The organism is Pseudarthrobacter sp. lyk4-40-TYG-27, assembly GCF_030209295.1.
Lineage (GTDB): Bacteria > Actinomycetota > Actinomycetes > Actinomycetales > Micrococcaceae > Arthrobacter.
Genome location: NZ_JARVSH010000013.1, coordinates 1 through 56,239 on the forward strand (window position 1 = coordinate 1; position 56,239 = coordinate 56,239).

Genomic DNA, 56,239 nt, shown 5'->3' on the forward strand with positions numbered 1-56,239 from the left:
GAGGCAGAAACACCCTCCATCACCACCGCCAGATCCGCACCGATTCCCATAAACACATCATCCAACGGGGGTCCGACATTCAAGGCTGCGGCAGCGTTGGCAGGACCAGGCAGGAGGCCACCCCTCCGAATGTTGCCAGTCGCCTGGGTGTTACGGAATACCTACCCGCCGGCGAACGGGGGAAGTACGTCAACCACGTCGTCGGCCCCAAGAACCGTTGACTGGTCCCGGACGGTCACCTCGTTGAGCAGGAAGCTGCTGCGGGACAGGAGCCGGGGGAGTGGAGGGGTGCCTGCCGGCGGTTCGGCACGGGGCACCGCAAGCACAGCCTCCAGGAGATGGGCGACCGTGGAACCGCCGGGCAGGTCGAACTTTTCTTCCTCCCGGCCGGCGGCAGCGCGTGCGGCAGCGAAGTAACGTACAAGCATTCCGGTCAGCCCCCGATGGCGCTCATGCTGCGGTCCGGCTGGACGAAGTCCGGAGCGTCCAGTCCCACGTGGTCCATGCCGTGGGCTTTTGGCTTGAGCCACATGGCATCCTGCCACCGCTGCGCCAGCTCGTCATCAGCCGCGCCGGAGCGCAGCAGGCCCAGCAGGTCGAATTCCTCGCGGGAGAACAGGCAGCTCATGATCTTGCCCTCGGCGGTGATCCGGGTGCGCCGGCAGTCCGCGCAGAACGGCTCGGTGACGGAGGCGATGATCCCCACTGTTCCCAGCACCGGACCGTCAGCTTCCAATGAACCTGCCGCCCGTCGTCGGACGTCAAAGCGCTCGGCGGGGGCACCGTCACGGGCCCGGGCATCGGGGCTGAGCACATAGTCCTTGGACAGCAGGTCGCGGATCTCGGCGGCCGTGATCATGTTGCGGCGGGTCCAGCCATGGTCGGCGTCCAGCGGCATTTGTTCGATGAACCGAAGTTCGTATCCCCGCTCCAGGGCCCAGGCGAGCAGCTGCGGCGACTCGGTATCGTTGATGCCGCGCATGAGGACAGCGTTCAGTTTCACCGGGCCCAGGCCTGCCGCCCATGCGGCGTCCACACCCGCCAGGACCTGGTCCAGGAACGGCCGCCTGGTCAGTTTGGCGAACGTTTCCTCGTGCAGCGAATCCAGTGAGACATTGATCCGTGTCAGCCCGGCCGCTTTGAGCGGGGCCGCCTTCCTGGCCAGGCCAACACCGTTGGTGGTCATCGAGATGGGCAGGTCCGGATGGTTGTTCCGCAGCGCCGAGATGATCTCCACGAGGTCGTGCCGGACCAGCGGCTCACCGCCGGTCAGCCTCAGTTCCCGCACTCCCAGCTGCTCCACGCCGACGCGGACAATCCGGACGATCTCCTCAGCAGACATGACGGCCTGCTTCGCGAGCCATTCCAGGCCCTCCGCCGGCATGCAGTAGGTGCAGCGGAGGTTGCACTTGTCCGTCAGGGACAGCCGCATATCCGTGGCGCGGCGGCCGTAGCGGTCCACCAGCCCGTCCGGTGCATCCTCGGGACGGCGTGCGGGAACGCCGGGCAGCTCCGATGCTGCTTCCTCCCGCGGCTGCGGCATGCCTAGCTGGACAGTCATGGATTCAGGCTACGCCACCTTGAGCCGCGCATCACACCGTGACTGCACGGGTTCCGGTCACACCTGAGGGCCGGTGCCGGCGGGCGGTGGCAAACCTATGCTGGAGGGGTGAACGATCCCCGGGTTTCGAAGGCGGCGGACGACGACGGCGGGCGCCGTGGGGAGCAGCCGGACCGTCCCGTCCCGCACAAGGCTGCCACGGGCGCCACGGGCAGGTGGGCCGCCGCCGCGGGTGCAGCCGCCGTCGCCGGCGGCGTGGCCGCGGGGGAGTTGCTCGCAGGATTTGCCAGTCCTTCCGTCTCGCCGCTGACGGCCGTTGGCGGTGCGGTCATCGACGCGGTCCCGCCGGGCGTCAAGGACTGGGCGGTATCCGTCTTCGGGACGGCGGACAAGGCTGCCCTCCTGGCGGGCATGGCGCTGGTCATTGCCGTCCTGGCCGCGCTGGCAGGGGTGCTGGAGTTCCGCCGCGGCTACCGGGGTGCGGCCGTGGTGGGCATCTTCGGAGCCGTGGGAGCCGCCGCTGTACTCACCCGCGCCCAAATGACGCCAATCGCCGTGGCACTCCCGCTCGTGACCGCGGTGGTGGCCGTGGTGCTGCTGCGATTCCTCATCGGAAAGCTTCGCGAATGGAACGCGGGCGGCCCTGAACCGGGCGGACCGGGAAGTTCCCGTCGGAGCTTCCTCCAGGCCCTTGCCGGCACGGCGGCCGTGTCCTCGGTGGCAGGTGTGCTGGCCGGGGCGTGGCGCGGGGCAACCACTGCCGTCAGCGAGGCCAGGGCACGGATCACCCTGCCAGTCCCGGCGTCACCCGCACCGCCGGTTCCGGCGGGCGCCGACCTGGACGTGGCCGGAGCGACGCCGTTGGTGACGCCCAACCGCGAGTTCTACCGGATCGACACCGCGCTGTCCGTCCCGGCAGTCGACCCGGACAATTGGACCCTGAGGGTCACAGGCATGGTGGACCGGGAGATCCAGTTGTCCTACGGGCAACTCCTGGCCAAGCCGCTGACGGAGCGCCACATCACTATCGCCTGCGTGTCCAACAGCGTGGGCGGCGAGCTGATCGGGAATGCCCGCTGGCTGGGCTGGCCGGTCCGCGAATTGCTGGCCCTGGCGGGCCCCCATCCCGGAGCGGACATGGTGCTGTCCAGGAGCACGGACGGCTGGACGGCGGGGACGCCCCTGGAAGTCCTCACCGACACCAGGGACGCCCTGCTTGCCGTCGGAATGAACGGGGAACCCCTGCCGCTCGAGCACGGCTTTCCCGTCCGGATGATCGTCCCGGGACTCTACGGCTACGTGTCCGCCACCAAATGGGTCACCGAACTCAAAGTCACCACGTTCGCGCAGGACGCCGGATATTGGACCCCCCGGGGCTGGTCCGAGCGCGGCCCGGTCAAGACGTCCTCCCGGATCGACGTGCCCCGCAGCGGGCGTCCGGTCAGTGCAGGGTCCGTGGTCTTCGCGGGCGTCGCCTGGGCCCAACACACCGGGATCGGGAGGGTTGAACTGAGGATCAACCGTGGGCCGTGGCGGGAGGCCGAACTCGCTGCGGGCCTGTCAGCGGACACCTGGTACCAGTGGAAACTGGCAGTGGACCTGACCCCGGGGCAGTACGAGGTCCAGGTCCGCGCCACTGACCTCACGGGCAAACCCCAGGAGGAAACGGAGCGGCCGCCCGAACCTGACGGTGCCACCGGATTCCACACGGTTAGAGTGGACGTGAAATCCTGAAGTCCGCGACCGAAGGCGTACCCATGACCAGCCCAACCCCGCACGGCCACCCGCCGGAGAGCCGTGCCCGGCACCCGCATGAACATGCCCGCTCGGTTGCCGACCACGCCGCCGCCGTCGCAGCACTCCTGCAGCCGCTCCGGGCGGCGGGACGCACCGAAACGCTCCCACTCAGCAGGGCCCTGGGCCGTGGGCTGGCGGCCGATGTGACAGCGCCCGTCAGCCTGCCGCCATTCGCCAATTCGCAGATGGACGGTTACGCCGTCCACTCCGGCGACATCCCCGACGGCGGCGCGGACCTTGAGACCATGCCCCCGGTAGCCGCCGGATCAAGGCCGCCCGCGCTCGAACCGGGGACGGCGGCGCCCATCATGACAGGTGCCGTGATCCCGGCCGGGGCGGACGCCGTCGTACCCATTGAACGGGCCGTGCCGGACCACTTCCTGGAACCCGGCCGGGGCGGCACCGTCAGGCTGCCCGCCACCGGACCCGGCGCGTACGTGCGGTCCGCCGGCAGCGACATCGCGGCGGGGGAGCTGGCCCTGGCCACCGGGACCTGCCTGGGGCCGGCCCAGCTGGGGCTGCTCGCCGCGTTGGGCCTGGCCGAGGTGCCGGTCTACCGGGCGCCCACCGTCCTGCTGGTCACCACCGGGGACGAAGTGGTGGAACCCGGCCGGCCCCTCCCGCCCGGGAAGATCTACGATTCCAACGGAACCCTCCTCGAAGCCGCCATGACGCAGGCCGGCCTCACCGTCCGGCGGGCCGGTATCTCCACCGACAATCCCGATGAACTGCGCGGCCTGCTGCGTTCCGAGGGCCAAGGCGCCGATCTCATCGTCACCACCGGCGGGGTCAGCAAGGGCGCTTACGAAGTGGTGCGGCAGGCGATGGTGGATCAGCCCGTCGATTTCCTGCACGTGGCCATGCAGCCCGGCGGCCCCCAAGGCCTGGGAACGTTCGACGGCCTCCCTTTCCTCGGGTTCCCCGGTAACCCCGTCAGCTGCCTGGTGTCCTTCGAAATGTTCCTCCGCCCCGCGCTGTCCGGACTCCTGGGCGCACCGGCGGCCAGGCTGCCGCTGCGGGCACGCCTTGCCCACCCGCTCACGTCCCCCGGCCACAAACACCAGGTCCGGCGGGGCAGCCTGCAACCCGGCGGCACCGTGCGGCTTGAGGGTGGTGAGAGTTCCCACCTGATGCATGCGCTCGCGGGCTCGAACGTCCTGGTCCACGTCCCCCACGGCGTCACGGAACTCGGCGCCGGCGATGAGGTGGAAGTATGGATGCTGTGAACGCAGAACAGACCCCCGCCCTGACGCACCTGCGCCAGGACGGCAGTGCCCAGATGGTGGACGTCTCAGCCAAAGCCGAGACCACCCGGGAAGCCACGGCCACAGCTACCGTCCGGACCACCTCGGAGGTCATGGAACTCCTGGGGGCCGGGGGCCTGCCCAAGGGCGACGCGCTGGCCGTGGCCCGGGTGGCCGGCATCATGGCTGCGAAGAAGACGCCCGACCTCATTCCGCTCTGCCACCCGTTGCCCCTGGCCAAAGTCACCATCGATTTTGACCTCGGCCCCGATACCGTCACCATCAGTTCCACCGTGAAGACCCGCGGCGTCACCGGCGTGGAAATGGAGGCCCTGACTGCTGCGTCCGTTGCGGCCCTGAACGTTTACGACATGATCAAGGCCGTGGACAAGCACGCCGTCCTGACGGATATCAAGGTGCTGGCCAAGAGCGGCGGCAAGAGCGGAGACTGGGCGCTGTGACCAACACCAAGCCCCTCGGCGCCCCCGAGCCGCACCGGCACGGCGACGCCCAGGGACGGAAAGCCGGCGTGGTGATCGCCTCCACCCGCGCCGCAGCCGGAATCTACGTTGACGAGACCGGCCCGGTGATCGGCGATTGGCTGGCCGAGCACGGCTTCGATGTCTTTCCGCCGATGGTGGTCCCGGACGGTGAGCCCGTGGGCGCCGCCATCAGGGCGCTCCTGACCCAGCGTCCCGCCGTCGTGATCACCAGTGGCGGGACAGGCCTGAGCCCGGACGACCGGACTCCGGACGTTACGCTGCCCCTGCTGGATCGGGAGATCCCGGGCATCATGGAAGCCATCAGGCGGGCCGGCGCCGCAAAAACCCCGCTGGCCGCCCTGAGCAGGGGCCACGCCGGGGCCGCCGGCGCAACCTTTATTGTGAACCTGCCCGGTTCACCCAAGGGCGTCATGGACGGGCTCACCGTCCTGGACCCGGTGATCGGGCATCTCTGCGACCAGCTGGAAGGCGGACATGGGCACTGACGCGGCATTCGAGGTGGTCCGGGCAGTCCTCAGCGCGGACCCCATCTCCGTCGACCAGGCGATCGCAGCGGTGGAAAGCGACACCGCGGGAGCCGTGGTCAGCTTCAGCGGCGTAGTACGCAACCACGACGCCGGCAAGGCAGTCGAGCGGCTCAGCTACAGTGCGCACCCCACGGCACACCAGGTGATGGCCGACGTCGTGGCCCGCCTGGTTGCCGAGCAGGACGCTGCGCCGGGCGCAGGCGGCGACGCCGTCCGGCAACCCGTCCGGATCTGGGCGGCGCACCGGATCGGGATGCTGGAAATCGGCGATCCAGCCTTGGTGTGCGCGGTCTCCGCGGCGCACCGCGGCCAGGCTTTCGCGGTCTGCTCGGAGCTGGTGGACCGGATCAAGGAGCAGGTTCCCATCTGGAAGGAACAGTTCTTTTCCGACGGCACCGTCGAATGGGTCGGCGCGGACGGCTGATGCCTGCTGCGTCCGCGCACCGGCCCGGCCAAGCCGGCGTGGTTGTCCGCTCCGTTGCGAGGTAACGCACAGGGACCGGTTCCTGCGGCAACCGGTCCCGCCGGTAGGCTGGATGGCATGACCGAACAACACTCCGCCCCCAAACTGGTAGCCGTCCTGGGCGCCAACGGACGCATGGGCGCCGAGGCCGTAAAAGCCATTGACGCCGCGCCCGACATGAAGCTTGCCGCAGCCCTGGGGCGGGGTGACTCGCTGGAGCAGCTGACGTCCTCCGGTGCGCAGTACGTAGTGGACCTCACGGTTCCCGAGAGCACCGAAGCGAATGTCCGGTTCGCCGTTGAACACGGCATGCACGCCGTGGTGGGCACCACGGGCTGGGACGCGGACAAGCTGTCCGCGCTGGAGTCCGTCCTGGCCCGGCACCCGGAGACCGGAGTGCTCATCGCACCGAACTTCGCCCTCGGGTCCGTCCTGGCCTCGGCCTTCGCAGCCAAGGCCGCCCAATACTTCGAGTCCGTGGAAATCATCGAGCTGCACCACCCGGACAAGGTGGACGCCCCGTCCGGCACCGCCGTCCGGACTGCCCAGCTCATCGCCGCCGGGCGCAGCGCAGCGCAGGTGCCGCCCAGCCCTGATGCCACCACCAGCGAACGTGCCGGTGCCCGCGGCTGCGACGTGGATGGCGTCCGGGTGCACAGCGTGCGGCTCCGCGGTCTTGTGGCGCACCAGGAAGTGCTGCTGGGCGGCCCCGGCGAGCAGCTGACCATCCGCCACGACTCTTTCGACCGTGCGTCCTTCATGCCCGGCGTTCTCCTGGGCGTTCGGCAGGTAGCCTCGCACCCCGGCCTGACCGTGGGGCTGGACGGTTACCTGGACCTGGGGCTCTGAGAATGAACGGGTTCGTTGCCGGCTTTCGGAAGAACCGCACCAAGATCTGGGTGGGAGCGGTGACGCTGCTGCTGGTCTTTTACCTGGTGGTGTCCTTCCAGCGCTCACTCCTGCTCCTGGCCGACAGCAACCTCACGGCAAAAGCCATTGGCGCGGCGTACCTGGTGCTGCCCGTGGTGGGCGCGTGGGCCCTGATCCGCGAACTGATGTTCGGTGCCCGCACCGAGCAGATGGCCAAGGTCCTGGAAGCCGAAGGCGGGTTGCCGGTGGATGAGCTGCCACGGACGCCCGGCGGCCGGATCGTCCGGGCGGCGGCAGACGCCGAGTTCGAAAAGTACCGTATCGAAGCCGAATCGGCTCCGGACGACTGGCGCTCATGGTTCCGGTTGAGCTGCGCTTACGACGCCGCCGGAGACCGCAAGCGGGCCCGGGCCTCCATGCGCGACGCCGTCCGGCTGTTCACAGCCGCGTCCTAGCAGCGGCCCTTCCCGTGGCCGGCCAAACGGCCGGCGCCTGCATGTGATTCTTGCGATGGGCATTTCTGCCCATCGCAGCCGCATGCCGCCCGCGGTATGTTCGTCTGGCAACAATTTCCGGCCTGGGGGCGGAGATGGGGTGGGCGGGTTCTCCGCCACGGTCGTCCTTCGAAACCCCGTTTGCCTGTACCGATCCCGCACGAAGGACGATCAATGAGCCAGCCGCCTTACCCCCAGCCCCAATACCCCCAGCCGCCCCACAGCGGACCGGCCGTGCCCCCGGTCCCGCCGGCACCCTCCCCGTTTGGCGGGCCGTACCCAACGAGCCCCCAGGGGGAATACCAGCCGGGCGCCCACCCGCAGGTTCCCTACGACGACGGGCCGCGCAAGTCCTTTCTTGCCACCTGGCTCCTGTCCCTGCTTCTGGGCACCTTCGGGGCGGACCGGTTCTACCTCGGCAAGACCGGTTCCGCCGTGGCCAAGCTGCTGACGGCGGGCGGCCTGGGTATCTGGGCCATCGTGGACCTGGTCATGACCTTGACCGGGAACACCAGGGACATCCATGGCCGCCCGCTGGAGGGGTATCCGGAGAACAAGAAGAAGGCCTGGATCATCACCGCCGTCGTCTGGCTTGTGGGCGCTGTTACGGGAACGGTCCTGGCCATTGCCTCCATCGCCGTGGTTTCCGCTGCCGTTGAGGGCTTCAACGTCCCGGCCCAGGCGCCCCTCCCGGCCTCCCCGGCCGCACCGGCGCCGTCACCGGGCACGTCCACGGAAGCGAACTCCTCGGTGGTGACCATGTCCGAGGGCAACACGGTCAGGGTAGGAGTGCTGGATTCCATCTACACCGCCGAGATTCCCGGCATGTCCTACCTGGAACCAAAGAACGGCGGATTCCTGGCTGTGCAGGTGTCCTGGGAGACGGTGAGCGGTACCAGCTTTGCCACGCCGTCGAACTTCAGCGTCTTTGACGCGGACGGCAAGGAGGGCGAGCTGATCTACCTGGACAAGGAAATCGGTGGCCTGCAGACCGACGAGGTGGGCGCCGGTGATTCGCGCCAGGGCGTTATCGCTTTCGACGTCAAGGAGGGCCCCGTCACGGTGGTGGTCACCAATGACTACGGCGACCAAGCGTCCAGTTTCACCGTGACCCCGCAGTAGCAGGCCTCGGCAGCACGCCGCGGCCCAGTTGGCCCGCGGCGTGGCCCAGCCATTCCAGCGGGCCGCGCCACGACAACCTGGCAAATACCACGCCAACGGTGATGGCAACGGCGGCGTGTGCGAAGTACATGCCGTCCTCGGTCCAGCCGGCCGGCAACGGCTTCAGGTAGAAGTTCGACAACACCCAGACGTGGACCGTGTACAGGGTCAGGGTCATGGCCCCCGCGCCGCGCAGGGGCAGCAGCAGGTCCAGGTCAATCCACTCGGCGAGCCGCCCCAGCAGGAGGCACGCGCCGATGACGGCCGCCGCCACCGCCGAGGTGTGGAGCAGGTCAAGGGGGGTCCCGGAGTGCGGAGCTGCTGATGCCAGCCACCACCAGGAGCCGTCCTGCGGGAGCCCCGCCAGGTTTACCTGCAAGACACTGCCCAGCGGGTAGCCGGGGGCGTTGACGACTTTCTCCAGGGCGGCCAGGCCACCCCAATCCTCGATCGCGGCCACCCCGATGGCCTTGGCGGTGACGGCCACCACCGTTCCGCCCACCAGCAGGAGGACAGGGACCAGTGCCTTGGCAAGGACCAGGCGGCCGATGGCCAGGCCCACCAGCAAGTAGGAAAGCCACTGCACCACCGGGTAGTAGCCGGTCAGGAAGAGGTCGCCCAGCAGCTGGCCGGGGGTGCCCAGGTCCTCCCACCGCGGGTTGTGGCCCAGCTTCAGTGGCGGCTCCGCGGCAAGGAGCCAGGGGCGCAGCAGGTAGGCCAGCACCGGTGACGCAAGGATCCATCCCGCGGCCCAGGCGCACAGGCTTTTGGCGCCCAGGCCCAGGAACGGCAGTACGCACAGGAACAACACGGCGTAATGGACCAGGATGACGGCCACGTTCACTTCCAGGCCGCCCAGGGTAAGTCCGACGGCGGCAATCACCAGGGCCCGCAGCGCCACACCGCGGCGGGCCTTCGCGAGATCGGGACCGGACAGCGGCTGGTGCTTTCCGGTGGACAGGGCAAGTCCCACCCCGGCCAGCACGGCGAAGAGGGCCGCGGCCCGTCCGGAAAAGGTGAGGCCGATCCAGGTCGGGGTGAGGTTGGCGTTCGACTCGAACGTTGGCAGCAGGTGCGTGGCCATCATGCCCAGAAGGGCGAGGCCCCGCGCTGCATCGATGCCGCGAAGACGGCCCGGCTGGTTCGGCCCGGGGGCCTTTCGCGACCGGGTGGCCGGGGTGCGGGACGTCATGACCCGATCGTCTCACATGCCCGCGCGGCGCGGCTTGCCGGTGAGGTGACGGGTAGCCGCCGGCGGACTATCGTGCCGATGCGGTGGCGGCGCACCCTTGTGTTCGAATATATGTTCGAATAACATGGCGGAATGGACACGCCATCATCCGGAATCCCCGCCCGGCGGGAAAGCCTGCAGCCGGCACGTACCCACTCAGTCAACCTGCCGCTGAGGGCAATGAGCCCGGGCGTGGTGGACTACCTGTTCCGGCAGCTAGTGTCCGGGCGGCCGTCAGAGGACCTCCAGTGGGAGCGGGAAGGCATCGCCCTCGCGGCCCAGCCGGAGGGAGCGGAACTCGCCCGGCGGCTGTCCGAGACGGATATCGATGCCCTGACGCCCACCGAGCTGTTCCATTACGTGCGGGCCGCGCAGCGGCTCGCTGCCTGGGCGGAGGACCTCCGGCAGGCCGCCGTCGGCCGCTATTGCCACGCCGGAACAGACGCGCCGGGGCCCGGCAGCCAGGCTGTTTGACGCTCGTCACGCCCGTGGCATTGTCCTAACCAGCCGGGGACAGGGTAACGTTTTTTCCATGGCTGATTCTTCCGCGCACATCCCTGCCCTCGGTACCCTCCTGACCGCCATGGTCACGCCGTTTACCAAGGACGGCGCAGTGGACTACGACCAGGCGGCTGCGCTGGCCAGCAAGCTCGTCGACGACGGCTGCGACGGGCTGGTGGTCACCGGCACCACCGGTGAGACCTCCACCCTGACCGACGAAGAGAACCTCGGCATGTTCCGCGCGGTGAAAGACGCCGTCGGTGGCCGCGCCGCGATCATTGCCGGTACCGGCACCAACGACACAGCCCACTCGGTCCACCTGTCCAAGCAGGCCGCTGCCCTCGGCGTCGACGGACTGCTCCTGGTGACCCCTTACTACAACAAGCCGAGCCAGGCCGGTGTCCGCGCCCACTTCGAGACCGTCGCCTCCGCCGTGGACGTTCCGGTCATGCTCTATGACATTCCGGGCCGGTCCTCCATCGCGATCGAACCCGACACCATGATCCGGCTGGCCCAGCACCCCAACATTGTGGCCGTCAAGGACGCCAAGGCGGACCTCGTGGCGGCAACCCGGGTCATGGCCGAAACCGACCTCCTCTTCTACTCCGGCGACGACGGACTGACCCTGCCGTGGATGGCGCTGGGCGCCGTCGGACTGGTGGGCGTCACCACCCACGTGGCCACCCGCCGCTTCCGCGAACTCATCGACGCCGTCAACGCCAACGACCTCGGCACCGCCCGGAAGATCAACGTTGAACTCCAGCCGGTGGTCCGGGCAACCATGACCCGCGTCCAGGGGGCCGTGGCGGCCAAGCAGATTCTTAAATGGCAGGGAGTCCTGCCCAACTCGATTGTCCGTTTGCCCCTCGTGGAGCCGGACGAAACCGAGATCGAAACCATCCGCGGGGATTTGGCGGAAGCTGGGCTGGTCTTCTCCTGAGGCTAAGACCGGCACCCTTCCGCCTGGAAAGTAGTGCATTATGACCCAAACTGCCCTTACCGGCCTTGTCACCCCTCCGCGCCTGCCCCAGGGCACGCTGCGGATCGTTCCGCTGGGCGGGCTGGGGGAGATCGGCCGGAACATGGCCGTGTTCGAAATCGACGGCAAGCTGCTGATCGTGGACTGCGGTGTCCTCTTCCCCGAGGAAACCCAGCCCGGCGTCGACCTGATCCTGCCCGATTTCTCCTACATCGAGGACCGGCTGGATGACGTCGTGGCTGTCGTCCTCACGCACGGCCACGAGGACCACATCGGCGCCGTGCCGTACCTGCTGCGCCTGCGCAACGACATCCCGCTGGTGGGTTCGCAACTGACCCTTGCCCTGATCGAGGCCAAGCTGCAGGAACACCGCATCCGGCCCTATACGCTCACCGTGGAGGAGGGCCAGGTGGAGAAGTTCGGCCCCTTCGAATGCGAGTTCGTGGCCGTCAACCACTCCATCCCGGACGCCCTGGCCGTCTTCATCCGCACTGCGGGCGGAACGGTCCTGCACACCGGCGACTTCAAGATGGACCAGCTGCCCCTTGACGGCCGGATCACCGACCTCCGGCACTTCGCCAAGCTGGGCGAGGAGGGCGTGGACCTTTTCATGTCCGACTCCACCAACGCCGACGTGCCCGGATTCACCACGGCCGAGAAGGAAATCGGCCCCACCCTGGAGCGCCTCTTCGGCCAGGCCACCAAACGCATTATCGTGGCGTCCTTTTCCTCCCACGTCCACCGCGTGCAGCAAGTCCTCGACGCCGCCGCCAAGCACAACCGCAAGGTGGCCTTCGTGGGCCGCTCCATGGTCCGCAACATGGCCATCGCGGAAAAGCTTGGCTACCTGGATGTTCCCGCCGGATTGATCGTGGACATCAAGAACATCGACAATCTGCCGGACAACCGCGTGGTGCTGATGTCCACAGGCTCCCAGGGTGAACCGATGGCCGCCCTGTCCCGGATGGCCAACGGCGACCACCGCGTGGTGGTGGGCGACGGCGACACCGTGATCCTGGCCTCCAGCCTCATCCCGGGCAACGAGAACGCCGTCTTCCGGATCATCAACGGCCTCCTGAAGCTCGGCGCCGATGTCATCCACAAGGGCAACGCCAAGGTCCACGTCTCCGGCCACGCCGCCGCGGGTGAGCTGCTGTACTGCTACAACATCCTTGAGCCCTTGAACGCCATGCCCGTGCACGGCGAAACCCGGCACCTCATCGCCAACGGCAAGATCGCCATCGAGTCCGGCGTGCCCGAGGCGAGCGTCATCCTTGCCGACAACGGCACAGTCATCGACCTCCGCGACCACCAGGCAGACATCGTCGGCCAGGTGGAGGTGGGCTTTGTCTACGTTGACGGGTCCAGCGTGGGTGAAATCACCGATGCCGACCTCAAGGACCGCCGCATCCTCGGTGACGAAGGATTCATTTCGATCATCACGGTCATCCACCGCGCCACCGGCAAGGTAGTGTCCGGTCCGGAAATCCACGCCCGCGGCGTCGCCGAGGACGATTCCGTCTTCGACGACATCATCCCCAAGATCAACGCGGCGCTGGAGGAAGCAGTCCAGAACCACGCCGACCACACCAGCCACCAGCTCCAGCAGGTGGTGCGCCGCGTCGTGGGCACCTGGGTCAACCGCAAGCTGCGCCGCAAGCCCATGATCATCCCGGTGGTGCTCGAGGCCTGAGCGCCCCGCGCGGCCCGGCTGCGACACTGGGCTGCGCGGACAACGTCGCTGCACCTCCGATAAGGCCCGGTTCCCAGTGGACCGGGCCTTTTCGTGCGTCCCGCCCAGCGCATCCGCAAGCGCATCGGCAAGCCCCGGCAGGCGGCCCGGCAGCCCCGATATCCCCGGAATCACAGCATGCTTCCGGTACCGTGGCTACTATGGCCACACGTACTACTTCCGCGCCCAAAGGTACCGGCAGGGGCAGCTCCGGCAGCAAAGCCGGAAGCTCCACAGGCCGCGGAACCGGCTCCACAGCCGGCAAGACAGGGCGCGGCGGCTCAACCAGCACCGCACGCACCCGACAGCTTCCCGCCGTCGAACACCACCAGCCTTGGCTCCTGCGCGTCGTGGGCGGGGCATGGCTCGGAATCGGGCACCTGGTGGGCGGGGGAGTACGCCGGATCGGCTACGACGTCAGCGACCTCCCCGCGGACGAACGCCGCGACGGTGCCGCGCTGTTCAACCTGGCCCTGGGTGTGTTCATTGCCACGTTCGCCTGGTGGGGCCTGACGGGCTGGTTCCCGGACGCCGTCTACGCCGTGGTCAACGGAACCTTCGGCTGGCTCTCCCTGCTGCTCCCGCTCATGCTCTTTGTCTGCGCGTTCCGCCTGTTCAGGCGCCCCTCGGACGGCCGGGGCAACAATCGGGTGGGCATCGGCTTCCTTATCATGACCTTCGCCGGGTGCGGCCTGGCCCACATCCTCGGCGGCCAGCCCACGGTTGCCGATGGCTTCGACGGCCTCCGCAAAGCCGGCGGCATGCTCGGCTTCCTGGCCGCCAGTCCCTTGGCCGCCATCCATCCCGCCGTGCCGGCGGCACTCTACGGGCTGCTGGCCTTCGTTTCGCTGCTGATCATCACGGCCACCCCGTTCACCGCCATCCCGCGCCGCCTTCGCGGAGCCTACGAGCACCTCATGGGCATCGACCTGATGGACCAGGAGCCCGGCGACACCCACGACCGCAGCTACCTCGAACGCACCCCAGCCGCTGAACCCAAAAAGAAAAAGCGCAGGCTGTTCGGCAAGGACCAGGAGCCCGACGCCGGCCTTGAAGGCTACGTGGGCGACGAAGCCTTCGAACATGCGGTCATCGACGACGACGAGCCGGAGCCCGCACGGCCCGCACCCGGCGTCCGGCGCCCCACCCAGGCGGAGATCGCCGTCGAAAAAATCAAGGCGGCGCAGGGCCTGGGCGCAGGAGCGGCGCCTCCCGCGGAGAACGCCACCGAGGCCATCCCGCTGGTCATTCCCGGCGCCGCGGCTCCCGGGAAACCGGCCGCCGCACCCACGGTGCCCTCGAATCCGGTAGCGCCCGCTCCGCCACCGGTGCCCATCCCGCAGCGCACCGAGCAACTTTCCCTCGCCGGGGACGTCACCTACACGCTCCCCGCCTCGGACTACCTGACCCCCGGGTCCATCCCGAAGGAACGCACCGAGGCCAATGACGCCGTCGTCGCCGCCCTGACCGACACCCTCACGCAGTTCAACGTCGATGCCACCGTCACCGGCTTCAGCCGCGGCCCCACGGTCACCCGGTACGAAATCGAACTCTCACCCGGCACCAAGGTGGAACGCGTCACCGCGCTGTCCAAGAACATCTCCTACGCGGTCGCCAGCTCCGACGTCCGGATCCTCAGCCCCATCCCCGGCAAGTCCGCGATCGGCATCGAGATCCCCAACACGGACCGCGAAACCGTCTCCCTGGGCGACGTCCTCCGCAGCCAGAACGCCCGCCGCACGGACCACCCCATGGTGATGGGCGTGGGCAAGGACGTCGAAGGCGGCTACGTGGTGGCCAACCTCGCCAAGATGCCGCACCTCCTGGTCGCCGGTGCCACCGGTGCCGGTAAGTCCTCGTTCGTGAACTCGATGATCACCTCGATCCTGATGCGCGCCACCCCGGACGAGGTGCGCATGGTCATGGTGGACCCCAAGCGCGTGGAATTGACCGCCTACGAGGGCGTCCCGCACCTGATCACCCCCATCATCACCAACCCCAAGAAGGCCGCCGAGGCGCTGCAGTGGGTGGTCCGCGAGATGGACGCCCGCTACGACGACCTCGCCAACTACGGCTTCAAGCACATCGACGACTTCAACAAGGCCGTCCGCGCCGGGAAGGTCCACCCGCCGGTGGACTCCAAGCGCGTCATCCGCCCCTACCCGTACCTGCTGGTGATCGTGGACGAACTCGCCGACCTGATGATGGTGGCCCCGCGCGACGTCGAAGACTCGATCGTCCGCATCACCCAGCTGGCCCGCGCCGCCGGCATCCACTTGGTGCTGGCCACCCAGCGGCCCTCGGTGGATGTCGTCACCGGCCTGATCAAGGCCAACGTGCCGTCCCGGATGGCCTTCGCAACGTCGTCCGTCACCGACTCCCGCGTGGTCCTGGACCAGCCCGGGGCGGAGAAGCTGATCGGCCAGGGCGACGCGCTCTTCCTGCCGATGGGTGCTTCCAAAGCGATGCGCGTCCAAGGCGCCTGGGTCACCGAGTCGGAGATCCACAAGGTGGTGGAGCACGTCAAGGGACAGCTCCAGGCCGTCTACCGGGATGACGTCGCCCCCGAGGCGGAAAAGAAGCAGATCGACGACGACATCGGCGATGACCTCGAGGTGCTGCTGCAGGCCACGGAACTCGTGGTCACCACGCAGTTCGGCTCCACCTCCATGCTGCAGCGCAAGCTCCGGGTGGGGTTCGCCAAGGCCGGCCGGCTCATGGACCTGCTCGAGTCCAGGGGAGTGGTGGGCCCTTCCGAGGGCTCCAAGGCCCGCGACGTGCTGGTCAAGCCGGACGACCTCGCGGCCGTGCTGGCCGCGATGAAGGGCCAGGACGCACCGGCCGCCCCGGATTCGCAGACAGCCGCGCTCAGTGACAATGCCAACGCCAACATCGCACAGGGCGGCTACGCAGAGGACCTGGTGGCCGCGGACCTGGACAAACGGAAGCAGAACGTCGAGTACTACGACGGCTCCGATTCCGCTCCCGGCGGGTACGGGGATGACGACGACGGCTCCGAGGACGCCTGGTCGCTGACCGGACGGTAGGGCCGCGCCGGCGTTGCGGCAGCCCCGGGAAGGTAGCCTAGGTACGTGACTAGCACCGATGCCACCGCCGCCGGCCCGCGCCGTGCCGGGGTCTGGAACCTTCCCAACGTCCTGACCATGATCCGCATCGCGCTGGTCCCGTTCTTCGTGTGGTTCCTTGTGGCGGATGCCCCCGGCCTGCGCAGTGAGGCCGGGCCGTGGCGCTGGGCCGCGGTGGCGGCGTTCGCCGTCGCCATCTACACGGACAAGCTCGACGGCGATATCGCCAGGAGCCGGAACCTCGTCACGGACTTCGGCAAGATCGCCGACCCCATCGCGGACAAACTGCTCATCGGATCGGCCCTGGTCATGCTTTCCCTGCTGGGTGAACTGCCGTGGTGGGCAACGCTGGTGATCCTGGTCCGGGAATGGGGAATCACGGCCCTGCGCTTCTTCGTCATCCGCTATGGGGTCATTCCCGCTTCCCGCGGCGGAAAGCTCAAGACCGTCGTGCAGACCGCAGCGATCTTCCTGTATTTGCTCCCCTTGGGCGCCTTTGCGCCGTGGCTGGTGTGGGTTGCTTTCGCCGTCATGATGGCGGCGCTGGCCATCACCGTGTGGACCGGCGTTGAGTATGTCATCGAAGCCCTGCGCCTGCGCGCGAAGGGGCGGCAGGCAGGAACGGCGAAAGGACAGGAACCGTGAGCAACCTCCACCATCTCGCCGGACAGGCCGTGCGGCAGGCACTTGACGCGGGACTGACCGTTGCCACGGCAGAGTCCCTGACCGCCGGCATGGTCTCCGCCGTCCTCGCCGACACCCCCGGCGCCTCCGGCATGCTTCAGGGCGGCGTCGTGGCGTACCAGAACTCGGTCAAGGAAGGCGTACTCCTCGTCCCCGCCGGGCTCCTGGCAAGGGTCGGCTCCGTCGACCCGGACGTCGCCCGCGCCATGGCGGCAGGAGCCCGCGACGTCCTGGGCGCCCACCTCGGGGTTTCCACCACCGGCGTGGCCGGTCCGGAGCCGCACGACGGCAAACCCGTAGGGCGGGTCTATGTGGGGATTGCCACCGCCGCCGGTACCGCGGCATTTGAATACTCCTTCACCGGCAGCAGGCCTGATATCCGCGCCGAAGCGTGTGCGGCGGCCCTCGAAAGACTCCTCGAGGCGATCTCCGCCTGACGCTTGCCCGCTCAAGTTACCGCACGTAAAGTTGCCGGGAACAAAAGCCGGTACCGATTAGTTATTACATTGTGTCGCTTCCGGAGAGCGGAGGCGCCTAGGATGAAACGACCAGACGGTCCGCCTTTCGGCGGACCTGACCAATGAGGGAGCAAGGCGATACAGATGGTAAAGCAGCCCGTATCCGTAAACGGCGTTGTCCGCTGGAAGGATGTGGGCCTCGCCGAACAGGCTAAGAGCGAACAGAAGGAGCGCAAGATGGTGGTACTTCGTCACGAAATCGGTGATGTGCTGCGCGATGTCCGCCAGCGTCAGGGGCGCACGCTCCGTGAAGTTTCGCACAGCGCCCGCGTTTCCCTGGGGTACCTCAGCGAAGTGGAGCGTGGCCAGAAGGAAGCCTCGTCGGAGCTCCTGTCCTCGATTTGCTCGGCCCTGGACGTGCCGTTGTCCAGCATGCTTCGGGAGGTCAGCGACCGGGTGGCGGTAGCCGAGGGCGTTGCAGTTCCGGACACCGTACCGCAGGAATTCTCCCAGCGTTACGGCCGTGACCTGGAACGCGACCTCAACGCTGAACTGAACGACGAACTCTCCACAGGCCTTCTCTCCGGCGCCCGTTAGGGGCAGCCCCCACCCGTTGGGTGGGCCGTGGAACCAGGAAGCCCCCGGCATGGCCGGGGGCTTCCTTGCGTGAAGGCGGTTAGCTCTCCTGTGCCGGCGACGCGCCCGGTGCTTCCTTCGGGAATCCGTCGGGCTCGTAGGTGGCGTTCAGCTTGGCCATGTAGCGGGCCAGCTCCTGCAGGTCCTCCACCGGCCATTCCCGCAGCCGTTCCTGAAAGACCTGGCGCCGGGCGTCCTGGACCTGGTGCATCTTTTCCTCCCCCTTGGGCGTCAGCCGGATGGCCTGCGCCCGGCGGTCCAGCGGATCGGCCTCCTTGGAAACCAGCCCCAGGCCTTCAAGGAATGCGATCTGCCGGCTGACGGAGGGCTTGCCCACCCCGATGTTCATTGCCAGTTCGGTCAGCCGGATGGGCCCCTCCCGGCGGATCACGGTCAACAGCCCGTACGCCGCAGGCTCCATGTCCGGGTGCACTTCCCGGGACAGCTGGTTCGAGATGGCCCGGGCCCGCCGCCAAAAAAGACTGATCTGGTGTTCGACGTTCTGCAGGGCCGTGTCGGCGGCAGCCTCGATTGAAACATCAGCCGGCGTGCCATCGGGGGAGTTGCTCATGGCAACAATTCTAGGGTCCCCAATCATGAGAGGATTTACCGATGCGAATCAGCGACTACTGGCGGCTCATGGATGACGAGTTCGGCGCGGGCTACTCCCGAGTGCTGAGCAGTACCCTGGTCCTGGCCGGGGTGGGCGGGCGAACCGCGGACCAGGCACTGGCCGCCGGCGTGGAACCGCGCAAGGTCTGGCTTGCCGTCTGCGACCTTCAGGACGTGCCGGCGGACCGCCGGCTCGGCCGGGACATAGCCCCCCGCCGCGACTGATTCCCGCGGGGCACCCTCCATCCGCCGGCCGGCCGGGCCCTCCTGCCGACCGGTCCGGGAACCCTTGCCGGACACGCCGCGCGACCATCCTCTTCGAATACCTGTTCGGATAACGCTATGCTTTTTCTATTGGGTTTATCCACATAGCCGATGTCCTGAGGCCGGAATGTCAGTGGGTCCCCTTAGCGTCAGAGATGACCAACAAGACGGCCGCACAGGCCACCATCGAGAAAGCATTAGAGGTGTCAACCATGGCGGCAGCCCCGGATCGTGCAAAAGCGCTGGAAGCAGCACTTGCCCAGATTGACAAGCAGTTCGGCAAGGGATCGGTGATGCGCCTGGGCGACGAAGTCCGTGCCCCCATCGAAGTCATCCCTACCGGGTCCATTGCCCTGGACGTCGCCCTGGGCATTGGTGGGCTGCCCCGTGGCCGTGTGGTGGAGATCTATGGGCCGGAATCGTCAGGTAAGACCACCGTGGCACTGCACGCCGTTGCCAACGCCCAGCGGCTGGGTGGCATCGCTGCCTTCATCGACGCCGAGCACGCCCTGGACCCGGACTATGCCGCGAAGCTCGGCGTGGATACCGACGCCTTGCTGGTCTCGCAGCCGGACACCGGTGAACAGGCCTTGGAAATCATGGACATGCTGGTGGGCTCCGGCTCCTTGGACATCGTCGTCATCGACTCCGTCGCCGCCCTGGTTCCGCGTGCTGAAATCGAAGGCGACATGGGCGACAGCCACGTTGGCCTCCAGGCACGGCTCATGAGCCAGGCACTGCGTAAAATTACCGGCCGCTTGAGCCAGACCAAGACCACCGCCATTTTCATCAACCAGCTCCGCGAAAAGATCGGCGTGTTCTTCGGTTCCCCCGAAACCACCACCGGTGGCAAGGCGCTGAAGTTCTACGCGTCGGTCCGCATCGACGTCCGGCGCATCCAGACCCTGAAGGAAGGCGCTGATTCGGTCGGCAACCGGACCAAGGCCAAGATCGTGAAGAACAAGATGGCCCCGCCCTTCAAGGTGGCCGAGTTCGACATCATCTACGGCCAGGGCATCTCCCGCGAAGGCGGCATTATCGACATGGGCGTCGAGCACGGCATCATCAAGAAGTCCGGCTCCTGGTTCACGTACGATGGCGACCAGTTGGGCCAGGGCATGGAGAACTCGCGCCGGTTCCTCCGCGACAACCCCGAGCTTGCCGCCGAACTGGAGCGCCTCATCAAGGAGAAACTCGGTGTGGGCGTGAAGCCGGCGGAGGACGAGTCCAAGGACACGCCCAAGCTGAAAGCCGTCGACGGGTTCTAGCCCTTGACGTGGTCTCCCGAGGCGCATCCTCCCGACGCCAGGTCACCCAAATCCGGTTCCCGGCGGCGCCGCTCCGCCAACCCCGCCCGTGGGGCAACGGAGCGGTCTGCTGTGCCCGAAGATCCCTTGGCAGAGGACGCCGAACCGGATCCTGCCGGGGTGGCCAAGGCCATCGTGTACCGGCAACTGACGGCCTCGCCGAAGAGCAGGTTGCAGCTTGCCCGGAAACTGGCCGAACGGAACATTCCGGAACGCGTGGCAGAGGAAGTCCTGGATAAATTCCAGGAAGTCCGCCTGATCGATGACGCCGAATTTGCTGACATGTGGGTCAGGAGCCGATCCCAGTCCCGCAAGCTCGCCAGGGGAGCTCTCCGGCGCGAGCTGTCGGAGAAGGGCATCGACCCCGAAACCGCTGCCGCGGCCCTGGAACAAGTGACCGACGCCGACGAGGAAACTGCCGCCAGGACCCTGGTTGAGCGCAAGCTGCGGCCCGGAACAAACCTGTCAGACCCGGCCGAACGGGATAAAGCAGTGCGCCGTCTGGCGTCCATGCTGGCGCGAAAGGGCTACCAGCCCGGGCAGGCGTTCAGGATCGTCAATGAGGTACTCGGTTCAGTCCAGGATCCCGACGGTGACCCGCTCCAAAGCCGGTACCCTTAACGGGTGAGTTTGACCATTCCTTCCCCCCATTCCGGCACCACCCCTTCCGTTGAACCCGGGACGGGTCCGCAGCCCGGAGCCCGGCCGCGTACCTACCAGGTGCGGACGTTCGGGTGCCAGATGAACGTCCACGACTCGGAGCGGATGGCGGGACTCCTTGAAGACGCCGGGTACGTTCCCGCGGAAGGCGAGCAAGCCGACGTCGTGGTGTTCAACACCTGCGCGGTGCGCGAAAACGCTGACAACAAGCTCTACGGAAACCTCGGGATCCTGGCGCCCGTCAAGGCGGCGAACCCCGGGATGCAGATCGCCGTGGGCGGATGCCTGGCCCAGAAGGACCGGGAAACCATCCTCAAGAAGGCGCCCTGGGTCGACGCCGTTTTCGGCACCCACAATGTTGGTGCGCTCCCGGCCCTGCTCGACCGGGCCCGGCACAACGACGAAGCACAGCTGGAAATCCTGGAGTCCCTGGACGTGTTCCCGTCCACGCTGCCCACCAAGCGCGACTCCGTGTACTCCGGCTGGGTGTCCATCTCCGTTGGCTGCAACAACACCTGCACGTTCTGCATCGTGCCGGCCCTCCGGGGTAAGGAAAAGGACCGCCGCCCGGGTGAGATCCTCGCCGAAATCCAGGCCCTCGTGGACGACGGCGCCATCGAAGTCACGCTGCTTGGCCAGAACGTCAACTCCTACGGAGTGGAGTTCGGCGACCGCCAGGCCTTCTCCAAGCTCCTCCGTGCCTGCGGCGAAATCGACGGGCTGGAACGGGTCCGTTTCACCAGCCCGCACCCGGCGGCGTTTACCGACGACGTCATTGAGGCCATGGCGGAAACACCCAATGTCATGCCCCAGCTGCACATGCCGCTGCAGTCCGGCTCGGACAGCATCCTGAAGGCCATGAAGCGGTCCTACCGGTCCACCAAGTTCCTCGGCATCCTGGACAAGGTCCGGGACAGGATCCCGGACGCCGCCATCTCCACCGACATCATCGTCGGCTTCCCCGGCGAGACGGAAGAGGACTTCCAGGCCACGCTCGACGTCGTCGAGAAGTCGCGCTTTGCCACCGCCTTCACCTTCCAGTACTCCAAGCGGCCGGGGACCCCTGCCGCCGACCTGCCGGACCAACTGCCCAAGGCCGTGGTCCAGGAAAGGTTCGAACGGCTCACCGCACTGCAGGACAGGATCGCCGCGGAGGAGAACCGGAAGCAGCTCGGCCGGCGGCTGGAGGTCATGGTCACCGCCCAGTCGGGGCGCAAGTCTGAGGAGACGCACCGGCTCTCCGGCCGGTCCAGGGACCAGAGGCTGGTACATTTCTCGGTTCCTGAAGGCGCGCCGGCCCCGAGGCCGGGCGACCTCGTAACAGTCACCATCACCGAAGCCGCTGCCTTCCACCTGGTGGCCGACCCCACGCCCGAGGACTACAGCCTGCGCAGGTCGCGCGCCGGGGACGCGTGGGACCGGTCGCAGGCCGATTCCTGCGGCGCGCCGGTGCCGGGGAGCGGGGCTGGACAAAAGGGTGTCTCGCTGGGCATGCCTTCGCTGCCGCTGCGCACCCGCTGACCGGTGGTCGCCCCGCCCGTCATCGCCGTCGTCGGTCCCACTGGCTCCGGCAAATCGGATCTTGCCGTCAACCTTGCCCTGGAACTCGACGGCGAGGTCATCAACGCCGACGCCATGCAGTTCTACCGGGGAATGGACATCGGCACCGCGAAGATCTCCGTGGCCGAGCGCAAGGGCGTGCCGCACCACCTCCTGGACGTCATGGACGTCACGCAGGAAGCGAGCGTCTCCACATTCCAGGAGCAGGCCCGCAACGTGATAGCGGCTGTCCATGCCCGCGGCAAGAGGGCCATCCTCGCCGGCGGCTCGGGGCTCTACGTACGGGCCGCCCTGGACGTACTGGAGTTCCCCGGTACGGACGCCTCATTGCGCGCGCGGCTTGAGGCCGAATACGCGGAACGCGGGACGGCAGAACTCCTGGCAAGGCTCCGCGCGGTGGATCCCGTGTCGGCCGAGCGGCTCTCTGATGCCCGGCGGATCATCCGCGCCCTGGAAGTCCACGAACTCACCGGACGGCCCTTCAGCTCCTTCATGCCCCGCCGGGAGTACCACCAGCCGGCTGTCCAGGTGGGCCTGGCCGTGGACCGTGATGTCCTGCGGGAGCGCCTGGCAGCCAGGGTCCACCGGATGGTGGACGCCGGCCTGCTGGCAGAAGTGGGGACGCTTGACGCCCAAGGCCTGCGGACCGGGAAGACAGCCTCCCGGGCCCTCGGCTATTCACAGTTCCTGCGGGTCCTCGACGGCGCCTCAACCGTGGCGGACGCTGCGGAGGAAACCATTGTGGCCACCCGCCAATTTGCCCGCCGCCAGCTCACATGGTTCCGTGCCGACCCCCGCATCACCTGGCTGGACTGGCAGGATCCGGAACTTGCCGGCAAGGCTGCACTGCTCTGCAGGTAGCCGCGGTTTCAGCGGCAGCGGCATCCGCCGCTACGCTTGGGACCATGAATGCTACCCCCGTCGAAACGTCCGGATCCGCCCTTCGTGCCATGGGCGGCCTCCGCTTTTCCAAGGGGCACGGCACGGGCAACGACTTCGTCCTGGTGGCCGATCCTGAGGGCACCCGCAGCTTCGATGCGCACCAGGCAGCGGCCCTGTGCGACCGGCACCAGGGAATCGGCGCCGACGGGCTGATCAGGGCCGTGCCCTCCCGCTTCCTGACGGAGGGCAGGGAACTGCTGCTGGACACCCCCGGCGCGGAATGGTTCATGGATTACCGGAACGCGGACGGTTCGCTGTCCGAAATGTGCGGAAACGGGGTCCGGGTGTTCGTCCACTTCCTGCGCACCGAGGGGCTGATCGACCTGCCCGACGGCGGTTCACTTGCCATCGGGACGCGCGGCGGGGTAAAGACCGTGGTCCGTACCGGGAACGACTACGCGGTGGACATGGGCCCCTGGGAGTTCATCTTTCCCGGCGAAGCCAGTGCCAAGGCCATGGATTCCCTCGTCGCTGCCGACGGGCTGGAGGTTCCCCGGCCGGCCTTGTCCGTGAGCATGGGCAACCCGCACACCGTGGTGGCCCTCGCCGAGCTGTCCGAGCTGGCCGGCACCCGGCTTTTCACCGCGCCGAAAGTCGATCCCGTCCCGGCAAACGGAACCAACGTGGAGTTCGTCGTTCCGGCTGAGCCCCTTGTGCACGACGGCGTCGGATCGGTGACCATGCGCGTGCATGAGCGCGGTGTGGGGGAGACGCAATCCTGCGGCACGGGCGCCTGCGCGGCCGCCGTCGCCATCCGGCACTGGGCAGGTGCCGAGGCTCCCGACGTCTGGCGCGTCCATGTTCCCGGAGGGGTTGTAGGCGTCAAGTTCTTCGCCGGACCCGGCGGCCACGAGCATGTTGAGCTCAGCGGTCCGGCGGTCATTGTGGCGAGCGGGACGCTTTCCTGACCTTCAGGATCCGGAAGGACTTGGCGGTCGATTCGCGCGTCACGGTGAAGGAGCTGTCCAGTTCGGCGGCCAGCCAGCGCTGCAGCGAGTCCGAGCCCAGGTTCTTCTGGACCACCAGCCACGCCGTCCCACCCTCAGCCAGGCGGGGGAGCCACAGCTTCAGCAGGGCATGCAGTTCTTCCTTGCCGATCCTGATGGGCGGATTGGACCAAATGGTGTCGAAACGCACTTCGGGGTCTACGGCCTCAGGCGTGCTGGCAACGACATTGGACAGGCCCAGCGCCTCGGCATTCTCGTTGGTCAGGGTGATGCACCGTTCGTTGACGTCCACCGCGTAGACCCTTGACTGGGGCGCCAGCAGAGCCATGGTGAGGGCCACCGGCCCCCAGCCGCAACCAATGTCCAACAGGTTGCCGTGGGGGTTCGGCGCAGGGACCTCCGCCAGAAGTACTGCAGTGCCCTTGTCGATGCCGTCCGGGCTGAAAATGCCCGAGGAGGTCTGGAGCCTGCGCGTTCCGCCGGCCAGTTCCACGGTGAGGGGCTTGCGGGTAAAGGGCCCGGCGGGGGACGTGCTGAAATAGTGAGCGGACTCCATAACTGGCCAGAGTAGTTCCCCCTGCAGCGTAATGGGAAACTGTGCCTGCGCCCCTCTGTTAGGCTAGTGGGCATGTTCTTGATCTTCGAGTAGCCGGTACGGGCCCCGCCCGTTCCTGCCGCTGCCCAGCAGAGGCAGCCCGTCCCACAGCGACGCAGGTTCCCATGCCTTCCGCTTGTGCACCGGACCGGACCATTCCGTCCAGGCCCGGCCGCCGGACAGTACTCGAACGTCAGCCTTCTGCTGCGCTTCCTGCAATTCTCCGGCCTCGCCCGCCCAGCCGCCCCTGCAACGCGGCATCCCGGCCCCGGCACCGCCGCCGGCGGCCCCACCATCAGGAGGACTGCATGACCGCAGGCCGTCAGCCCAGCGCGAATTCTTCCCACCTTCCAACTAATCGGCACTATTCTGGAAATGCCGAATCTTCAAAGGAGACCATGACCAGCCAGCCAAACACCGGGTCCGATCCAGCCGCCCAGGACATGAGTCCCGAGGAAATCCAGGCTGTCATCGACCGGATCCTCGCCAAGGACGTACCGGCCCGGAAAGTCAGCACGCCCAGCGGCGACGGCAGCGGCACCGGAAAAGCTGTGCTCGGCAAGGCCCAGGCCATATCCCGCCTCGACGAAGAACATTCAACGTACGACGGCGACCAGCAGGACCTCGAGGAACGCAGGGCCCTGCGCCGCAGGGCAGGGTTGTCCACCGAACTCGAAGACGTCACCGAGGTCGAATACCGCCAGCTCCGCCTGGAACGCGTGGTCCTGGCAGGGCTCTGGTCCGACGGAACACTGGCCGACGCCGAAAATTCGCTGCGCGAGCTTGCCGCCCTCGCCGAGACGGCCGGCTCCGAGGTCCTCGACGGGCTGGTACAGCGGAGGGCCAAGCCGGATCCCGGAACGTTCCTGGGCTCGGGCAAGGCGCTCGAACTGAAGGACATCGTCATGTCCACCGGTGCGGACACCGTGGTGGTGGACGCCGAGCTCGCACCCTCGCAGCGTCGTGGCCTCGAAGACATCGTCAAGGTCAAGGTGATCGACCGTACGGCCCTGATCCTGGACATCTTCGCCCAGCACGCCAAGAGCCGCGAGGGCAAGGCCCAAGTGGAGCTGGCACAGCTGGAATACCTGCTTCCCCGACTCCGCGGCTGGGGCGAATCGATGTCCCGCCAGGCAGGCGGCCAAGTGGGTGGCGCCGCCGCCGGCATGGGCTCGCGCGGCCCCGGTGAAACCAAGATCGAACTGGACCGGCGCCGGATCCGTACGCGCATGGCCAAGCTTCGGCGCGAGATCGCCGCGATGAAGCCGGCGCGGGAAACCAAGCGGGCCAACCGCCGTCGTAACGAGGTACCGTCGGTGGCCATTGCCGGGTACACCAACGCGGGGAAATCCTCCCTGCTCAACAGGCTCACCGACGCCGGCGTCCTGGTGGAGAACGCCTTGTTCGCCACCCTGGATCCCACCGTCCGCAAGGCCGAAACCGCTGACGGCCTGGGTTACACCCTGGCCGACACCGTGGGCTTCGTCCGCTCGCTGCCCACCCAGCTGGTGGAGGCCTTCCGCTCCACACTCGAAGAGGTGGCCGATTCGGACCTGATCCTGCACGTAGTGGACGCCTCGCACCCCGATCCCGAGGGCCAGATCGCCGCGGTCCGGAAGGTCTTCAGCGAAGTTGACGCCCGCAAGGTGCCTGAGATCATCGTGCTGAACAAGGCCGATGCCGCCGATCCCTTCGTGATCGAGCGGCTGAAGCAGCGCGAACCACGCCATGTGGTGGTCTCGGCCCGGACGGGTGAGGGTATTGCCGAGCTGCTGAAGGCCATCAGCGACGCCATCCCGAGGCCCAGCGTGAAGCTTGAACTGCTCATTCCGTACGACCGGGGCGACCTGCTCAGCAAGCTGCACGAATCCGACGCCGAAATCATCCACCTCGACCACGTTGAGGAAGGTACCAGGGCCGTGGTGATGGTCCGCGAGGGCCTGGCATCCGAGCTGGAACCCTTCGCCCTCAATGACTGACCTCGCGGCCGGGGAAGCTGCGCAGGCGGCCGGCGAGCAGTTCGTCCTTGAACTGCTCGACCGCGCCGTCGCCGGCATGGGCGGACAAAGCCGCACCGGACAACACGAAATGGCCCGCCAGGTGGCCCGGGCCATCAGTTCGGGCAACCATCTCCTGGTCCAGGCCGGCACCGGGACCGGCAAGTCCCTGGCCTACCTGGTACCGCTCATTGCCCACGCGTTGGAAAGCAATAAGCCCGCCCTGGTGTCCACGGCCACGCTGGCCCTGCAAACCCAGATCGTGGGCAGGGACCTGCCCCGGCTCCTGAAGAACATCACCCCGGCCCTGGATCGGCCCGTCAAAGTGGCCCTGGTCAAGGGGCGGTCCAACTACGTCTGCCGCCACAAGGTGGAGGGCGGGTTCCCTTCCGAAGAGCCTTCGGAGGGCCAGCTGTTCTCCCTGGGCGAGGACACCAGCGTGCCGCACTTCGCCGCCTCTGTGGGCGGTCCCGCCTCCCAGCTGGGCAAGGAAGTGGTGCGGCTGCGGGAGTGGGCCGAGAAGACCGCCACCGGCGACCGTGACGAGCTCCTTCCCGGCGTGACCGACCGTGCATGGCGGCAGGTGTCCGTGACCTCCATGGAATGCCTGGGGGCGCAAAAATGTCCCATGGCCGCTGAGTGCTTCAGTGAACTGGCGCGGCAGGACGCGGCCGAGGCAGACGTCGTGGTGACCAACCACGCCATGCTCGCCGTCAGCGCCTTCGAGGGGCTCGCCGTGCTGCCCGAATATGACGTCGTGGTAGTGGACGAGGCGCATGAACTGCAGGACCGCGTCACCGGGGCCGTCTCCGGGCAGTTGTCCGTCGCCATGGTGCACGCCGCCGCATCAGGTGCCCGCAAACACACGGCCATCACCGTTGACGCCCTGAACGCTGCGGCCGCCAACCTTGAGCTGGCCCTCGCCGGGGCCCCGAACGGCCTGCTGCCCAACGGCCTGAACGACGAACAGCTGAACTGCGTGGACCAGCTGCGTGAGGCCTGCCGCGCGGCGCTGTCCGATTCCAAGGGGGACAGCAACACCACGGCCGACGGCGGGCGGCAGCTCGCCCGGTCCCGCCTCATGCTGATCCTTGAATTATGCGAACGGCTGCTGGCTGCCCGGGAGAACCGCGAAGTGGTCTGGTTCTCGCGCGCGAGCACCTTCGACCCCGGCCAGGGCTACTCCCAGCCTGACGAGAATGCGCCGGTGCTGGTCAACATCGCGCCGCTGTCCGTTGCCGGGCGGCTGAGGGAAGGACTCTTCGCCGGCCACACTGTTGTGCTGACCTCTGCCACCCTGGCCATCGGGTCCGCGTTCGAACCGGCAGCGGGCGGGCTGGGACTGATAGGCGACGGAGCTCCCAGCTGGACGGGGGTGGATGTCGGCTCACCCTTCGACTACCCCAAACAGGGCATCCTCTACGTGGCGGGACACCTGCCCAAACCGGGCCGGGGTGTTTCGCCGGAAGCCCTGGAGGAGCTCGAGGCGCTCATCAAAGCATCCGGTGGCGGGGCTCTTTGCCTCTTTTCCTCGCGTCGGGCTGCGGAGGAGGCCGCCGATGCCCTGCGGCCCAAGCTCGATATGACCGTGCTCTGCCAGGGCGAGTCAACCATGACCGCCCTGGTCAAGCAGTTCGCGGACGAACCGGATACCTGCCTCTTCGGGACTATGTCCCTGTGGCAGGGGGTGGACGTTCCGGGCGGGTCGTGCCGGCTCGTGGTGATCGACCGGATTCCCTTCCCCCGGCCGGACGATCCCCTCATGACAGCTCGGTCGCGGGCCGTGGCCCAGGCCGGTGGCAACGGTTTCATGTCGGTGTCGGCTACCCACGCGGCCATCCGGCTGGCGCAGGGCGCCGGGCGGCTGATCCGGTCAACCGGCGACAAAGGAGTGGTGGCGGTGCTGGATTCGCGGCTGGCAACCGAACGTTATGCGGGCTTCCTGCGGGCCGCGCTGCCGCCTTTCTGGTCCACTACGGACCGCAGCAAGGCGCTGGCCGCACTCACCAGGCTCGGCGCGGAGGCCTCTGAATAGAGGCCTGCCGCGGCCGGAGGTGACAGGCGGTGTCAGAGGGACCGCAGCACCGAAACCACTTTGCCCATGATGGTCGCGTGGTCGCCCAGGATGGGTTCGTACTGCGTGTTCTGCGGGAGCAGCCAGGTGTGGCCGTCCCGCTGGCGGAAGGTCTTGACGGTTGCTTCGTCATCGAGCAGGGCAGCGACGATATCACCGTTGACGGCGTCCGCCTGGCGGCGCACCACGACCCAGTCTCCGTCGCAGATGGCGGCGTCCACCATGGAGTCCCCGGCCACTTTGAGCATGAACAGTTCACCCTGGCCCACAAGTTGGCGGGGGAGCGGCATGACATCCTCGACGAGCTGCTCGGCGAGGATGGGACCGCCGGCGGCAATCCGGCCCACGAGCGGAACCATGGCGGTGTCCAGCGCGGTAGGCAGCTCCGTTACGGTGGCGCCGGGTGTCTGCGGCGCTGAGGCGGCAATCGGCTTCCCGCCGCCGCCGTCAAGCGTGAGGGGCATGAGCACCTCCATGGCCCGCGGCCGCTTCGGGTCGCGCCGGAGGTAGCCCAGCTTCTCCAGCTGGGACAGCTGATGGGTCACGCTGGACAAGCTCGCAAGGCCCACCGTGTCGCCGATCTCGCGCATCGAGGGCGGGTAGCCGTTGTCATTGACGGACCGCTGGATGGTCTCGAGGATCTTCTTCTGCCGCGGGGTAAGCCCCTTCGGAGTCCTCTTTGGTTGCGGGGCCGTCCTGCCCCCGGCGGCTGCTGCTGCCATGTTCGCCAATGCCTTTCGCTTGCCGCCGGATCTTCCGCCCCACGCCGTAGGCCGGCGTTGCGTGAAGGGTCACCGCTGTCATTGTCAGACCCTGCTGTTCAACTTCAGTGGTGGTTGTTCTTGGTTTCCAAGCTAGGCCAGCCACATTGCTTTTTCAAACATTTGTTCTAGCGAGTCTCGACATTGTTCGTTGATAGGTGCTAAAACTTAGTAAGCAAAGTTCGAATATGTGTTCTAACCATTGCATGGCCTGTTCGAAGACCTGGCCGGAAGAGATTGGTATTCCGGCACGGCAGGCAGGACGGCAGCGGCGGACACCCGGGCAGCACGGCAGGTCCAGGAGGGCTCAGTTCATGTCAGCTTTAACTCTTTCCCACATATCCCGTCCGGAGTTCCTGGCCGGGGAGCGCCACTCGTCCGGCAGCGGGCGGATCAGTGCCGGAACTGCGCCATCACCGGCGCCGCTTCGGTTGACCCGGCGGGGGCGGATCGTCCTGGTGGGAGTGCCGCTGATTCTCCTCGCGGTCCTGCTGCTCTCCTTGGCGGGACTTTTCCACTCCCCGGCCAAGGCCTCCGATTCCGCCGCGGACCTCGCCGTGACGCCCACGGTGACAGTCACGGTCCAGCCCGGCCAGTCCCTGTGGTCCATCGCCGGCGCCGTGGCCCCGAACCGGGATGCACGGGACGTCGTGGCCGACATCGTCCAGCTCAACAACCTGTCCGCCGGCGCGGTCCTGCCCGGGCAGCAGCTCTTCGTCCCCAGCCACTGACCCCTTCTTGAGCGGCTACCGCGGAGCGGCAGCCTGGCGCCGCGGCCTGGTGACTGCGGGTGCGCGTCCCCCGGAGGCTGCCGCCAGCTCTTCGTCCGGGCGTTTCCGAGGCAGGCCAAAAGTGTCATATTTTCCGGTAGTTGCCACGGCAACTAAACTGTTCAGGTGAACGACCAGCTAGAACGCCTGAACCGGCTACCCCTCCGCAGCAACCTTCGCGGGCTGACTCCCTACGGGGCGCCCCAACTGGACGTCCCCATTCTCCTGAACGTCAACGAGAACACCCATGGCGTCCCGGCGGACGTGCGTGCCGCCATCAGCGCCGCCGTGACGGAGGCCGCCGCCGGCCTGAACCGCTACCCGGACCGGGAGTTCACCGAGCTCCGCAAGGCCCTGGCCGAGTACCTTGGCCACGGCCTCGACGAAACGAACCTGTGGGCCGCCAACGGCTCCAACGAGGTCCTGCAGCAAATCCTCCAGGCGTTCGGCGGCCCGGGCCGCACCGCCCTGGGCTTCCCGCCCACGTACTCCATGTACCCGCTGCTGGCGAGCGGCACCGACACCGAATACATCACCGGTGTCCGGGCCGAGGGCTACGACCTCAGCGCAGAATCCGCTGCCCGGCAGGTCAGGGAGCTGCAGCCGAACATCGTGTTCCTCTGCTCGCCGAACAATCCCACCGGCACCGGCCTGGGACTGGACGTCGTCGAGGCTGTCTACGAGGCCGGTGCTCCAAGCCAGACCATCGTCATCGTGGACGAGGCGTACCACGAATTCGCCCACGACGGCACGCCCAGCGCCCTGACCCTGTTGCCCGGCAGGGAGCGGCTGATTGTCTCCCGCACCATGAGCAAGGCCTTCGCACTCGCCGGCGCACGCCTCGGCTACATGGCCGCGGCCCCGGAGGTCACCGATGCCCTGCGCCTGGTGCGCCTTCCGTACCACCTGTCCGCGATCACCCAGGCAACCGCCCTGGCAGCCCTGCAGCACCGCGAAGCGCTCATGGCCGATGTGCAGGACATCAAGCAGCAGCGCGACCGCATTGTGGCTGAGCTGACCAGGATGGGCCTCAAGCCTGCCGCGTCCGACTCCAACTACGTGTTCTTCGGCGGCCTGGAGAACCCGCACCAGGTCTGGCAGGAACTGCTGGACGCGGGCGTGCTGATCCGCGACGTGGGAATTCCCGGGCACCTGCGGGTCACGGCCGGTACCGAGCCGGAAACCACGGCCTTCCTCACGTCCCTGGAGCGCATCCTTGCGGGCCACGCCGCGCTTCCCGCCTAGACTTGATACAGCGGCGCTGGGCGCCCTGAACCACTCCTTCTCCCACTAAGGATCCTTCACCATGAGTTCAACCGGTTCGAATACTGCTGCGGCCCGGACCGCCCGCATGGAGCGCGCCACCAGCGAGTCCTCCGTCCTCGTGGAGATCAACCTCGACGGAACGGGTGTGTCCAACATCGACACCTCGGTGCCGTTCTACGACCACATGCTGACCGCCCTGTGCAAGCACTCGCTGATCGACATGACCGTCAAAGCCACCGGCGACACCCACATCGACGTCCACCACACCGTGGAGGATGTCGCCATCACGTTCGGCGAGGTCCTGCGGACCGCGTTGGGAAACAAAGCCGGGATCCGCAGGTTCGGCGAGGCCACCGTGCCGCTGGACGAAGCCCTCGCCAACGCGGTGGTGGACGTCTCCGGCCGCCCCTACCTGGTCCACGGCGGCGAGCCCGCTGGCCAGGAGTACCACTTGATAGGCGGCCACTTCACCGGCTCCCTGACCCGCCACGTCTTTGAGGCCATCACGCTGCACGCCGGCATCTGCCTGCACATGAACGTCCTGGCCGGCCGGGACCCGCACCACATCGTGGAGGCGCAGTTCAAGGCCTTCGCCCGCGCGCTCCGCGCCGCCGTCGAACCCGATCCCCGGGTTGAAGGCATCCCCTCCACCAAGGGTGCGCTGTGAGCGGGCAGGTCCTCAAGGACGGTGCGATCATCGATCCCACCGCCTCACAGAAGCTCCCGTCGCCCGAGGGCAAGCCGACCGTGACGGTGCTCGACTACGGGTCCGGGAACGTCCGCTCGGCCGTGCGCGCCCTGGAGCGCGCCGGTGCGGAAGTGATCCTCAGCGCCAAACCGGACGATGTGCTCAACGCCGACGGCCTGGTGGTGCCCGGCGTCGGCGCATTCGAGACCGTGATGCGCGAACTCAAGGCCGTGGACGGCATCCGCCTCATCGGCAGGCGCGTCGCAGGCGGACGCCCCGTGCTGGGCATCTGCGTGGGTTTGCAGGTCCTCTTCGAGGCCGGTGTGGAACATGGCACGGAAGCCGAGGGCATCGGTGAATGGCCTGGCAAGGTGGAGGCATTGCGCGCCGAAGTTGTCCCGCACATGGGCTGGAACACCGTCAAGGTGCCCGAGGGATCCAAGCTGTTCGCCGGCGTCGAAAACGAACGGTTCTACTTCGTGCATTCCTACGGCGTGCAGGAGTGGAACTTTGAGGTGATCCAGCCGCGGATGGCGCCACCGCTGGTCACCTGGTCCGAGCACGGCGGCCCCTTCATTGCCGCCGTGGAGAACGGGCCGCTCTGCGCGACGCAGTTCCACCCCGAAAAGTCCGGCGACGCCGGCGCCCGGCTCCTGCGCAACTGGGTGGAAGGCCTCCGCAAGCCCACCACCGGCGACGCCGGCCATGGCACCTCCCCGGCCGAAGCCGGCAGTGGCGCGTAGATGTGGTCCGTACTCCTGATGGGCCTCGCCGGCATCCTGATTGGCGGCGGCATCTCGTTCCGTCAGCAGCACAAGCCGCTCTGGACGCAGGTGTCCTTCTACGTCCTGGCCGCCATGTCGCTGCTGGCCGCCTATTTGCTCACGCTGCCCGCCAGCTGACCCCGCCGGCCGCCGGCGACCATGCCGGCGTCGACGCCCCAGCCCCTGTCCCGAAGAACCAACACTGAGGATGAGTATGACCACCGCACATGACCTGCCGGTCCTTGAACTGCTGCCTGCCGTCGATGTCGTCAACGGGCAGGCCGTCCGGCTGGTCCAGGGGGAAGCCGGCAGCGAAACCAGCTACGGCACGCCCTTGGACGCGGCACTGAACTGGCAGCAGCAGGGGGCCGAGTGGGTGCACCTGGTGGACCTGGATGCGGCGTTCGGGCGCGGTTCCAACGCGGACCTGCTCCGCGACGTGGTGGGCCGCCTGGACATCAAGGTGGAGCTTTCCGGCGGCCTGCGCGACGACGAGACCCTCGAAGCGGCCCTGGACCTGGGCGTGGCCCGGGTCAACCTGGGCACCGCTGCGCTGGAGAATCCGGAGTGGACCGCGCGGGCCATCGAACGCTTCGGCGACAAGATCGCCGTCGGCCTTGACGTCCGGGGCACCACCCTGGCCGGCCGGGGCTGGACCAAGGAAGGCGGGGACCTCTGGGACGTGCTGGGCCGCCTCGAGGAGGCCGGGTGCTCCCGCTATGTGGTGACCGACGTGACCAAGGACGGCACCCTGCAGGGACCCAACGTTGAACTCCTGCGCCAGATGGTGGAGAAGACCGGCAAACCCGTGGTCGCCTCCGGCGGCATCTCCAGCCTCGATGACCTCAAGGTCCTCCGCTCGCTGGTGCCGCTGGGCGTGGAAGGCGCCATCGTGGGCAAGGCCCTGTACGCCGGGGCCTTCACGCTGCCCGAAGCCCTCGACGTCGCCGGCCGGCGCTAGGCGCCGGGAAGGTCCAGCCAATGCCCAGCGCCCAGGAACCGGGACATCCCCCAGCCCGCCATCTGCCAGGACATATCGCCGCAGCCCTCGCCGGGGCCGGCGGGCCGGCGGACTCCGCGGGCCGGCCATGGGCCGGGCGCAGCCTCGCCGGTGAAGACGGCAAGATCCACAACTTCGAGGACGACGACGGCACGGCCGACGCCGGCTACCTCACCGCTGTTGCGGCGCTCCGGCAGGGGAGCGGCAGCGAGGCCGGGGTGGTGGCGGCGCTGGCAACGGCACGGGTCTTCATCCCCATCGTGGCGCAGCTTGCTGAGGAAGCGGAAACGGACCACGGGCTGCACGCCGACAAGCAGGCGGACATGGCCCTGGTCACGCTGAAGGCCGCCGACGGCCGGATCGCGCTCCCGGCATTCACCTCTGCAGCCGCGCTCTCCGCCTGGCACCCCGAGGCCCGGCCGGTTGCCGTGTACGCGGCCCGCGCCGCGCTCTCTGCCGTCGCTGAGGGTGCCGAACTCCTGGTCCTGGACCCGGGGGCCGGCTTCACCTTCGTGGTCCGCCGCCCGGCCGTCTGGGCCCTGGCCAAGCAGCACCACTGGGTCCCTTCCTACGAGGACGGTGAGCTTGCCGCCGAACTTGGCCGCGCCTCCTCCGGGTTTCCCGCGGTGCGCGGTATCGAACTCCTCCCTGGCAGGGGAGTGTCCGCCACTGCTGCCGACGGCACCGTGGTTCCCGGCGGCGGCGCCGGACCCGAACTCCAGGTGGTGCTCTACCTTGAGGACGGGTTGGACGCCGCCGGGGTCCAGGAACTGGTGGCCGGCCTGCAGGCCGAGTGGTCCCGGAATGTATTGTTTGGGGAGCGCGTCGATTCCCTGGAGATCAAGCTCAGGCGCGCTCCCGACTAGCTGCCGGCCGGATGGGTGAACCCCGCCCGCGCCGGGGCGGACCCTAAGGATCGCTTCGTGAATTTCGCTCTCTACCGGGAGTTGCTCGCCGTCCGGCCCATCCGGCGGCTGCTGCTGGTGGGCATGGTTGCCCGGATCCCGCACTCGGCTGCCGGAGTCCTGCTCACCCTGCATATCGTCCTGACCCTGGGCCAGGGCTACGCGGCGGCCGGCGCCGCCGCGGCGGTGATGACCATTGGCATTGCCCTTGGCGCCCCGTGGCGTGGCCGGCGCGTTGACACCGTGGGCCTGCGGACGGCGCTTATTCCGTCGGTGATCTCGGAGACCATCATCTGGTCCGTGGTGCCCCATGTGTCCTACCAGTGGCTCCTGCCGCTCGTCTTCGTCGGCGGCCTGCTCACACTGCCCATCTTCAGCGTCGTCCGGCAGTCCTTGGGCGTCCTGGCCCAAGGCGACCAGCGCCGCACGGCCTTTGCCCTGGACGCCATCACCACCGAAATGGTGTTCATGATCGGCCCGGCCGCGGGCGCCGTCGTGGCCACCAGCGGGTTCACCACCGCAGGCTTGACCGTCGTGGGCATAGCGACGTCACTGGCCGGACTGTTCCTCATGTGGTTCAACCCGCCCACCCGCAGTGCGGACCCGGGAATGGGACGCGAAGCTGACGAGCAGCACGCGGCGGAGGCCGCCGTCGTCTCCACCGCCCCGGCCCATGTCCAGGAAGCCGCCGCGGAACTGGCGCCCGCGGGTGCCGCTGCACCGCAAGAGGGCTCGAGGGGAAGGCCGGCGGGCGGCTTCTCCTGGTTCACCGCCACAGTGGCGGCCCTCTTCGCGGTCGCCGCCGGCGCCGGCATGGTCCTGAGCGGCACCGACGTTGGCATTGTTGCCGCCTTGGAGATCGGTGGACACCAGAGCGAAATCGGCATCGTCTTCGTCTTCTGGTGTGCCGCCTCAGTGGTGGGCGGCATCATCTACGGCGCCATGCACAGGCCCGTCCCGCCCGTCATCCTGCTGCTGGGCATGGCGGCCCTGACGCTGCCCATGGCACTCGCCCACGACACCTGGACGCTCGCTTTCGTCTCCGTCCTGCCCGGCTTGCTGTGCGCCCCGGTGCTCTCGGCGGCCTCCGAGAAGGTGGCGGACCTGGTCCCGGAGGAGCGGCGCGGGGAGGCGATGGGCTGGTACGGCTCGGCCCTCACCGCCGGGGTTGCGCTCGGTTCACCGCTCGCCGGCATCTTCATCGACCTGATGGGCCCCTCCGGCGGCTTCGTCTCGGTCGGGGGTGCGGGTGTGCTGCTGTGCCTGGTGGGGCTGGCCCTGCAGCTGCGCCGGCGCAGGGCCGCCGCCTGAACCCGCTTCCAACGGTTGCTCCCCGCCCGCGTGGACGAGCCGCGGGCCATGTTCCCGGGGAAACGACGACGGCGGGACGACCTCGGATGGTCGTCCCGCCGTCGGGCGCTGCGTGGGGGAGTCCGGCGTTAGTTCACGGCCCCGGTGTACTTTTCGCCCGGGCCCTTGCCCGGAGCATCGGGAATCAGGGACTCCTCACGGAAGGCGAGCTGGAGGGAGCGGAGGCCATCGCGCAACGGTCCGGCGTGCTGGGAGCCGATTTCCGGGGCGGCCGCGGTAACCAGGCCGGCAAGGGCGGTGATCAGTTTCCGGGCTTCGTCCAGGTCCTTGAGTTCGGCTGCGTTGTCTTCAGCGGCGAGGCCCAGCTTCACGGCGGCGGCGCTCATGAGGTGCACGGCGGCCGTGGTGATGACCTCGATGGCGGGGACCTCCGAGATGTCGCGGATCTGCTGTGAAACGTCCGCGCCTGCGTCAGCGGGCTCGAAAACGTACGAATTACTGTCTGAGGTGCTCATACTGGTAAGCTTGACACAGACCGACTGGATGTCGTTATTTCAGAGATCGTTCCAAACGATGGGGTTCCCAGCAGCGCTTCGCGGCGTTGGCGGGAATTTTTTCTGTAGAATGGCATCCAGTTTGCAAGCGGAGTTCTCTCCCACCCGCGTCAGCCGCTGTTTCCCAGGTTCCTTGCGAACCGCCAGGGGACGAAAGGTTGCCGGGTACCTGGTTGGGCATGGAACCGGTAACAACCGGAACTGTGCGCGTGCTTCCCGTTTTCGGGACGGCTTCGCCAACCTGTTTGAGGCCTTCGATTGCTCCGGCAATTGGGGGCCTTCTCTATTTGCCGGACACAACAACAAACACAGGAGCTTTAACATTAGCGAGCCAAGAATCAATGAGCGTATCCGCGTCCCCGAGGTGCGGCTGGTCGGACCTGCAGGTGAACAGGTAGGAATCGTCCGTATTGAGGATGCCCTGCGCCTGGCTGCCGAATCCGACCTTGATCTCGTTGAAGTTGCACCTCAGGCGAAGCCTCCGGTGTGCAAGCTGATGGATTTCGGCAAGTACAAGTACGAAGCCGCGGTCAAGGCACGTGAGGCCCGGAAGAACCAGACGAACACCGTTCTGAAGGAAATCCGCTTCCGCCTCAAGATCGACACCCACGACTACGAGACCAAGCGGGGCCACGCCCTTCGCTTCCTCGGCGCCGGGGACAAGGTCAAGGCCATGATCCAGTTCCGCGGTCGCGAGCAGCAGCGCCCCGAAATGGGCATCCGCCTGCTCCAGCGCTTCGCGGACGACGTCGCCGAAGTTGGCGTGGTGGAGTCCAGCCCCCGCATCGATGGCCGGAACATGGTCATGGTTGTCGGTCCGCTGAAGAACAAGGCCGAGGCAAAGGCTGAAGCCCGTCGCGCCACCCAGCGCGCCGAGGCGAAGGCACAGAACGAAGCCAAGGCCTCCGGCCGTGTGGACACGTCCGGCACGGACCAGGCGCCCATGACCCAGTCACTGGCTGACCTCCTGCCGGAAGGCTTCACCGTTTCCACCGAACCGGAGACGGCTCCGGAGGAAACTCCCGCTGCCGAGGCGCCTGCTGCACCGGCTCCCGAGCAGGAAGCCGCCAAGGAGGAAGCTCCCAAGGCTGCCCCGGCTCCCCGGCAGGAAGCACCTAAGGCCGCCGCGCCCAAGGCTGCTGCACCCAAGCAGGAGGCTCCGAAGCAGGAGGCTCCGAAGGCTGCCGCAGCACCGAAGCCCGCGACCGCCGCCAAGCCGGCGGCAGCGGCGCCGAAGCCCGCCGCCGTGCCTGCACCGCCGAAGCCGGTGGCCAGGCCTGCTGCACCGAAGCCTGCTGCCCGCCCTGCCCCCAAGGCAGTGCCCAAGCCGGCGGGTAAGAAGACCAACTAGTTCACAGCTGCCGGAGGTTCCGCCCTCCGGCAGTCAGCAACCAGCATGCTGCCCGCAGGGGCGGCTGCGCGATAGAACTGCCGGCCCCAGGGCCCGCAGACACGTAAGGAGATCGGTTCCCATGCCGAAGATGAAGACCCACAGTGGTGCTAAGAAGCGCTTCAAGCTGACCGGCAGCGGCAAGCTGCGCCGCCAGCAGGCCAACCGCCGCCACTACCTGGAGCACAAGTCCAGCCGCCTGACCCGCCGCCTCGCCGGCGACAAGATCGTCTTCAAGGGCGATGCCAAGGTCATCCGGAAGATGCTCGGCATCTAGTTTCCAAGTTTATTGATGGGCCGCCCCCTGGCGGTTCGTCTTCTGCCAAACAGCCTTCTCAGGCCGCCGGATTTCCGGCAACAGATGCTTGGGATCAGATTTTCGAAGGAGTACGCACGTGGCACGTGTGAAGAGGGCGGTAAACGCCCACAAGAAGCGCCGGGTTGTCCTTGAGCGGGCAAAGGGTTACCGCGGACAGCGTTCGCGCCTGTACCGCAAGGCCAAAGAGCAGCTGCTGCACTCGTTTGTGTACAGCTACGGTGACCGCAAGAAGAAGAAGGGCGACTTCCGCCGCCTGTGGATCCAGCGCATCAACGCTGCGTCCCGCGCCAACGGCCTCACCTACAACCGACTGATCCAGGGCCTGAAGGCCGCTGAGGTCGAGGTTGACCGCCGCATGCTGGCCGAGCTCGCCGTCTCGGACGCCAACGCATTTGCCGCACTGGTCCAGGTGGCCAAGGACTCCCTGCCGGCTGACACCTCCGCCAAGAAGGTCGCCGCAGCCTAGAGGCCGCGCAGTGCTCCTCCCTGAGGGGCCGGTTCAAGAACTGGTGGCAGCAGCTACTACAGTTTCTTGTATGAACGACACCGGGCGCCCGCAAGATTTTCCATTGTCCAACCCCCGAGCCGATCGGGTCAGGGACGTGGCAAAGCTTGCAGGGCGCCCGGCCCGTTTAAAGCGTGGCCAGTTCCTTGCTGAGGGGCCGCAGGCAGTGCGCGAGGCACTCAAGCTCCACCAGCAGCGCCTTGCGGCCGGAGCCCCGGGCATCGTCACGGACGTCTACGCAAGCGAAAGCTGCCTGGACCGTTTTCCCGAGTTCGAGGAGCTTGCCGAGGGGACCACGGCACGGCTGGCCACCGATGAAGTCCTGTCGGCCATGGCTGACACGGTCAATCCGCAGGGAATCGTGGCCGTCTGCCGCTTCGTGGACGTCTCCCTGGCGGACGTGCTCGACGCCGGACCACGCCTGGTAGCCGTGCTCTGCCAGGTCAGGGATCCCGGTAACGCCGGAACAGTGCTCCGCGCCGCCGATTCCGCCGGGGCCGACGCCGTGGTGTTCACTGCGTCCAGCGTCGATATCTACAACCCCAAGGCAGTCCGCTCTACGGCCGGTTCCCTGTTCCACCTGCCCGTTGTCCTGGCTGCCGACCCGGCCGAACTCGCGGCTGCGTGCAAGGCCCGCGGCATCGGCATCCTCGCTGCGGACGGCTACGGACAGTTGGACCTGGATGTCCTCCAAGACGAGAGCGCCCGCCGCAGGCTCACCGGAAAGGGCCCGGATTCCGTGTACGACCTGGCCGGGCCCACAGCCTGGTTCTTCGGCAACGAGGCGCAGGGGTTGTCGGAGGAAGAACTTGCCCTGGCCGACCACCGGGTGGCTGTCCCCGTCTACGGGGCGGCGGAGAGCCTGAACCTCGGTACTGCGGCCACCGTCTGCCTCTACGCCAGCGCCAGGTCCCAACGCCGGGATGGGGCAGTTCCGGAATAAGTTGCCGGCGGCCAGCCAGGAGGGCGCCGCCGACGAAGGAGTGGCCGGGGAAGAAGCGGCCGGGCAAAAAGAAAGGCCCCGGATATCCGGGGCCCGGTGGTTATGTGGTGACGGAGTGGTCAGGGCGCGCGGGTGGCTTTTCCGCGTCCGGTGACGAATCCGTAGATGCCGGCGACAATGAGGCCACCGACGATAGCGAGAATCCACGTGCCGAGGTCGAAGAAGCCCATGTCGCCCTTGGCGAAAAGGAGGCTGCCAATCCAGCCGCCAACAATGGCACCAACAACACCGAGGATGAGGCTGGTGACCCAGCCGCCGCCGACCCGTCCGGGCATAACGGCCTTAACGATGGCCCCGACAATCAGGCCCAAAATAATCCAAGCAAGAAAACCCATGTCTCCTCCTTATTGTGACCGGGAAAAATAGTCCCGATGAGCCTCAAGCTAACATAAGGGCCCCGCAAAGTCAGTAGCCGAACCTGCGCCGTTGCTGCATCGTTAGGGGCGTCCCGGTACGGTATGGACCGGGTGGGGCCACAGCGGGATCCTGCACTGTCCAGCAGCGAAGAACCGGCGACGAGGAAGCTCCCTGGCTGTACATGGCGGTACCGCGGCGATGGTGGGTCGCGGGCGGGATCAGGCTGCCAGCGGACGCTTGCGCTCCAGCACGCCACTGAGCAGCGCGACGCCGAACCCGAGGACGGCGAGTACGGCGCCCACGAGCGCCGGGGCTACGAAGCCCCACCCGAGGGAAATGACGAGGCCGCCGAGAAAGGCCCCCAGGGCGTTGGCAACGTTGAGCGCGGCGTGGTTGAGCGAGGAGGCCAGGGACGGCGCATCCGGTGAAGCATCCAGCAGCCGGGTTTGCAGGGCGGGGACCAGCATGGAACCGGCGGCCCCCACCACGAACACCATGACCAGGGCGCTCCATGCCCAGTGTGCTGCCACGGCGTAGAGCACCAGGGCAACTGCAATCGCGGGCAGGACGCGGTAGAGGGTGCCCATCACCGACTTGTCGGCCAGCCTGCCGCCGATGAGGTTCCCGGCCACCATACCCAGTCCGTACAAGGCCACCACCAGCGGGATCAGCGTGGAGGGGATTCCGGCCACGTTGGTCATGGTGTGGGCGATGTAGGTATAGGTTGCGAAGAAGCCGCCGAAGCCAACAATCCCCACCAGGAGCGCCAGCCACACCTGCAGCCGTTTCAGCGCACCGAGTTCGCGCCGGATGCTCGCGTCCGGGTGCGTCTTCTGGAACGGCACGAAGATCCAGACGAGCACCAGTGCCAGCAGCCCGATGCACCCCACCAGGACGAACAGCAGCCGCCAGCCGAAGGCCTGGCCCAGCCAGGTGGCAAAGGGTACTCCGACGACGTTGGAGATGCTGAGGCCGGCCATCACCATGGAGATGGCCCAGCCGCGCCGCGTCGGCGGGACCAGGGAGGCGGCTATCACGGCGGCCACGCCAAAGAACGCCCCGTGCGGCAGGCCCGCAGCGAACCTCGAGACGAGCATGGACCCGTAGTCAGGTGCGATGAACGAACTGAGGTTGGCAACCGTAAAGAAAAGCAGGAGCCCGAGCGCCAGGTATTTGCGGGGTAGCTTGGCCCCGACGACGGCAAGCAGCGGGGCGCCGACCACGACGCCCAGGGCGTAGGCGGAGATCAGGTAGCCGGCCTGGGGAGTGCTGATCGCCAGTCCCTGCTCCACCTCCTTCAACAGGCCCATCATGGTGAACTCGGTCACACCGATGCCTACCCCGCCCATGGCCAGCGCAAAAATGGCCATCCCAAGGTTCGGGGTTTTGGCGGGTGTTGCCGTGGACTGGGAAAGAACGCTGCTCATGTGCCTGCTTCTCAAAGATGGGTGGAAAAGACCGGATGCCACGGCAGTGGGGCAGGAACGTCCGGACAGAGTCGCAAACCCTTGGCGGCCAGGACCTATTCCCTGAGCCGGAATGCTGTTCCGGGACATTCCATTGTGGACCATAGAATGGCCGAATGACTGGACTGATTCAGGTTGTGGGCGGAGCCATCGTGGACGAGCTGGCGGACCCGGCGGCCCTGCTGGTCGCCAGGCGAAGTGCGCCGGAGCACCTGGCCGGTCTGTGGGAGTTCCCGGGCGGCAAGGTTGAACCCGGCGAGGAGCCCGAGGCCGCGCTGGTGCGGGAACTGTCAGAGGAACTCGGAATCGGTGTCCGGCTGGGACCCGAACTGCCGGCGGAGGATCCCGGTGGCTGGCCGCTGAACGAACGGGCCAGCATGCGGGTCTGGTTCGCGGAGGTCAGCGACGGCGAGCCGCGGCCCCTTGAAGACCATGACGAACTGCGGTGGCTGGACCTCCGGGACCGGGACGCGGTCCTGGGCCTGCCGTGGATCCCTGCTGATTTTCCGATCGTCCGGGCTTTGCTGGACTCGGTGGCATCCCCGCTGAACCAGGCACTCTGAACCAGGCACTCTGAACCAGGCCCGCTGAACCAGGGCCTCTGACACGGGACCGCCACCACAGGACCTGCTAGAAGAGGGCGTCCTGCTGCGAGGGCCGGGCGGGAACCCCCGCGGTGCCCTCTGTAGCCGGGGCGGGGATGCTGCCGGCGGGGGTACTGCGCTTCCTCGGCGCGGGGATCGTCCAGGTCCCGGTGGCTGAAGCCGGAGGAATGCGAGAAACCGTGGCGTGCCTTGAAGTACCGGACCTTGGCGGCCAGCCAGGTGCGGTACTCCTTGGAAGCGTAGGACCCCGTCCCGTACAGCCGCCGGTAGCGTCCCGCCAGTTCGGGGTGGTGGGCTGCGATCCACTTCATGAACCACTCCCTGGTCCCGGGCTTCAGGTACAGGGCACCCGCGGTGACTCCCGTTGCGCCCGCGGCCGCCAAGGAGCCGAAGAGAGCATCCAGGGCTTCGTCACTGTCGGAAAGCCACGGCAGGATGGGCATGGCCATCACCCCACACGGGAGCCCGGCTTCGCGCAGCCGGGACACCAGCCTCAGCCGCGCCCTGGGCCCGGGTGTGCCGGGCTCGATGGCTTCCGAAAGGGCCTCATCGGTCATGGCCAGCGAGATTCCCAGGCCTACCGGCACCTGGGTGGCGGCACTTTTCAACAGGGGAATGTCCCGCGCCAGCAACGTGCCCTTGGTGAGGATGGACAGGGGAGTGCCGGAGTCCGCCAGGGCGGAGATAATGCCCGGCATGAGGCGGTACCGTCCCTCGGCCCGCTGATAGGGGTCGGTGTTGGTGCCAAGCGCCACCTGCTGGCGCGTCCAGGACGCCTTGTTCACTTCCTTGCGCAGGACTTCCGCCGCGTTGACCTTAACCACCACCTGGTTGTCGAAGTCCATGCCGGCGTCGAAATCCAAATACGTGTGGGACTTCCTGGCAAAGCAGTACACGCAGGCGTGGCTGCAACCCCGGTAGGGGTTCACCGTCCATTCGAAAGGCATCCTGGATCCCGCCGGGACCCTGTTGAGCACCGATTTTGCGGTGACCTCATGGAACGTGATGCCGGCGAACTCGGGAGTGGTGACGGACCGGACCAGGCCGGCCAGCGGCAGCAATGCCGGAGCAGCCCCACTGGCAGTTTCGGGGGTCGGAACCAAAGCCTGTGCTTCCCATCTCATGGCCTCCATTCGAAGACATGTTCGAACGGAAGTCAAGGGCGGCGCGCTGCCTCAGGGCTTCTCCCAGCCAACGCCGGCTAGTGCAGCAGCTCCCACGTGACCGTCACGCCTGCCTCCACCCGGTTCCGGCCGGACTCAAGGGGCAGCCCCTCAACGGCGGAGGCCCGTTGCAGGCCGGCGGCCGGTGCCGGGCCGGGAGCCGCCCGGAGGTCGGTCACGGACAAGACCCGGCCCAGTGTGGCCGAGGCGAGCGACGCGAACTGGGCGGCTGCGCGGAGCGCGTCCTGCCAGGCAGCCTCCCTGGCCTGTGCACGGGTGGCTGAGTCATCGGAGAGGACCAGCTGCAGGCTCTCCAGCCGGACGTCGTCACCGCCCGACTCAACGGCGGCGGAGATGGCCCCCGGTGCGTTGCCGACGTCCCGCAGCCTGACAGCAAGGCTGCCGACCGCAACGTAGCCCACGAGTTTCTGCCCTTCGCCGTCCCGCCACGCGAGGTCTGCCCGCACTGACAGGCCGCCCGTCCGCAGGTCGGCAGGGGCAACGCCGTGTCCCCGGAGGGCCGCGGCCACGGCGGCAAGGCCCTGGCCGGCCGCCGCATACGCGTCCGCCACGGACGGCGCGCGGCACTCCACCGCCACGGACACCGTCACCAGGTCAGGGACCGCCTCCGCCCACCCGCTCCCGGTGACGGTCACAGTGCCGGCATCTGTGGAGGCCCGCTCCGCGGCGTTCACAGGACCGCGCTCCCCGCCGGAACCGGGTAGCCGCCGGCGGCCAGGCCTGCCCTGCGTTCGAAAATATTCGCTGTTCCCGGATTTCCGCTCCGCAGCACGGACCACCCGGCCGCGGCCAGGTATAAGGGAATGAACGGCAGGCCGAGGCACCAGGCGTACTGGCTGCAGTGCCGCTCCTCATGGCCCAGCACCGCAGGCCGGGACAACAGGTCGGCGGCCGGACCGCGGTACAGCACCACGTTCCCCACCGTGAAGGCGCGGGCGGCCGGAAGCCGCCAACGGTACCCGGCGGCCAGGACCATGCCACGCGGGCCGCGGCTTAGCCGGGTCCCCGCGGCGAGGGCGACGGCGAGGCCCGCGACAGTACTCCCGTTGAGGAGGTTCGCTGCCCGCCTGAGCCGCTGGGCCGTCGTAGGGACATCCTGGGTACCCGCGCGCTGCCGCAAAGTCATGAGGCCATGGTAGCCGGAGGGTTCAACTAGACTGGAGGGCAGTGGCCGCCGGTCCTGCCGGCGAGCCCTGACCTGGTCATTGAATGAACTGACGTTCAGCGCATTCATCCATGACCTGCCAGCGACGGACGCGCCAAGCGGGAAACCGCGTACGGCTGCCCCGCCCGCCGGCAGCCACGACTCGTAGCTAAGAACAGTAGATGACTGAAACTTTGCCGGGCGCCGCCATTCCGAACCCCACGGATGAGGCCGCCATCAACGCCGCTGTAGACCAGGCCATCACCGCCATCGACGGTGCGGCCACCCTTGACGAGCTGAAGGCGGTGCGGCTTGCCCACAGCGGCGAGAAATCCCCGCTGAGCCTTGCCAACCGTGAGATCGGCCGGTTGCCCAAGGACCAGAAGGCGCTCGCCGGAAAGCTGATGGGCGCCTCCCGCGGCCGGGTCAACAAGGCGCTCGCCGACCGCACGGCCGTCCTGGAAGCCGAGAACGATGCCCGCATCCTGGTTGAGGAAACCGTGGACGTCACCGCCGCGCCGCGCCGTCGCCGTGCCGGTGCCCGCCACCCGCTCTCCACCCTCCAGGACCGCGTGGCGGACATCTTCGTGGGCATGGGCTGGGAAATCGCCGAAGGCCCCGAGGTCGAATCGGAGTGGTTCAACTTCGATGCGCTGAACTTCAAGCCGGACCACCCGGCCCGCGAAATGCAGGACACCTTCTTCGTTGAGCCGCCCGAAGCCCACCTGCTGATGCGCACGCACACGTCCCCGGTACAGGTCCGCTCCATGCTCGAGCGCGAAGTACCCATCTACGTGCTGTGCCCCGGCAAGGTGTTCCGCACCGACGAACTCGATGCCACCCACACCCCGGTGTTCCACCAGTTCGAGGGCCTTGCCATCGACAGGAACCTCAGCATGGCGGACCTGCGCGGCACCCTTGAGCACTTCGCCCGGCAGATGTTCGGCGATGAAGCCCAGATCCGGCTGCGCCCCAACTACTTCCCGTTCACGGAGCCGTCCGCCGAACTGGACATCTTCCATCCCGGGGCCAAGGGGGGCCCGGCGTGGATCGAGTGGGGCGGCTGCGGCATGGTCAATCCGAACGTCCTGCGCGCCGCCGGCATCGACCCGGACGTCTATTCAGGTTTTGCCTTCGGCATGGGCATCGAGCGTACCCTCATGTTCCGCAACGAGGTGGGGGACATGCGCGACATGATCGAAGGCGATGTACGGTTCAGCGAGCACTTCGGGATGGAGATCTAACAGTGCGTATCCCACTTTCCTGGCTGCGTGAATTCGCGGCCGTACCGGCCGATGCAACGGCCGAAGACGTCATGGCCGAACTGGTCAAGGTCGGTTTCGAAGAGGAAGCGGTCCACCGCCCCACCGACGCCCTGCGCGGGCCCGTGGTGGTGGGCCAGGTCCTGAGCCTGGTCAAGGAACCGCAGACCAACGGCAAGACCATCAACTGGTGCCAGGTCCGCGTCGTGCCCGAAGGGCAGGAGCAGACCCTGACAGGAGACGGCATCGACCCCTCCGGCGTGCAGGGCATCATCTGCGGCGCCCACAACTTCGTGGAAGGCGACAAAGTGGTGGTCACCCTGCCCGGCGCCGTGCTGCCCGGCGACTTCCACATCTCCGCCCGCAAGACCTACGGCCACCTCTCCGCCGGCATGATCGCCTCCGTCCGCGAACTGGGCATCGGCGATGACCACGACGGCATCCTGGTGCTCTCCCGCATCGGGCTGGACCCGGAAATCGGCACCGACGCCATGGAGCTCCTAGGCCTCTACGACCAGGCTGCGGAAATCAACGTCACCCCGGACCGCGGCTACGCCTTCTCCATCCGCGGCGTGGCCCGCGAGTACGCGCACGCCACCGGCACCGCCTTCACGGATCCCGCCACGAAGGTCAACGCCCCGGCCGAGCTGTCCGGCGGCTACGGCGTCAAGCTCAACGACGACGCCCCCATTTACGGCACGCCCGGCTGCGACCGCTTCGTGGCCCGCACGGTGCGCGGCGTGGATGCCACCCGGCCCACCCCGCAGTGGATGGTATCCCGGCTGCGGCTGGCCGGCATCCGCTCCATCTCGCTGCCGGTGGACATTTCAAACTACGTCATGCTTGAGCTGGGCCAGCCCACGCACTGCTACGACCTGGACAAGCTGTCCGGCGACATCGTGGTGCGGCGCGCGTCCGCAGGGGAGAAGATCACCACCCTGGACGGCAAGGAGCGCACCCTTGATGCGGAGGACCTCCTGATCACCGACGACTCCGGCGCCATCGGCATCGCGGGCGTCATGGGCGGCGCGGCCACCGAGGTGAGCGATTCGACGTCGAACATCCTGGTTGAGGCGGCACACTTCGACGACGTGTCCATCGGACGTTCCCGGCGCCGGCACAAGCTGCCGTCCGAGGCGTCCAAGCGCTTCGAACGCGGCGTTGACTGGCAGGTTGCGGGCATCGCCGCGCAGCGCGTGGTGGACCTCCTGGTGGAACTGGCCGGGGGATCCGCCGATGAGGCGGGGACCGACGTCGGCACCGCCCCCGAAACCGTCACCATCGAGCTGCCGGCCGGCTTCGCCGCGGCCCGCATCGGGATCGACTTCACCGAAGCGCAGATTGTCACCTCGCTGGAGGACCTGGGTGCCGTCGTCGTAAAGCACGACGCCGGCTGGACCGTGACGCCGCCCAGCTGGCGCAGCGACCTGGAAACCAAGGAAGACCTCACAGAGGAAATCGCCCGGCTGGTGGGCTACGACAAGATCCCTGCCACGTTGCCCGTGGCCCCTCCCGGCCGCGGCCTCACCCGGGTCCAGCAGCAGCGCCGGCGCCTGATCCAGGCCCTGGCGGACGCCGGACTCACCGAGGTCCTGTCCTACCCGTTCGTGTCCAAGGCGGCCAACGACACCTTCGGCACGGCCGACGAAGCCACCCCCCGGAGCGCCGTCAAGCTCGCCAACCCGATCAGCGAGGAGCAGGGCTACCTGCGGACCTCGATCATTCCGGGCCTGATCGAGGTGGCCAAGCGGAACCATTCCCGCGGCTTCCGCGACCTCGCCCTGTTCGAGTCCGGCCTGGTCTTCCTTCCCGGCGCCGCCATGGGTACCGCCGCCATCCCGCCGTTGGGGGAAAAGCCCGCCGACGAGGTGCTCGACGCACTTTACGACGGCGTCCCGGACCAGCCGTTCCATGTGGCCGCCATCCTCACCGGCCACGATTCCCCGGCTGCTGCCGGCCACACTCCGCGGACGTGGGACTGGGCTGACGCGCTGGATGTTGCCCGCCTTGCGGGCGACGTCCTCGGCGTCGACCTTGTGGTCACGCAGGGCAGCCACCAGGCGTTCCATCCCGGCCGCACCGCCCGGCTCGCACTGCGGACGGGAGAGACCGTGGGGTACGCGGGCGAACTGCACCCCAAGCTGCTGGCGGCCTCGGACATGCCGGCCCGTTCGGTGGCGCTGGAACTCAATGCCGATGCCCTCTTCGACGCCGCACCGGACGTGATCGTGGCCCGCCACATCTCGACCTTCCCCGTGGCCACCCAGGACGTGGCGCTCGTGGTCCCGGCCGACGTCCCGGCCGACGAGGTCCTCGCCGCCCTCCGTGAAGGTGCCGGCGAGCTGCTGGAGGACGTCGCCCTGTTCGACGTCTACGCCGGCAAGGGCATTGAGGACGGCAAGAAGTCGCTGGCCTTCGGGCTCCGGTTCCGGGCCGCCGACCGCACCTTGACCGCGGACGAAGCCTCGGCCGCGCGCGAAAGCGCCGTGGCCCTGGCCGCGGAACGCTTCGGAGCCGTGCAGCGCTAGTTCCTGTTCGCAGCCTCCGGAAGGGCGGGTCATGACGCACTGTGAAATGCGTGCAGTCCCGCCCTTCCTGCTGCCCGGCGACGCCGCCGCGGTGCGCAAGGACGCCGAACGCCTCCTGGACGGCGTGGAACTGGCGCGGGCCAAGGCCATGGCGGCTGCCGCCGGGACGGCGTTCCTGGCCGGGCGTTTGGCCCAGCGGGACTTCGCCGCCAGCCTGCTGTCAGTGTCCGCCGCAGACCTCGCCACGGCCTACGGCTGCCCGCGCTGCGGCACGGGCCCGGACCTGGGCCACGGCAGGCCCGGGTACACCTATCGGGGTGCCCCCGTGCCCCTGGCCCTCAGCCTGTCCCGGGCCGGCGGCTGGACCCTGCTCGCGGCCGTGCCGGATGCCGCACCCGGAACCCGCCTCGGGACGGACATCGAGGATCCGGCCCGCACCGGTTTCGACGGGTTCGACGGACTGGCGCTGGCACCTGCCGAACGGCTTGCGCTCCGGGGCGTCACGGCGGACCTCCTCCCTGCAGCCAAGGCAAGGTTGTGGGCCCGCAAAGAGGCCTGGCTGAAGATGACCGGCGAGGGACTCAGCAGGATGCCGTCCTCCCTTGACGTCCTGGAACGTCCCGGACTGATCGACCTTGGCCCCGCGGAAACCGGGCTGCCCGCCCACCTGGCCGCCGCCGTCGCGGTTTCCGTGCCCGCTCAGGACGCCGGCAATGGCGGCAGCGGCTCCTCGTAGAGCCACGGGTGCAGCAGGGATTCGGCATCCACGGCTGTTGCCCGGCTGACGGCCATGATGAAGTCCTGTGTGGTCACCGAGCCATGCCGGTGGCTGGCGGTCCAGTCCTGCAGGACGGCGAAGAAGGCAAGGTCGCCGACGGCCATCCGGACGGCATGGACAGCCAGTGCTCCGCGTTTGTAGACGCGGTCATCGAACATCCGCCCAGGTCCGGGGTCTCCCACCAGGATGTCCTGCTCCTCGGCGGCCAGCCGGCGCCAGGCAGCCCGGGCCCGGTCCGCCACGGCCATGACGCCGGCTTCTTCGGACCAGATCCATTCCGCGTAGCAGGCAAAGCCCTCGTGCAGCCAGATGTCCTGCCAGCTGGCCGCCGTCAGGGCATTGCCAAACCATTGATGGGAGAGTTCGTGGGCGATCAGGCGCTGGGACTCCCAGTCCAGGCCCAGGTGGTTGGGGCCAAGGATGGACATTGCCTGCGCCTCAAGCGGGATTTCCAGTTCGTCCTCGGTGACCACCACGACGTACCCGGGAAACGGGTAGGGGCCAAAGCAGCTGCTGAAGGTGCGCATCATGGCCGGCTGGAGCGCCAGGCCGGCCCGTGCCCGGTCCGCCAAGGCGTGGGAGACGGCCACGGTCTGCGGTACGGGGGTGCCGTGCCGACCGCTGTCCAGTTCCAGCAGCGCATACCTGCCAATCTGCACGGTGGCCAGGTAGGCGGGCATGGGATCGGCCTGTTCGTAGACCCAGGTTTCCCGGCTGGACCGGGCGGTGTGCGATTGCAGGACGCCGTTGCACACCACGCGGTAGTTCGCATCGGTGGTCACGGTGAACCGGTAGCTGGCTTTGTCCCCGAGGTGGTCGTTGCACGGGAACCAGGAGGGCGCCCCGTTGGGCTGCCCGGCCACCAGGACGCCGTCCGTGAGCTCCTCCCAGCCCACCTCACCCCAGAGGCCCCGACGTGGCCGCGGGTTGCCTTCGTAGCGCACCTCCAGCGTGAACGGCTGCCGGGCCTCGAAAGGGTTCTGCGCCGCAACCACAAGTTGCCCTGCCCGCTGGCTGAACCGAAGGGGCTTGCGGCCGTCCAGCAGCACTTTGGTGGCGCGCAGCCCGGCAAGGTCCAGCACAATGGCCGACTCCGGGACGCACGTGACGCCGTGCAGCACCGCCCTGCCGCTGAGCCGGTTGCTGGCCACCCGGTAGTCCAGGTCCAGTTCGTACCGCTCCACCCGGAAGGCGTTGGTCCCGGCGCCGGGCAGGTAAGGATCCGGGGCAGCGCCGCCGGCCTCGTTGACACTGCCGCGCGCGGATGATGCTGAAGAACTCATGGGGACCTTCGGTTGGCAGACGGCGATCCGGGGCCGCTCCAGGGACTGACGGGGTTGCCCATCCAGTACGTCGCGGCGGGAACTGCTTCGCCGCGCATCACCAGGGACGCCGGCCCCACTGTTCCGCCTGCGCCGACCCTGGCCTGGGGAAGGATGACCCCGTGCGGGCCCATGGTGGCCCCGTCCTCGAGCGTAACAGCGTCAATGCTCATCACCCGGTCATGGAACAGGTGCGTCTGCACCACGCAGCCCCGATTCACCGTGGAGTTGCGGCCAAGCGTCACCAGGTCGGCTTCGGGCAGCCAGTAGCTTTCACACCATGTGCCGCTGCCGATCTTCGCGCCGAGCGCACGCAGCCACCAGACCAGGGCCGGCGTGCCGGAAGCAGCCCGCGCAAACCATGGCGCGGACACCATCTCGATAAAGCTGTCCACTACTTCGTTGCGCCAGATGAACGAGCTCCAGAGCGGGTGCTCGCCGGGGCGGATCCGGCCCACCAGGATCCACTTGGCGACGACGGACGCGGCTGCGGCCACAAAGCCCGCCAGCAGCATGACCACGCCCGTGAGTACGGCTGCGGCGCCATAGCCCAGGGCTGCAGCGATCCAGTCGAAGGCCAGCATGGTGCCGGCAGCGATGGCCACCGTGAGCATGACCGGCACAAACCGGCCCAGCTCCCACAGGGTCCGGGCCACCTTCAGCTGCGCCGGGGGCTGGAAAGTGCGGGAACCGTCTGAGGCGATCGCGGTCCGCCGCAGCCGGACCGGCGGGCTTCCCAGCCAGGAGGTGCCCGCCTTGGCTTTTGCCGGCGTCGCGGACAGGACGGCCACCAGCGAGTTCTTGGGCACGTTCCGGCCGGCGGCGGTCATGCCGGAATTGCCGAGGAAGGACCGCTTGCCGATCTTGGCCGGTGCCACCCGCAACCAGCCGCCGTCGAGCTCGTAAGAGGCCACCATGGTGTCATCGGCCAGGAAGGCACCCTCTCCCACGGTGGTCATTTTCGGTATCAGCAGCACGGTGGAGGCCTCGACGTTCTTCCCGACCTTGGCGCCCAGCAGGCGAAGCCACACCGGGGTGAACAGGCTGGCGTAGATCGGGAACAGCAGGTCCCTGGCCAGGTCCAGCACCCGCTCGGTGGCCCAGATCTGCCATCCCACCCGGCTGCGGATCCGGTAGTAGCCCTCCGCGATCCCGATGGACAGCAGGCGCGTGGCAGCCAGCACCAGGACGGCGTTCACGGCAAACCACACCAGCGACGCGGGGGCAAGGGCCGGCACCAGCCGGGGGAGGGCTTCGGTGAGAGAGGTACTGCCCTGGATGAAGGCGAACGCGACCCACAGCGCGGCAGCGGCGGACACGTAAGGGATGACGGAAAGGCAAGCCGACGCCAGCGCGAAGCCGGCGAACCAGGCGCGTGCGGCAAACCTGCCTTGGGCTGCGGCATCCGGCACGCTGTGTTTGGCCTTGCCCTGCCGGCGCGCCGGAGACCCGGCCGCCAGCTGGCCTGCCTTGACCTTCCCCAGCACCGCGGAACCGGCTTCCACCTGCGCCCCGGCTCCGATCGAGGCGCCGGGCATCAGCGTGCTGCGTGCGCCCACGCTGGCTCCGCGGCCAATCCGGATGGCTCCAATATGGACATCGTCGCCGTCGATCCACCAGCCGGAGAGGTCCACTTCCGGTTCCACGTTGGCTCCGCTGCCCAGCGTCAGCATCCCGGTAACAGGAGGCAGCGAATGCAGCTGGACGTCCCGGCCGATCTTTGCACCCAGCGCCCGGGCGTAATACGGGACCCATGGCGCACTGGCGAGGCTGACGGCGCCGGCGAGGTCCTGGATCTGTTCGGCGAGCCACAACCGCAGGTGGACGCGCCCGGACCGCGGATAGATGCCCGGTTCCACCCCGCGCAGCAGGAACCGGGCCGCGCCGATGGCCAACAGCATCCGCCCCGCCGGGCTGACGAACACCAGCCAGGACACCGCCACCCACCACCACGAGACCGTGGGAGCGGCAGTGAACCCGGCAAGCCCGGACAACAGGTTGTTCAGGGCCATGACGTAGGTCAGCCACCGCATGCCCACCAGGATGTGCAGCGGCACACCCATCAGGGTCTGGAAAACCTGGGACTTCCTGGCAGTGGGCCGCACGGAGCGCTCCGGTGCCGGGACCGCCGGGCCGCCGGGACGGGACTGGCGTGCCACTTCCACCAGCGCACCGATCCGCGGCGTCGCGTAGATATCGGCCACGGTGATGGTGGGGTAGCGGACCCGCAGGGCCGAGACCAGCTGGGCGGCCGAGAGTGAACCGCCACCGTACGCGAAGAAATCGGCGTCCAGCGAGCTGACCGGGCTCCCCAGCACGTTGCTCCACTGCTCCACGATCCAGGCGGCGTCATCCGGAATATTCAGGGGGGCGGCGTTAGCCTCCGCGGCGCCAGCCCCGGCCAGCGGCCATGGGAGTTCGTGCCGGTTTACCTTGCCGCTGGTCTTGGTCGGCAGGGAGTCCACCACGGTGAGCATGGGAACCAGGGCCGCAGGCAGGCTTGTCGTCAGCTGCTCCCGGGCAATCGAAAGGTCAAGGACCACCCCGGCCGCCGGCGCCAGGTAGCCCACCAGGACGTGGTTTCCGGCGGCCGTTGTTTGGACTGCCGCGGCGCCGCCGGCCACCCCGGGAAGGGACTGGAGCGCGGCATCGATCTCGCCCAGCTCAATCCTGCGGCCGCCGAGCTTGACCTGTTCGTCGGCCCGGCCCTGGAAGACCAGGCCGGCCTGCTCGAAGCGCACCAGGTCACCCGACCGGTAGGCCCGGTCCCACCCCAGGGTGGGCATGGGCGCGTACTTCTCCGCGTCCTTGGCAGGATCGAGGTAGCGGGCCAGGCCAACGCCGCCGATGATGAGTTCGCCTACTTCGCCTTCGGCTACCGGTACCGCGTTCCCATCCACGATGGCCAGGTCCCAGCCGTCCAGCGGCAACCCGATCCGCACGGGACCGGGTGCACCCAGGGGCGCCGCGCAGGCTACCACCGTTGCTTCCGTTGGACCGTACGTGTTCCAGACTTCGCGGCCTTCAACGGCCAGGCGGCTGGCCAGCTCGGGCGGGCAGGCCTCGCCGCCGAATATGAGTAGCCGGACGTTCTCGAGCGATTCCGCCGGCCAGAGCGCAGCGAGGGTGGGCACGGTCGAAACGGCGGTGATGCCGTGGTTGATCAGCCAGGGGCCAAGGTCCATGCCGGTCCGGACCAGGGCGCGCGGTGCGGGCACCAGGCAGGCGCCTTGCCGCCAGGCGAGCCACATTTCCTCACAGGAAGCGTCGAAGGCGACCGACAGCCCGGCCAGGACCCGGTCCTGCGGACCGAGGGGTTCGTCCTGGAGGAAGATCCTTGCCTCCGCATCCACGAAGGCAGCGGCAGACCGGTGCCGGACCGCCACGCCCTTGGGTGTTCCGGTGGAGCCGGAGGTAAAGATGATCCAGGCGTCGTCGCCAGGTTCCGGGGGCCGTGCGCCTTTGAACGGGCCTTTCCGCCCCTGCCCGGCCGGCCCGGTCCCGATCGATGCGCCCGGCCTGATCGAACCGCCCTGCCCCAGGACGGCTGCCACGTTGGCCTCGCCGAACACCAGCCGTGCGCGTTCCTCGGGATCGTCGGCATCCACGGGGACATACGCGGCTCCCACCAGGAGGACGGCGAGGATGGAGACGTAGAGTTCGCTGGTGCCGGACGGGATCCGGATGCCAATCCTGTCCCCGGCGCCGAACCCGGCCTGGTGCAGGCGGCGGCCGGTGGCGCGGACAGCGTCCAGCAGCTGCGCGTAGCTCAGTGAGGTACGGCCGTCGTCCAGCGCCGAGGCGTCGGGAAAGCGGGCCGCGGTGTCCTGCAGGATATCGATCAGCGTCCGGGCCGCCGGTGCAGCCGCGGCCCCCGGCAGCTGGGGCCGGTGCGGGGCAAGGCCACTGCCGCTGTCGTCTGCCGGGGGCACGGCTGCCGAGGCCGCAGGATCCTGTCGGACGGTGCTGGCCGGCGCTGCACCGGGATGGTCATCCCCGAAGGGGACCTGCTGCTGGGTCACCCGTGCATTTTCCCGGGAGAAGATGAACAAAAGGTGTCCGGCGCGCCCGGACGCGCCGTTTGAGGCGGCCCGGGGGTTTGCCCGGTGTTCACGTTGCCTGCGGTTACGGAACCAGGAGCACTTTGCCGGTGGTCTTCCTGCCCTCAAGGTCGCGGTGCGCGAGGGCTGCCTGCGACAAGGGGTAACGGGCCCCGACCCGCACCTTCAGGCTGCCCTCGGCCGCCGCTGCGAACACCTCGCCGGAGCGCCAGCGCCGTTCCGTGGCATCCCGGAGGTAGTGGCCCATCGTGGGGCGGGTCAGGAACAAGGAGCCGCCGGCATTCAGGCGCTGCGGGTCGACCGGCGGGACGGGGCCCGATGCGGCACCGAACAACACCAGCATCCCCCTGATGCGCAAGGCTGAAAGGGAACCGTCGAAGGTGTCCTTGCCCACACCGTCGTACACCACGTCCACGCCGGTACTGCCCGTGATGTCCCTGACGTGCTCCGCGAATCCTTCGTAGCGGAGCACGTGGTCCGCGCCGGCGTCGCGCGCCAAGTCTTCCTTTTCGTCCGTGGACACCGTGGTGAACACCTCAGCGCCCCGTGCCTTAAGGAGCTGGATCAGCAGCAGTCCCACGCCTCCGGCGCCGGCATGGAGCAGGACCTTGTGGCCAGGTTCCACCTTGAAGGTGGAGTTCATCAGGTAGTGGGCAGTCATGCCCTGCAGGGGCAGAGCCGCGGCGGTAAAGACGTCCAGGCCCCTTGGTACCGGCAGCGCGGCGTCTTCGTCCACCAGCGCGTAGTCCGCGTAGCAGTTGATGCCTTCAGCCGTGGCAATCCGGTCGCCGACGGCAAATCCGGTCACCCCCTCTCCCACCGCCTCCACCGTGCCGGCGGCCTCGGAGCCGGGGGTGAAGGGGTACTGCACTTTGTAGGTGCCGCTGCGCTTGTAGGTATCGATGAAGTTCACGCCGGCCGCGCCCACCTTGAACAGCAGCTGCCCCGGGCCGGGAGTGGGGGGCTCAACCGCGGCGTAGTCGAGGACTTCCGGTCCGCCTGCCTGCCGTGCGACGATTGCGTGCGTCATGGCGCTCCTTTCCCGGGTTCCGGTATTTCCGGCCCGGCTGCCGAAGTCCATCCTAGGGACACCCTGTGCCGGACGGACACGGATGCGGAACAACCGTCCCCGGATTGCGCATGCATAAATATCGGCCCCATTGCATAATTATTGTTGTATGGTGGAGGCATGACTATTTCTGTTGCGGTTTCGGGAGCCAGCGGATACGCCGGGGGAGAGGTCCTCCGCCTCCTGGCCGGGCACCCCGGTGTGACCATCGGCGCAATTACGGCGCACAGCAACGCGGGCTCGCGGTTGGGCGAACTGCAGCCGCACCTGCACGGACTGGCAAGCCGGATCCTGGAAGACACCACGGTGGAGAACCTCTCCGGCCACGACGTCGTCTTCCTT

Annotated in this window: 54 protein-coding genes and 1 pseudogene (1 of these 55 cut by a window edge); 40 read left to right on the top strand and 15 right to left on the bottom strand. The window is 67.9% G+C overall.

Annotated elements, in window-relative coordinates:
- Positions 1–161: 161 nt before the first annotated feature.
- Both QRM96_RS19135 and moaA read right to left on the bottom strand, forming a co-directional pair.
- A complete protein-coding gene (locus QRM96_RS19135) occupies positions 162–428 on the bottom strand; it encodes a MoaD/ThiS family protein (protein WP_285320598.1) in 267 nt (88 codons plus the stop codon).
- A 5-nt stretch (positions 429–433) separates the two neighbouring features.
- Positions 434–1,561: a GTP 3',8-cyclase MoaA gene (gene moaA, locus QRM96_RS19140; protein ID WP_208294432.1), complete on the bottom strand. Its 1,128-nt coding sequence runs from the start codon at positions 1,559–1,561 to the stop codon at positions 434–436.
- A gap of 255 nt (positions 1,562–1,816) precedes the next feature.
- Here moaA and QRM96_RS19145 point away from each other — a divergent pair, with 255 nt between their 5' ends.
- The 8 genes from QRM96_RS19145 (at position 1,817) to QRM96_RS19180 (ending at position 8,581) form a co-directional block, all read left to right on the top strand.
- Positions 1,817–3,295: a molybdopterin-dependent oxidoreductase gene (locus QRM96_RS19145; protein ID WP_285320628.1), complete on the top strand. Its 1,479-nt coding sequence runs from the start codon at positions 1,817–1,819 to the stop codon at positions 3,293–3,295.
- Between the two features lie 23 nt (positions 3,296–3,318).
- Positions 3,319–4,584: a molybdopterin molybdotransferase MoeA gene (locus QRM96_RS19150; RefSeq protein ID WP_133832590.1), complete on the top strand. Its 1,266-nt coding sequence runs from the start codon at positions 3,319–3,321 to the stop codon at positions 4,582–4,584.
- Entirely contained in the window at positions 4,572–5,063 is a 492-nt protein-coding gene (gene moaC / locus QRM96_RS19155; protein ID WP_109044905.1) for a cyclic pyranopterin monophosphate synthase MoaC, read from the top strand. The genes QRM96_RS19150 and moaC overlap by 13 nt, the downstream gene beginning before the upstream one ends.
- The gene (locus tag QRM96_RS19160) at positions 5,060–5,590 is read left to right on the top strand and encodes a MogA/MoaB family molybdenum cofactor biosynthesis protein (protein WP_109044904.1); all 531 of its coding nucleotides are present in this window, start codon (positions 5,060–5,062) and stop codon (positions 5,588–5,590) included. Before moaC ends, QRM96_RS19160 begins: the two co-directional genes overlap by 4 nt.
- The gene (locus QRM96_RS19165; protein ID WP_018763643.1) at positions 5,580–6,056 is read left to right on the top strand and encodes a molybdenum cofactor biosynthesis protein MoaE; all 477 of its coding nucleotides are present in this window, start codon (positions 5,580–5,582) and stop codon (positions 6,054–6,056) included. Before QRM96_RS19160 ends, QRM96_RS19165 begins: the two co-directional genes overlap by 11 nt.
- A gap of 117 nt (positions 6,057–6,173) precedes the next feature.
- On the top strand, positions 6,174–6,944 hold the full coding sequence (gene dapB / locus QRM96_RS19170) for a 4-hydroxy-tetrahydrodipicolinate reductase (RefSeq protein WP_285320599.1): 771 nt from the start codon (positions 6,174–6,176) through the stop codon (positions 6,942–6,944).
- Positions 6,945–6,946: 2 nt separating this feature from the next.
- The gene (locus QRM96_RS19175) at positions 6,947–7,420 is read left to right on the top strand and encodes a hypothetical protein (protein WP_018763641.1); all 474 of its coding nucleotides are present in this window, start codon (positions 6,947–6,949) and stop codon (positions 7,418–7,420) included.
- Positions 7,421–7,633: 213 nt separating this feature from the next.
- Positions 7,634–8,581, top strand: coding sequence for a TM2 domain-containing protein (locus QRM96_RS19180; RefSeq protein ID WP_285320600.1), 948 nt, complete (start codon positions 7,634–7,636; stop codon positions 8,579–8,581).
- Here QRM96_RS19180 and QRM96_RS19185 read toward each other — a convergent pair.
- The gene (locus tag QRM96_RS19185) at positions 8,562–9,812 is read right to left on the bottom strand and encodes a heparan-alpha-glucosaminide N-acetyltransferase domain-containing protein (RefSeq protein WP_285320601.1); all 1,251 of its coding nucleotides are present in this window, start codon (positions 9,810–9,812) and stop codon (positions 8,562–8,564) included. The two genes, QRM96_RS19180 and QRM96_RS19185, sit on opposite strands and share 20 nt — an antisense overlap.
- A 132-nt stretch (positions 9,813–9,944) precedes the next feature.
- On the opposite strand from QRM96_RS19185, the gene QRM96_RS19190 reads away from it, so the two are divergent.
- The 7 genes from QRM96_RS19190 to QRM96_RS19220 all read left to right on the top strand — a co-directional run bounded on the left by QRM96_RS19190 (position 9,945) and on the right by QRM96_RS19220 (position 17,888).
- Positions 9,945–10,325: a hypothetical protein gene (locus QRM96_RS19190; protein WP_285320602.1), complete on the top strand. Its 381-nt coding sequence runs from the start codon at positions 9,945–9,947 to the stop codon at positions 10,323–10,325.
- Between the two features lie 58 nt (positions 10,326–10,383).
- A complete protein-coding gene (gene dapA / locus QRM96_RS19195; RefSeq protein ID WP_018763637.1) occupies positions 10,384–11,292 on the top strand; it encodes a 4-hydroxy-tetrahydrodipicolinate synthase in 909 nt (302 codons plus the stop codon).
- A gap of 40 nt (positions 11,293–11,332) precedes the next feature.
- A complete protein-coding gene (locus QRM96_RS19200; RefSeq protein WP_018763636.1) occupies positions 11,333–13,024 on the top strand; it encodes a ribonuclease J in 1,692 nt (563 codons plus the stop codon).
- 200 nt (positions 13,025–13,224) lie between these two features.
- Positions 13,225–16,110, top strand: coding sequence for an FtsK/SpoIIIE family DNA translocase (locus QRM96_RS19205; protein WP_285320603.1), 2,886 nt, complete (start codon positions 13,225–13,227; stop codon positions 16,108–16,110).
- 45 nt (positions 16,111–16,155) lie between these two features.
- On the top strand, positions 16,156–16,794 hold the full coding sequence (gene pgsA, locus QRM96_RS19210) for a CDP-diacylglycerol--glycerol-3-phosphate 3-phosphatidyltransferase (RefSeq protein WP_285320604.1): 639 nt from the start codon (positions 16,156–16,158) through the stop codon (positions 16,792–16,794).
- Positions 16,791–17,270 (top strand): CinA family protein, encoded by a 480-nt coding sequence (locus QRM96_RS19215; RefSeq protein WP_285320605.1) that lies wholly within the window; start codon positions 16,791–16,793, stop codon positions 17,268–17,270. The genes pgsA and QRM96_RS19215 overlap by 4 nt, the downstream gene beginning before the upstream one ends.
- 165 nt (positions 17,271–17,435) lie before the next feature.
- Positions 17,436–17,888: a helix-turn-helix domain-containing protein gene (locus tag QRM96_RS19220; RefSeq protein ID WP_018763632.1), complete on the top strand. Its 453-nt coding sequence runs from the start codon at positions 17,436–17,438 to the stop codon at positions 17,886–17,888.
- A gap of 79 nt (positions 17,889–17,967) precedes the next feature.
- On the opposite strand, the gene QRM96_RS19225 is transcribed toward QRM96_RS19220, so the two are convergent.
- The gene (locus tag QRM96_RS19225; protein ID WP_109044898.1) at positions 17,968–18,498 is read right to left on the bottom strand and encodes a MarR family winged helix-turn-helix transcriptional regulator; all 531 of its coding nucleotides are present in this window, start codon (positions 18,496–18,498) and stop codon (positions 17,968–17,970) included.
- Positions 18,499–18,539: 41 nt separating this feature from the next.
- On the opposite strand from QRM96_RS19225, the gene QRM96_RS19230 reads away from it, so the two are divergent.
- The 6 genes from QRM96_RS19230 to dapF all read left to right on the top strand — a co-directional run bounded on the left by QRM96_RS19230 (position 18,540) and on the right by dapF (position 24,180).
- Complete coding sequence (locus tag QRM96_RS19230) at positions 18,540–18,764, top strand: DUF3046 domain-containing protein (RefSeq protein WP_018763630.1); 225 nt, start codon at positions 18,540–18,542, stop codon at positions 18,762–18,764.
- A 251-nt stretch (positions 18,765–19,015) separates the two neighbouring features.
- Positions 19,016–20,071 carry a recombinase RecA gene (gene recA / locus QRM96_RS19235; RefSeq protein WP_026265110.1) on the top strand — a complete coding sequence of 352 codons (1,056 nt, stop codon included), beginning with the start codon at positions 19,016–19,018 and terminating at the stop codon, positions 20,069–20,071.
- Positions 20,072–20,182: 111 nt separating this feature from the next.
- Positions 20,183–20,731: a regulatory protein RecX gene (locus QRM96_RS19240; RefSeq protein ID WP_018763628.1), complete on the top strand. Its 549-nt coding sequence runs from the start codon at positions 20,183–20,185 to the stop codon at positions 20,729–20,731.
- Between the two features lie 3 nt (positions 20,732–20,734).
- Positions 20,735–22,291 carry a tRNA (N6-isopentenyl adenosine(37)-C2)-methylthiotransferase MiaB gene (miaB, locus tag QRM96_RS19245; RefSeq protein WP_026265108.1) on the top strand — a complete coding sequence of 519 codons (1,557 nt, stop codon included), beginning with the start codon at positions 20,735–20,737 and terminating at the stop codon, positions 22,289–22,291.
- A gap of 3 nt (positions 22,292–22,294) precedes the next feature.
- A complete protein-coding gene (gene miaA / locus QRM96_RS19250; protein WP_285320606.1) occupies positions 22,295–23,191 on the top strand; it encodes a tRNA (adenosine(37)-N6)-dimethylallyltransferase MiaA in 897 nt (298 codons plus the stop codon).
- A gap of 44 nt (positions 23,192–23,235) precedes the next feature.
- Positions 23,236–24,180: a diaminopimelate epimerase gene (gene dapF / locus QRM96_RS19255; protein ID WP_026265106.1), complete on the top strand. Its 945-nt coding sequence runs from the start codon at positions 23,236–23,238 to the stop codon at positions 24,178–24,180.
- Here dapF and QRM96_RS19260 read toward each other — a convergent pair.
- Positions 24,152–24,775, bottom strand: coding sequence for a class I SAM-dependent methyltransferase (locus QRM96_RS19260; RefSeq protein WP_018763624.1), 624 nt, complete (start codon positions 24,773–24,775; stop codon positions 24,152–24,154). The two genes, dapF and QRM96_RS19260, sit on opposite strands and share 29 nt — an antisense overlap.
- 437 nt (positions 24,776–25,212) lie before the next feature.
- Here QRM96_RS19260 and hflX point away from each other — a divergent pair, with 437 nt between their 5' ends.
- Positions 25,213–26,793, top strand: a complete 1,581-nt coding sequence (gene hflX, locus QRM96_RS19265; RefSeq protein WP_109044894.1) for a GTPase HflX — start codon at positions 25,213–25,215, stop codon at positions 26,791–26,793.
- Positions 26,786–28,846 carry an ATP-dependent DNA helicase gene (locus QRM96_RS19270; protein ID WP_285320607.1) on the top strand — a complete coding sequence of 687 codons (2,061 nt, stop codon included), beginning with the start codon at positions 26,786–26,788 and terminating at the stop codon, positions 28,844–28,846. Before hflX ends, QRM96_RS19270 begins: the two co-directional genes overlap by 8 nt.
- 32 nt (positions 28,847–28,878) lie before the next feature.
- On the opposite strand, the gene lexA is transcribed toward QRM96_RS19270, so the two are convergent.
- Positions 28,879–29,607, bottom strand: coding sequence for a transcriptional repressor LexA (gene lexA / locus QRM96_RS19275; RefSeq protein WP_109044892.1), 729 nt, complete (start codon positions 29,605–29,607; stop codon positions 28,879–28,881).
- A 353-nt stretch (positions 29,608–29,960) separates the two neighbouring features.
- Here lexA and QRM96_RS19280 point away from each other — a divergent pair, with 353 nt between their 5' ends.
- From QRM96_RS19280 to QRM96_RS19315, 8 genes are all read left to right on the top strand, one after another.
- Positions 29,961–30,377: a LysM peptidoglycan-binding domain-containing protein gene (locus QRM96_RS19280; protein ID WP_285320608.1), complete on the top strand. Its 417-nt coding sequence runs from the start codon at positions 29,961–29,963 to the stop codon at positions 30,375–30,377.
- A 165-nt stretch (positions 30,378–30,542) separates the two neighbouring features.
- Positions 30,543–31,661 (top strand): histidinol-phosphate transaminase, encoded by a 1,119-nt coding sequence (locus QRM96_RS19285; RefSeq protein WP_018763619.1) that lies wholly within the window; start codon positions 30,543–30,545, stop codon positions 31,659–31,661.
- A gap of 61 nt (positions 31,662–31,722) precedes the next feature.
- On the top strand, positions 31,723–32,349 hold the full coding sequence (gene hisB, locus QRM96_RS19290) for an imidazoleglycerol-phosphate dehydratase HisB (RefSeq protein WP_018763618.1): 627 nt from the start codon (positions 31,723–31,725) through the stop codon (positions 32,347–32,349).
- Positions 32,346–33,113 (top strand): imidazole glycerol phosphate synthase subunit HisH, encoded by a 768-nt coding sequence (hisH, locus tag QRM96_RS19295; protein ID WP_285320609.1) that lies wholly within the window; start codon positions 32,346–32,348, stop codon positions 33,111–33,113. The genes hisB and hisH overlap by 4 nt, the downstream gene beginning before the upstream one ends.
- Positions 33,114–33,272 carry a CG2302 family histidine operon protein gene (locus tag QRM96_RS19300; RefSeq protein WP_018763616.1) on the top strand — a complete coding sequence of 53 codons (159 nt, stop codon included), beginning with the start codon at positions 33,114–33,116 and terminating at the stop codon, positions 33,270–33,272.
- Positions 33,273–33,348: 76 nt separating this feature from the next.
- Positions 33,349–34,095, top strand: a complete 747-nt coding sequence (gene priA, locus QRM96_RS19305; protein ID WP_018763615.1) for a bifunctional 1-(5-phosphoribosyl)-5-((5-phosphoribosylamino)methylideneamino)imidazole-4-carboxamide isomerase/phosphoribosylanthranilate isomerase PriA — start codon at positions 33,349–33,351, stop codon at positions 34,093–34,095.
- A gap of 20 nt (positions 34,096–34,115) precedes the next feature.
- Positions 34,116–35,000, top strand: a complete 885-nt coding sequence (locus QRM96_RS19310) for an SseB family protein (protein ID WP_285320610.1) — start codon at positions 34,116–34,118, stop codon at positions 34,998–35,000.
- Positions 35,001–35,057: 57 nt separating this feature from the next.
- Positions 35,058–36,350, top strand: coding sequence for an MFS transporter (locus tag QRM96_RS19315; RefSeq protein WP_109044889.1), 1,293 nt, complete (start codon positions 35,058–35,060; stop codon positions 36,348–36,350).
- 128 nt (positions 36,351–36,478) lie between these two features.
- Here QRM96_RS19315 and QRM96_RS19320 read toward each other — a convergent pair whose 3' ends face one another.
- Positions 36,479–36,865 carry a DUF1844 domain-containing protein gene (locus QRM96_RS19320; RefSeq protein WP_018763612.1) on the bottom strand — a complete coding sequence of 129 codons (387 nt, stop codon included), beginning with the start codon at positions 36,863–36,865 and terminating at the stop codon, positions 36,479–36,481.
- 376 nt (positions 36,866–37,241) lie between these two features.
- On the opposite strand from QRM96_RS19320, the gene infC reads away from it, so the two are divergent.
- From infC to QRM96_RS19340, 4 genes are all read left to right on the top strand, one after another.
- Positions 37,242–38,255, top strand: coding sequence for a translation initiation factor IF-3 (gene infC / locus QRM96_RS19325; RefSeq protein WP_285320629.1), 1,014 nt, complete (start codon positions 37,242–37,244; stop codon positions 38,253–38,255).
- Between the two features lie 121 nt (positions 38,256–38,376).
- The gene (gene rpmI / locus QRM96_RS19330) at positions 38,377–38,571 is read left to right on the top strand and encodes a 50S ribosomal protein L35 (protein ID WP_009358635.1); all 195 of its coding nucleotides are present in this window, start codon (positions 38,377–38,379) and stop codon (positions 38,569–38,571) included.
- A gap of 118 nt (positions 38,572–38,689) precedes the next feature.
- Positions 38,690–39,079 carry a 50S ribosomal protein L20 gene (gene rplT / locus QRM96_RS19335; RefSeq protein WP_018763610.1) on the top strand — a complete coding sequence of 130 codons (390 nt, stop codon included), beginning with the start codon at positions 38,690–38,692 and terminating at the stop codon, positions 39,077–39,079.
- A 70-nt stretch (positions 39,080–39,149) separates the two neighbouring features.
- Complete coding sequence (locus QRM96_RS19340) at positions 39,150–40,061, top strand: TrmH family RNA methyltransferase (protein ID WP_026265103.1); 912 nt, start codon at positions 39,150–39,152, stop codon at positions 40,059–40,061.
- 119 nt (positions 40,062–40,180) lie between these two features.
- On the opposite strand, the gene QRM96_RS19345 is transcribed toward QRM96_RS19340, so the two are convergent.
- Both QRM96_RS19345 and QRM96_RS19350 read right to left on the bottom strand, forming a co-directional pair.
- Entirely contained in the window at positions 40,181–40,456 is a 276-nt protein-coding gene (locus QRM96_RS19345) for a GlsB/YeaQ/YmgE family stress response membrane protein (RefSeq protein ID WP_018763608.1), read from the bottom strand.
- Positions 40,457–40,696: 240 nt separating this feature from the next.
- Positions 40,697–41,905: an MFS transporter gene (locus QRM96_RS19350; RefSeq protein ID WP_018763607.1), complete on the bottom strand. Its 1,209-nt coding sequence runs from the start codon at positions 41,903–41,905 to the stop codon at positions 40,697–40,699.
- Positions 41,906–42,060: 155 nt separating this feature from the next.
- Here QRM96_RS19350 and QRM96_RS19355 point away from each other — a divergent pair, with 155 nt between their 5' ends.
- Positions 42,061–42,507, top strand: a complete 447-nt coding sequence (locus tag QRM96_RS19355) for a (deoxy)nucleoside triphosphate pyrophosphohydrolase (protein ID WP_018763606.1) — start codon at positions 42,061–42,063, stop codon at positions 42,505–42,507.
- Between the two features lie 65 nt (positions 42,508–42,572).
- Here QRM96_RS19355 and QRM96_RS19360 read toward each other — a convergent pair.
- The 3 genes and pseudogenes from QRM96_RS19360 to QRM96_RS19370 all read right to left on the bottom strand — a co-directional run.
- Positions 42,573–43,673 (bottom strand): annotated as a pseudogene (locus QRM96_RS19360) (Rv2578c family radical SAM protein); the annotation flags it as partial.
- A gap of 77 nt (positions 43,674–43,750) precedes the next feature.
- Positions 43,751–44,407 (bottom strand): SIMPL domain-containing protein, encoded by a 657-nt coding sequence (locus QRM96_RS19365; RefSeq protein ID WP_285320611.1) that lies wholly within the window; start codon positions 44,405–44,407, stop codon positions 43,751–43,753.
- Entirely contained in the window at positions 44,404–44,859 is a 456-nt protein-coding gene (locus tag QRM96_RS19370) for a hypothetical protein (RefSeq protein WP_285320612.1), read from the bottom strand. The genes QRM96_RS19365 and QRM96_RS19370 overlap by 4 nt, the downstream gene beginning before the upstream one ends.
- Positions 44,860–45,059: 200 nt before the next feature.
- Here QRM96_RS19370 and pheS point away from each other — a divergent pair, with 200 nt between their 5' ends.
- From pheS to QRM96_RS19385, 3 genes are read left to right on the top strand one after another with little or no spacing between them, the layout of a single operon-like run.
- Positions 45,060–46,121: a phenylalanine--tRNA ligase subunit alpha gene (gene pheS / locus QRM96_RS19375; protein WP_018763602.1), complete on the top strand. Its 1,062-nt coding sequence runs from the start codon at positions 45,060–45,062 to the stop codon at positions 46,119–46,121.
- Positions 46,122–46,123: 2 nt separating this feature from the next.
- Positions 46,124–48,667: a phenylalanine--tRNA ligase subunit beta gene (gene pheT, locus QRM96_RS19380; protein ID WP_285320613.1), complete on the top strand. Its 2,544-nt coding sequence runs from the start codon at positions 46,124–46,126 to the stop codon at positions 48,665–48,667.
- 31 nt (positions 48,668–48,698) lie between these two features.
- The gene (locus QRM96_RS19385) at positions 48,699–49,403 is read left to right on the top strand and encodes a 4'-phosphopantetheinyl transferase family protein (RefSeq protein WP_285320614.1); all 705 of its coding nucleotides are present in this window, start codon (positions 48,699–48,701) and stop codon (positions 49,401–49,403) included.
- On the opposite strand, the gene QRM96_RS19390 is transcribed toward QRM96_RS19385, so the two are convergent.
- The 3 genes from QRM96_RS19390 to QRM96_RS19400 form a co-directional block, all read right to left on the bottom strand.
- Positions 49,367–50,728, bottom strand: a complete 1,362-nt coding sequence (locus QRM96_RS19390) for a M1 family metallopeptidase (protein ID WP_285320615.1) — start codon at positions 50,726–50,728, stop codon at positions 49,367–49,369. The two genes, QRM96_RS19385 and QRM96_RS19390, sit on opposite strands and share 37 nt — an antisense overlap.
- Entirely contained in the window at positions 50,725–54,699 is a 3,975-nt protein-coding gene (locus QRM96_RS19395) for a Pls/PosA family non-ribosomal peptide synthetase (RefSeq protein ID WP_285320630.1), read from the bottom strand. Before QRM96_RS19395 ends, QRM96_RS19390 begins: the two co-directional genes overlap by 4 nt.
- Positions 54,700–54,892: 193 nt before the next feature.
- Entirely contained in the window at positions 54,893–55,858 is a 966-nt protein-coding gene (locus QRM96_RS19400; RefSeq protein ID WP_285320616.1) for a quinone oxidoreductase family protein, read from the bottom strand.
- A 159-nt stretch (positions 55,859–56,017) separates the two neighbouring features.
- On the opposite strand from QRM96_RS19400, the gene argC reads away from it, so the two are divergent.
- Positions 56,018–56,239 carry the 5' portion of an N-acetyl-gamma-glutamyl-phosphate reductase gene (gene argC, locus QRM96_RS19405; RefSeq protein ID WP_285320617.1) on the top strand. Its footprint extends 810 nt past the window's final position, so the window shows 222 of its 1,032 coding nt (coding positions 1–222); its start codon is at positions 56,018–56,020; its stop codon lies off the right edge, out of view.

Bases quoted from the DNA above. Each gene is read 5' to 3' on its own strand.
- QRM96_RS19205 (WP_285320603.1), top strand. From the start codon at position 13,225: ATGGCCACACGTACTACTTCCGCGCCCAAAGGTACCGGCAGGGGCAGC.
- dapF (WP_026265106.1), top strand. From the start codon at position 23,236: ATGAATGCTACCCCCGTCGAAACGTCCGGATCCGCCCTTCGTGCCATG.
- QRM96_RS19370 (WP_285320612.1), bottom strand. From the start codon at position 44,859: ATGACTTTGCGGCAGCGCGCGGGTACCCAGGATGTCCCTACGACGGCC.
- QRM96_RS19400 (WP_285320616.1), bottom strand. From the start codon at position 55,858: ATGACGCACGCAATCGTCGCACGGCAGGCAGGCGGACCGGAAGTCCTC.
- QRM96_RS19390 (WP_285320615.1), bottom strand. From the start codon at position 50,728: ATGAGTTCTTCAGCATCATCCGCGCGCGGCAGTGTCAACGAGGCCGGC.
- QRM96_RS19190 (WP_285320602.1), top strand. From the start codon at position 9,945: ATGGACACGCCATCATCCGGAATCCCCGCCCGGCGGGAAAGCCTGCAG.
- QRM96_RS19355 (WP_018763606.1), top strand. From the start codon at position 42,061: ATGACTGGACTGATTCAGGTTGTGGGCGGAGCCATCGTGGACGAGCTG.
- QRM96_RS19385 (WP_285320614.1), top strand. From the start codon at position 48,699: ATGACGCACTGTGAAATGCGTGCAGTCCCGCCCTTCCTGCTGCCCGGC.
- moaA (WP_208294432.1), bottom strand. From the start codon at position 1,561: ATGACTGTCCAGCTAGGCATGCCGCAGCCGCGGGAGGAAGCAGCATCG.
- QRM96_RS19180 (WP_285320600.1), top strand. From the start codon at position 7,634: ATGAGCCAGCCGCCTTACCCCCAGCCCCAATACCCCCAGCCGCCCCAC.
- priA (WP_018763615.1), top strand. From the start codon at position 33,349: ATGACCACCGCACATGACCTGCCGGTCCTTGAACTGCTGCCTGCCGTC.
- QRM96_RS19225 (WP_109044898.1), bottom strand. From the start codon at position 18,498: ATGAGCAACTCCCCCGATGGCACGCCGGCTGATGTTTCAATCGAGGCT.
- QRM96_RS19300 (WP_018763616.1), top strand. From the start codon at position 33,114: ATGTGGTCCGTACTCCTGATGGGCCTCGCCGGCATCCTGATTGGCGGC.
- QRM96_RS19280 (WP_285320608.1), top strand. From the start codon at position 29,961: ATGTCAGCTTTAACTCTTTCCCACATATCCCGTCCGGAGTTCCTGGCC.
- QRM96_RS19185 (WP_285320601.1), bottom strand. From the start codon at position 9,812: ATGACGTCCCGCACCCCGGCCACCCGGTCGCGAAAGGCCCCCGGGCCG.
- QRM96_RS19340 (WP_026265103.1), top strand. From the start codon at position 39,150: ATGAACGACACCGGGCGCCCGCAAGATTTTCCATTGTCCAACCCCCGA.
- dapA (WP_018763637.1), top strand. From the start codon at position 10,384: ATGGCTGATTCTTCCGCGCACATCCCTGCCCTCGGTACCCTCCTGACC.
- QRM96_RS19165 (WP_018763643.1), top strand. From the start codon at position 5,580: ATGGGCACTGACGCGGCATTCGAGGTGGTCCGGGCAGTCCTCAGCGCG.
- QRM96_RS19220 (WP_018763632.1), top strand. From the start codon at position 17,436: ATGGTAAAGCAGCCCGTATCCGTAAACGGCGTTGTCCGCTGGAAGGAT.
- recA (WP_026265110.1), top strand. From the start codon at position 19,016: ATGGCGGCAGCCCCGGATCGTGCAAAAGCGCTGGAAGCAGCACTTGCC.
- dapB (WP_285320599.1), top strand. From the start codon at position 6,174: ATGACCGAACAACACTCCGCCCCCAAACTGGTAGCCGTCCTGGGCGCC.
- QRM96_RS19150 (WP_133832590.1), top strand. From the start codon at position 3,319: ATGACCAGCCCAACCCCGCACGGCCACCCGCCGGAGAGCCGTGCCCGG.
- hisB (WP_018763618.1), top strand. From the start codon at position 31,723: ATGAGTTCAACCGGTTCGAATACTGCTGCGGCCCGGACCGCCCGCATG.
- QRM96_RS19270 (WP_285320607.1), top strand. From the start codon at position 26,786: ATGACTGACCTCGCGGCCGGGGAAGCTGCGCAGGCGGCCGGCGAGCAG.
- QRM96_RS19175 (WP_018763641.1), top strand. From the start codon at position 6,947: ATGAACGGGTTCGTTGCCGGCTTTCGGAAGAACCGCACCAAGATCTGG.
- QRM96_RS19230 (WP_018763630.1), top strand. From the start codon at position 18,540: ATGCGAATCAGCGACTACTGGCGGCTCATGGATGACGAGTTCGGCGCG.
- QRM96_RS19345 (WP_018763608.1), bottom strand. From the start codon at position 40,456: ATGGGTTTTCTTGCTTGGATTATTTTGGGCCTGATTGTCGGGGCCATC.
- lexA (WP_109044892.1), bottom strand. From the start codon at position 29,607: ATGGCAGCAGCAGCCGCCGGGGGCAGGACGGCCCCGCAACCAAAGAGG.
- hflX (WP_109044894.1), top strand. From the start codon at position 25,213: ATGACCAGCCAGCCAAACACCGGGTCCGATCCAGCCGCCCAGGACATG.
- pheS (WP_018763602.1), top strand. From the start codon at position 45,060: ATGACTGAAACTTTGCCGGGCGCCGCCATTCCGAACCCCACGGATGAG.
- QRM96_RS19135 (WP_285320598.1), bottom strand. From the start codon at position 428: ATGCTTGTACGTTACTTCGCTGCCGCACGCGCTGCCGCCGGCCGGGAG.
- rpmI (WP_009358635.1), top strand. From the start codon at position 38,377: ATGCCGAAGATGAAGACCCACAGTGGTGCTAAGAAGCGCTTCAAGCTG.
- QRM96_RS19260 (WP_018763624.1), bottom strand. From the start codon at position 24,775: ATGGAGTCCGCTCACTATTTCAGCACGTCCCCCGCCGGGCCCTTTACC.
- moaC (WP_109044905.1), top strand. From the start codon at position 4,572: ATGGATGCTGTGAACGCAGAACAGACCCCCGCCCTGACGCACCTGCGC.
- QRM96_RS19310 (WP_285320610.1), top strand. From the start codon at position 34,116: ATGCCCAGCGCCCAGGAACCGGGACATCCCCCAGCCCGCCATCTGCCA.
- QRM96_RS19320 (WP_018763612.1), bottom strand. From the start codon at position 36,865: ATGAGCACCTCAGACAGTAATTCGTACGTTTTCGAGCCCGCTGACGCA.
- QRM96_RS19200 (WP_018763636.1), top strand. From the start codon at position 11,333: ATGACCCAAACTGCCCTTACCGGCCTTGTCACCCCTCCGCGCCTGCCC.
- QRM96_RS19350 (WP_018763607.1), bottom strand. From the start codon at position 41,905: ATGAGCAGCGTTCTTTCCCAGTCCACGGCAACACCCGCCAAAACCCCG.